At 72.1% G+C, this 54,874-nt stretch carries 59 protein-coding genes and 1 pseudogene (1 of these 60 cut by a window edge); 17 read left to right on the top strand and 43 right to left on the bottom strand.

The genetic code is table 11. The annotated features are described in order from the left end of the window. The 3 genes in view from ACIP5W_RS20770 to ACIP5W_RS20780 are tightly spaced (at most 14 nt apart) and all read right to left on the bottom strand, a layout consistent with a single transcriptional unit that may run on beyond the window. Positions 1-92: the 5' end (the start) of an NADH-quinone oxidoreductase subunit C gene (locus tag ACIP5W_RS20770; RefSeq protein WP_401475310.1), read on the bottom strand. 664 nt of this gene lie to the left of the window's left edge; 92 of the gene's 756 nt are visible here — the first part of the coding sequence; its start codon is at positions 90-92; its stop codon lies beyond the left edge, outside the window. Further along, positions 89-643 carry an NADH-quinone oxidoreductase subunit B family protein gene (locus tag ACIP5W_RS20775; RefSeq protein WP_029381065.1) on the bottom strand — a complete coding sequence of 185 codons (555 nt, stop codon included), beginning with the start codon at positions 641-643 and terminating at the stop codon, positions 89-91. Before ACIP5W_RS20775 ends, ACIP5W_RS20770 begins: the two co-directional genes overlap by 4 nt. Before the next feature lie 14 nt (positions 644-657). Beyond that, positions 658-1,017 carry an NADH-quinone oxidoreductase subunit A gene (locus ACIP5W_RS20780; protein WP_007383963.1) on the bottom strand — a complete coding sequence of 120 codons (360 nt, stop codon included), beginning with the start codon at positions 1,015-1,017 and terminating at the stop codon, positions 658-660. A 711-nt stretch (positions 1,018-1,728) separates the two neighbouring features. On the opposite strand from ACIP5W_RS20780, the gene ACIP5W_RS20785 reads away from it, so the two are divergent. Beyond that, on the top strand, positions 1,729-2,547 hold the full coding sequence (locus tag ACIP5W_RS20785) for a C40 family peptidase (protein ID WP_401475314.1): 819 nt from the start codon (positions 1,729-1,731) through the stop codon (positions 2,545-2,547). Between the two features lie 288 nt (positions 2,548-2,835). Here the strand turns inward: ACIP5W_RS20785 and ACIP5W_RS20790 are convergent, their stop codons facing one another. Then, positions 2,836-4,122, bottom strand: a complete 1,287-nt coding sequence (locus ACIP5W_RS20790) for a geranylgeranyl reductase family protein (protein WP_401475317.1) — start codon at positions 4,120-4,122, stop codon at positions 2,836-2,838. Between the two features lie 98 nt (positions 4,123-4,220). On the opposite strand from ACIP5W_RS20790, the gene ACIP5W_RS20795 reads away from it, so the two are divergent. Together ACIP5W_RS20795 and ACIP5W_RS20800 are read left to right on the top strand one after the other, a co-directional pair. Further along, on the top strand, positions 4,221-4,727 hold the full coding sequence (locus tag ACIP5W_RS20795) for a GNAT family N-acetyltransferase (protein WP_401475320.1): 507 nt from the start codon (positions 4,221-4,223) through the stop codon (positions 4,725-4,727). A gap of 146 nt (positions 4,728-4,873) precedes the next feature. Continuing rightward, on the top strand, positions 4,874-5,185 hold the full coding sequence (locus ACIP5W_RS20800; protein ID WP_401475323.1) for a PASTA domain-containing protein: 312 nt from the start codon (positions 4,874-4,876) through the stop codon (positions 5,183-5,185). Positions 5,186-5,239: 54 nt separating this feature from the next. On the opposite strand, the gene ACIP5W_RS20805 is transcribed toward ACIP5W_RS20800, so the two are convergent. The 4 genes from ACIP5W_RS20805 to ACIP5W_RS20820 form a co-directional block, all read right to left on the bottom strand. Next, positions 5,240-5,935, bottom strand: a complete 696-nt coding sequence (locus ACIP5W_RS20805; RefSeq protein WP_401475326.1) for a demethylmenaquinone methyltransferase — start codon at positions 5,933-5,935, stop codon at positions 5,240-5,242. 30 nt (positions 5,936-5,965) lie between these two features. After that, positions 5,966-7,060 (bottom strand): acyltransferase, encoded by a 1,095-nt coding sequence (locus ACIP5W_RS20810; RefSeq protein WP_401475329.1) that lies wholly within the window; start codon positions 7,058-7,060, stop codon positions 5,966-5,968. Between the two features lie 138 nt (positions 7,061-7,198). Further along, the gene (locus tag ACIP5W_RS20815; RefSeq protein WP_401475332.1) at positions 7,199-9,523 is read right to left on the bottom strand and encodes a bifunctional polysaccharide deacetylase/glycosyltransferase family 2 protein; all 2,325 of its coding nucleotides are present in this window, start codon (positions 9,521-9,523) and stop codon (positions 7,199-7,201) included. Between the two features lie 19 nt (positions 9,524-9,542). Next, positions 9,543-9,920: a hypothetical protein gene (locus tag ACIP5W_RS20820; RefSeq protein WP_401475335.1), complete on the bottom strand. Its 378-nt coding sequence runs from the start codon at positions 9,918-9,920 to the stop codon at positions 9,543-9,545. Between the two features lie 307 nt (positions 9,921-10,227). Between ACIP5W_RS20820 and ACIP5W_RS20825 the strand changes: the two genes are divergently transcribed. After that, on the top strand, positions 10,228-11,268 hold the full coding sequence (locus ACIP5W_RS20825; protein ID WP_401475338.1) for a chitinase: 1,041 nt from the start codon (positions 10,228-10,230) through the stop codon (positions 11,266-11,268). A 53-nt stretch (positions 11,269-11,321) separates the two neighbouring features. Here ACIP5W_RS20825 and ACIP5W_RS20830 read toward each other — a convergent pair whose 3' ends face one another. The 4 genes from ACIP5W_RS20830 to ACIP5W_RS20845 all read right to left on the bottom strand — a co-directional run bounded on the left by ACIP5W_RS20830 (position 11,322) and on the right by ACIP5W_RS20845 (position 14,909). After that, on the bottom strand, positions 11,322-11,771 hold the full coding sequence (locus ACIP5W_RS20830; RefSeq protein ID WP_401475341.1) for an imidazolonepropionase-like domain-containing protein: 450 nt from the start codon (positions 11,769-11,771) through the stop codon (positions 11,322-11,324). A gap of 7 nt (positions 11,772-11,778) precedes the next feature. Further along, positions 11,779-12,978: a cyclic dehypoxanthinyl futalosine synthase gene (mqnC, locus tag ACIP5W_RS20835; protein WP_401475344.1), complete on the bottom strand. Its 1,200-nt coding sequence runs from the start codon at positions 12,976-12,978 to the stop codon at positions 11,779-11,781. Positions 12,979-13,051: 73 nt separating this feature from the next. Next, a complete protein-coding gene (locus ACIP5W_RS20840; RefSeq protein WP_401475347.1) occupies positions 13,052-13,831 on the bottom strand; it encodes a prepilin peptidase in 780 nt (259 codons plus the stop codon). A 229-nt stretch (positions 13,832-14,060) separates the two neighbouring features. After that, a complete protein-coding gene (locus ACIP5W_RS20845; protein WP_401475350.1) occupies positions 14,061-14,909 on the bottom strand; it encodes a menaquinone biosynthetic enzyme MqnA/MqnD family protein in 849 nt (282 codons plus the stop codon). Positions 14,910-15,207: 298 nt separating this feature from the next. Between ACIP5W_RS20845 and ACIP5W_RS20850 the strand changes: the two genes are divergently transcribed. Further along, the gene (locus tag ACIP5W_RS20850) at positions 15,208-15,411 is read left to right on the top strand and encodes a cold-shock protein (protein WP_003974443.1); all 204 of its coding nucleotides are present in this window, start codon (positions 15,208-15,210) and stop codon (positions 15,409-15,411) included. Between the two features lie 179 nt (positions 15,412-15,590). Here the strand turns inward: ACIP5W_RS20850 and ACIP5W_RS20855 are convergent, their stop codons facing one another. Continuing rightward, on the bottom strand, positions 15,591-16,166 hold the full coding sequence (locus ACIP5W_RS20855) for a helix-turn-helix domain-containing protein (protein ID WP_401475354.1): 576 nt from the start codon (positions 16,164-16,166) through the stop codon (positions 15,591-15,593). Positions 16,167-16,234: 68 nt separating this feature from the next. Here ACIP5W_RS20855 and ACIP5W_RS20860 point away from each other — a divergent pair, with 68 nt between their 5' ends. The 6 genes from ACIP5W_RS20860 (at position 16,235) to ACIP5W_RS20885 (ending at position 19,516) form a co-directional block, all read left to right on the top strand. Then, the gene (locus tag ACIP5W_RS20860) at positions 16,235-16,930 is read left to right on the top strand and encodes an AzlC family ABC transporter permease (protein WP_401475357.1); all 696 of its coding nucleotides are present in this window, start codon (positions 16,235-16,237) and stop codon (positions 16,928-16,930) included. Next, on the top strand, positions 16,927-17,241 hold the full coding sequence (locus ACIP5W_RS20865; RefSeq protein WP_401475360.1) for an AzlD domain-containing protein: 315 nt from the start codon (positions 16,927-16,929) through the stop codon (positions 17,239-17,241). The genes ACIP5W_RS20860 and ACIP5W_RS20865 overlap by 4 nt, the downstream gene beginning before the upstream one ends. Before the next feature lie 66 nt (positions 17,242-17,307). Beyond that, positions 17,308-17,631, top strand: coding sequence for a hypothetical protein (locus ACIP5W_RS20870; RefSeq protein WP_401475363.1), 324 nt, complete (start codon positions 17,308-17,310; stop codon positions 17,629-17,631). Between the two features lie 74 nt (positions 17,632-17,705). Next, entirely contained in the window at positions 17,706-18,356 is a 651-nt protein-coding gene (locus ACIP5W_RS20875; protein WP_401475366.1) for a class I SAM-dependent DNA methyltransferase, read from the top strand. A 165-nt stretch (positions 18,357-18,521) separates the two neighbouring features. After that, positions 18,522-18,959, top strand: a complete 438-nt coding sequence (locus ACIP5W_RS20880; RefSeq protein ID WP_401475369.1) for an RICIN domain-containing protein — start codon at positions 18,522-18,524, stop codon at positions 18,957-18,959. Between the two features lie 146 nt (positions 18,960-19,105). Continuing rightward, the gene (locus ACIP5W_RS20885) at positions 19,106-19,516 is read left to right on the top strand and encodes a Scr1 family TA system antitoxin-like transcriptional regulator (RefSeq protein WP_401475581.1); all 411 of its coding nucleotides are present in this window, start codon (positions 19,106-19,108) and stop codon (positions 19,514-19,516) included. Here ACIP5W_RS20885 and ACIP5W_RS20890 read toward each other — a convergent pair. Then, positions 19,462-19,941: a hypothetical protein gene (locus ACIP5W_RS20890; RefSeq protein ID WP_401475372.1), complete on the bottom strand. Its 480-nt coding sequence runs from the start codon at positions 19,939-19,941 to the stop codon at positions 19,462-19,464. The two genes, ACIP5W_RS20885 and ACIP5W_RS20890, sit on opposite strands and share 55 nt — an antisense overlap. 41 nt (positions 19,942-19,982) lie before the next feature. Continuing rightward, on the bottom strand, positions 19,983-21,908 hold the full coding sequence (locus tag ACIP5W_RS20895) for an AMP-dependent synthetase/ligase (protein WP_401475375.1): 1,926 nt from the start codon (positions 21,906-21,908) through the stop codon (positions 19,983-19,985). A gap of 316 nt (positions 21,909-22,224) precedes the next feature. Here ACIP5W_RS20895 and ACIP5W_RS20900 point away from each other — a divergent pair, with 316 nt between their 5' ends. Next, a complete protein-coding gene (locus ACIP5W_RS20900; protein WP_401475378.1) occupies positions 22,225-23,160 on the top strand; it encodes a MaoC family dehydratase in 936 nt (311 codons plus the stop codon). Positions 23,161-23,171: 11 nt separating this feature from the next. Here the strand turns inward: ACIP5W_RS20900 and ACIP5W_RS20905 are convergent, their stop codons facing one another. From ACIP5W_RS20905 to ACIP5W_RS20960, 12 genes are all read right to left on the bottom strand, one after another. Next, on the bottom strand, positions 23,172-23,816 hold the full coding sequence (locus tag ACIP5W_RS20905; RefSeq protein WP_401475381.1) for a TetR/AcrR family transcriptional regulator: 645 nt from the start codon (positions 23,814-23,816) through the stop codon (positions 23,172-23,174). A gap of 214 nt (positions 23,817-24,030) precedes the next feature. Further along, positions 24,031-24,822: an ABC transporter permease gene (locus ACIP5W_RS20910; RefSeq protein WP_401475384.1), complete on the bottom strand. Its 792-nt coding sequence runs from the start codon at positions 24,820-24,822 to the stop codon at positions 24,031-24,033. Continuing rightward, on the bottom strand, positions 24,822-25,844 hold the full coding sequence (locus ACIP5W_RS20915) for an ATP-binding cassette domain-containing protein (RefSeq protein ID WP_401475387.1): 1,023 nt from the start codon (positions 25,842-25,844) through the stop codon (positions 24,822-24,824). Before ACIP5W_RS20915 ends, ACIP5W_RS20910 begins: the two co-directional genes overlap by 1 nt. Positions 25,845-25,885: 41 nt before the next feature. Beyond that, complete coding sequence (locus ACIP5W_RS20920; RefSeq protein WP_401475390.1) at positions 25,886-26,776, bottom strand: DUF4097 family beta strand repeat-containing protein; 891 nt, start codon at positions 26,774-26,776, stop codon at positions 25,886-25,888. A gap of 131 nt (positions 26,777-26,907) precedes the next feature. Then, entirely contained in the window at positions 26,908-27,432 is a 525-nt protein-coding gene (locus ACIP5W_RS20925; protein WP_401475393.1) for a toxin-antitoxin system HicB family antitoxin, read from the bottom strand. Positions 27,433-27,778: 346 nt separating this feature from the next. Continuing rightward, positions 27,779-28,078, bottom strand: coding sequence for a DUF4229 domain-containing protein (locus ACIP5W_RS20930; protein ID WP_401475396.1), 300 nt, complete (start codon positions 28,076-28,078; stop codon positions 27,779-27,781). Positions 28,079-28,205: 127 nt separating this feature from the next. Further along, on the bottom strand, positions 28,206-28,730 hold the full coding sequence (locus ACIP5W_RS20935; protein ID WP_401475399.1) for a GNAT family N-acetyltransferase: 525 nt from the start codon (positions 28,728-28,730) through the stop codon (positions 28,206-28,208). 277 nt (positions 28,731-29,007) lie between these two features. Then, positions 29,008-30,171, bottom strand: a complete 1,164-nt coding sequence (gene mqnE, locus ACIP5W_RS20940) for an aminofutalosine synthase MqnE (protein ID WP_401475402.1) — start codon at positions 30,169-30,171, stop codon at positions 29,008-29,010. A gap of 98 nt (positions 30,172-30,269) precedes the next feature. After that, the gene (locus ACIP5W_RS20945) at positions 30,270-30,725 is read right to left on the bottom strand and encodes an Lrp/AsnC family transcriptional regulator (protein ID WP_363088921.1); all 456 of its coding nucleotides are present in this window, start codon (positions 30,723-30,725) and stop codon (positions 30,270-30,272) included. Between the two features lie 93 nt (positions 30,726-30,818). Beyond that, positions 30,819-31,475, bottom strand: coding sequence for a UbiX family flavin prenyltransferase (locus ACIP5W_RS20950; RefSeq protein ID WP_401475584.1), 657 nt, complete (start codon positions 31,473-31,475; stop codon positions 30,819-30,821). A gap of 78 nt (positions 31,476-31,553) precedes the next feature. Then, positions 31,554-32,456, bottom strand: coding sequence for a menaquinone biosynthesis prenyltransferase MqnP (mqnP, locus tag ACIP5W_RS20955; protein ID WP_401475406.1), 903 nt, complete (start codon positions 32,454-32,456; stop codon positions 31,554-31,556). Beyond that, the gene (locus ACIP5W_RS20960) at positions 32,453-33,904 is read right to left on the bottom strand and encodes a menaquinone biosynthesis decarboxylase (RefSeq protein ID WP_366062782.1); all 1,452 of its coding nucleotides are present in this window, start codon (positions 33,902-33,904) and stop codon (positions 32,453-32,455) included. The genes mqnP and ACIP5W_RS20960 overlap by 4 nt, the downstream gene beginning before the upstream one ends. An 88-nt stretch (positions 33,905-33,992) precedes the next feature. On the opposite strand from ACIP5W_RS20960, the gene ACIP5W_RS20965 reads away from it, so the two are divergent. After that, positions 33,993-34,334, top strand: a complete 342-nt coding sequence (locus ACIP5W_RS20965; RefSeq protein WP_401475409.1) for a PLD nuclease N-terminal domain-containing protein — start codon at positions 33,993-33,995, stop codon at positions 34,332-34,334. A gap of 74 nt (positions 34,335-34,408) precedes the next feature. After that, the gene (locus tag ACIP5W_RS20970; RefSeq protein ID WP_401475587.1) at positions 34,409-34,858 is read left to right on the top strand and encodes a nucleoside deaminase; all 450 of its coding nucleotides are present in this window, start codon (positions 34,409-34,411) and stop codon (positions 34,856-34,858) included. Between the two features lie 28 nt (positions 34,859-34,886). Here the strand turns inward: ACIP5W_RS20970 and ACIP5W_RS20975 are convergent, their stop codons facing one another. The 8 genes from ACIP5W_RS20975 to hemL all read right to left on the bottom strand — a co-directional run bounded on the left by ACIP5W_RS20975 (position 34,887) and on the right by hemL (position 43,123). Beyond that, on the bottom strand, positions 34,887-35,291 hold the full coding sequence (locus tag ACIP5W_RS20975) for a hypothetical protein (protein WP_401475412.1): 405 nt from the start codon (positions 35,289-35,291) through the stop codon (positions 34,887-34,889). Between the two features lie 80 nt (positions 35,292-35,371). Next, positions 35,372-36,484: a c-type cytochrome biogenesis protein CcsB gene (gene ccsB, locus ACIP5W_RS20980; protein WP_401475590.1), complete on the bottom strand. Its 1,113-nt coding sequence runs from the start codon at positions 36,482-36,484 to the stop codon at positions 35,372-35,374. A 32-nt stretch (positions 36,485-36,516) separates the two neighbouring features. Beyond that, a complete protein-coding gene (locus ACIP5W_RS20985; protein ID WP_401475415.1) occupies positions 36,517-38,247 on the bottom strand; it encodes a cytochrome c biogenesis protein ResB in 1,731 nt (576 codons plus the stop codon). 3 nt (positions 38,248-38,250) lie between these two features. Further along, the gene (locus ACIP5W_RS20990) at positions 38,251-39,021 is read right to left on the bottom strand and encodes a cytochrome c biogenesis CcdA family protein (protein ID WP_401475418.1); all 771 of its coding nucleotides are present in this window, start codon (positions 39,019-39,021) and stop codon (positions 38,251-38,253) included. Position 39,022: 1 nt separating this feature from the next. Further along, the gene (locus tag ACIP5W_RS20995; RefSeq protein ID WP_401475421.1) at positions 39,023-39,613 is read right to left on the bottom strand and encodes a TlpA family protein disulfide reductase; all 591 of its coding nucleotides are present in this window, start codon (positions 39,611-39,613) and stop codon (positions 39,023-39,025) included. A gap of 66 nt (positions 39,614-39,679) precedes the next feature. Beyond that, positions 39,680-40,984, bottom strand: a complete 1,305-nt coding sequence (locus ACIP5W_RS21000; protein ID WP_401475424.1) for a hypothetical protein — start codon at positions 40,982-40,984, stop codon at positions 39,680-39,682. A 136-nt stretch (positions 40,985-41,120) separates the two neighbouring features. Next, on the bottom strand, positions 41,121-41,768 hold the full coding sequence (locus ACIP5W_RS21005; RefSeq protein ID WP_401475593.1) for a histidine phosphatase family protein: 648 nt from the start codon (positions 41,766-41,768) through the stop codon (positions 41,121-41,123). A 38-nt stretch (positions 41,769-41,806) separates the two neighbouring features. Next, a complete protein-coding gene (hemL, locus tag ACIP5W_RS21010; protein ID WP_401475427.1) occupies positions 41,807-43,123 on the bottom strand; it encodes a glutamate-1-semialdehyde 2,1-aminomutase in 1,317 nt (438 codons plus the stop codon). 532 nt (positions 43,124-43,655) lie between these two features. Between hemL and ACIP5W_RS21015 the strand changes: the two genes are divergently transcribed. Together ACIP5W_RS21015 and ACIP5W_RS21020 are read left to right on the top strand one after the other, a co-directional pair. Then, positions 43,656-44,093 carry a hypothetical protein gene (locus ACIP5W_RS21015; RefSeq protein ID WP_010353923.1) on the top strand — a complete coding sequence of 146 codons (438 nt, stop codon included), beginning with the start codon at positions 43,656-43,658 and terminating at the stop codon, positions 44,091-44,093. Between the two features lie 415 nt (positions 44,094-44,508). Then, on the top strand, positions 44,509-46,437 hold the full coding sequence (locus tag ACIP5W_RS21020; protein ID WP_401475431.1) for a TRC40/GET3/ArsA family transport-energizing ATPase: 1,929 nt from the start codon (positions 44,509-44,511) through the stop codon (positions 46,435-46,437). A gap of 331 nt (positions 46,438-46,768) precedes the next feature. Here ACIP5W_RS21020 and ACIP5W_RS21025 read toward each other — a convergent pair whose 3' ends face one another. From ACIP5W_RS21025 to ACIP5W_RS21045, 5 genes are all read right to left on the bottom strand, one after another. Beyond that, the gene (locus ACIP5W_RS21025; protein WP_401475434.1) at positions 46,769-47,257 is read right to left on the bottom strand and encodes a hypothetical protein; all 489 of its coding nucleotides are present in this window, start codon (positions 47,255-47,257) and stop codon (positions 46,769-46,771) included. Positions 47,258-47,673: 416 nt separating this feature from the next. After that, entirely contained in the window at positions 47,674-49,092 is a 1,419-nt protein-coding gene (locus ACIP5W_RS21030; RefSeq protein ID WP_401475437.1) for an ATP-binding protein, read from the bottom strand. A gap of 10 nt (positions 49,093-49,102) precedes the next feature. After that, complete coding sequence (locus tag ACIP5W_RS21035) at positions 49,103-49,894, bottom strand: response regulator transcription factor (protein ID WP_401475440.1); 792 nt, start codon at positions 49,892-49,894, stop codon at positions 49,103-49,105. A 138-nt stretch (positions 49,895-50,032) separates the two neighbouring features. Then, the gene (locus ACIP5W_RS21040) at positions 50,033-50,626 is read right to left on the bottom strand and encodes an FMN reductase (RefSeq protein WP_401475442.1); all 594 of its coding nucleotides are present in this window, start codon (positions 50,624-50,626) and stop codon (positions 50,033-50,035) included. Then, on the bottom strand, positions 50,623-51,768 hold the full coding sequence (locus tag ACIP5W_RS21045) for an LLM class flavin-dependent oxidoreductase (protein WP_401475445.1): 1,146 nt from the start codon (positions 51,766-51,768) through the stop codon (positions 50,623-50,625). Before ACIP5W_RS21045 ends, ACIP5W_RS21040 begins: the two co-directional genes overlap by 4 nt. Before the next feature lie 389 nt (positions 51,769-52,157). On the opposite strand from ACIP5W_RS21045, the pseudogene ACIP5W_RS21050 reads away from it, so the two are divergent. Continuing rightward, positions 52,158-52,451, top strand: a pseudogene (locus tag ACIP5W_RS21050) (winged helix-turn-helix transcriptional regulator); the annotation flags it as partial. On the opposite strand, the gene ACIP5W_RS21055 reads toward ACIP5W_RS21050, so the two are convergent. The 3 genes from ACIP5W_RS21055 to ACIP5W_RS21065 are packed head-to-tail and all read right to left on the bottom strand — an operon-like array spanning position 52,421 to position 54,668. Continuing rightward, positions 52,421-53,161 carry a TIGR03943 family putative permease subunit gene (locus ACIP5W_RS21055; RefSeq protein ID WP_401475448.1) on the bottom strand — a complete coding sequence of 247 codons (741 nt, stop codon included), beginning with the start codon at positions 53,159-53,161 and terminating at the stop codon, positions 52,421-52,423. The pseudogene ACIP5W_RS21050 and the gene ACIP5W_RS21055 sit on opposite strands and share 31 nt — an antisense overlap. After that, positions 53,158-54,192 (bottom strand): permease, encoded by a 1,035-nt coding sequence (locus tag ACIP5W_RS21060; RefSeq protein ID WP_401475451.1) that lies wholly within the window; start codon positions 54,190-54,192, stop codon positions 53,158-53,160. Before ACIP5W_RS21060 ends, ACIP5W_RS21055 begins: the two co-directional genes overlap by 4 nt. A 2-nt stretch (positions 54,193-54,194) precedes the next feature. Continuing rightward, positions 54,195-54,668, bottom strand: a complete 474-nt coding sequence (locus ACIP5W_RS21065; protein ID WP_401475454.1) for a MarR family winged helix-turn-helix transcriptional regulator — start codon at positions 54,666-54,668, stop codon at positions 54,195-54,197. Between the last annotated feature and the right edge of the window lie 206 nt (positions 54,669-54,874).

Raw genomic sequence — 54,874 nt, forward strand, 5'->3', positions numbered from 1 at the left:
TGGCCGCGCTGTCCGGGGAGGTTGGAGGCGGAGAGGTCCTTCTCGGGGTTGGTTCCCTCGGCCCCTGCGCCGGTGCCGTTGGCGTCGCTCACCGCAGCAGCCCCTTCATCTCGATCGTGGGCAGGGCCTTGAGCGCCGCTTCCTCCGCCTCGCGGGCCGCTTCCTCGGCGTTCACGCCCAGCTTGGAGTTCTGGATCTTGTGGTGGAGCTTGAGGATCGCGTCCATCAGCATCTCGGGGCGCGGCGGGCAGCCGGGGAGGTAGATGTCGACGGGGACGATGTGGTCGACGCCCTGGACGATGGCGTAGTTGTTGAACATGCCGCCCGAGGAGGCGCACACCCCCATGGAGATCACCCACTTCGGGTTCGGCATCTGGTCGTAGACCTGCCGCAGCACCGGCGCCATCTTCTGGCTGACCCGGCCGGCCACGATCATCAGGTCCGCCTGACGGGGCGAACCGCGGAAGACCTCCATGCCGAAACGCGCCAGGTCGTAGCGGCCGGCGCCGGTGGTCATCATCTCGATGGCACAGCAGGCGAGGCCGAACGTGGCGGGGAAGACGGACGACTTGCGCACCCATCCCGCGGCCTGTTCGACGGTGGTCAGCAGGAAACCGCTCGGCAGCTTTTCTTCGAGTCCCATGGCTTAAAGGCCCCTCAGTCCCATTCCAGGCCGCCGCGCCGCCACACGTAGGCGTAGGCGACGAAGACGGTGAGCACGAAGAGCAACATCTCCACGAGCCCGAAAACCCCCAGGGCGTCGAAGGTGACGGCCCAGGGGTAGAGGAAGACGATCTCGATGTCGAAGACGATGAAGAGCATCGCCGTCAGGTAGTACTTGATGGGGAAGCGCCCGCCGCCGGCCGGCGTGGGGGTCGGCTCGATACCGCACTCGTAGGCCTCGAGCTTGGCGCGGTTGTACCGCTTCGGCCCGATCAGCGTGGCCATGACCACGGAGAAGATCGCAAAGCCTGCCCCGAGGGCTCCCAGTACGAGGATGGGCGCATACGCGTTCACCGCTCCTCGCTCCTCTCAGTCGGCACTGACTGCTGGCGATGTCGGGGCTCGCATCCGCCTCACCGGCCCCACGAACCCCACCGTCACCGACGAAGATCGCGAACATGTGAAGCAGGTCACAAGCCCAACTGCCTCGCATCCTATGCCTGCGGCTCTGTGATCTGCGACACGGGGTATTGCACAAGCTTTGTGATCTCCACCACCTGACGAAGGATCATGAAGTCATATCAGCGGTGATCTTCGCACGCGAAGCGTCAGAGTGATCACAAGAAGTGACATTTACTCTCGTCGCCGCAGGTCACGAGGGTAGTCTCTATATCAAGAGGGTTCCGCTGCATGCAAATTGGCGTTGGACGGGGCGCCTTGGTAGTGGACCCGTTCACACATCAGGGGGAGCCGCGGGGGTCGAAGTGGACGCGTGCACGCGTTCACGAGCGGAACCGGCCGTACCGCTCGCGTCGGACGCGGGCCTTCCGTTAATCGTTCCGTGACCTCCGCCACACTCGCGGGGGTCGGCCAGGAGCCGGGCTTGGCCAACGATCTCAACCAGTGGTAGGCGCGGGGCAATCCGGACGTAACGACGAAAGGCCATGATCACAGGCTTGAGCACCCGCGTCCGCAATGTCCGTTACGGCGTCAATAAAGGGTGCTGCGGCAGGTGTTCGGGGCCCCCGTTGAACAATTGTGGCGCAGCACACGTTTCTTGAAGGTATGGAGGAGCCCCTGATACCGCTTGTACCCATGTCCCACACCGCTCACATACGCAGCCACCGGAAACCCCGCCGCAGCGCGTCGACGATCGCGATGCGGGCCGGAGTCGCCAGTGGTGTACTCGGCTCGCTGGCCGTGGCCACCGCGGCCGGATCGGCCAACGCCGCCGAGCCGGTGACGCAGACGCTCGAACTGCCCGTGCTGACGGGCGACGTGGCCGCACAGATCGCGCAGTCCGCGAACGCCACGCAGCAGGCCGCCGCGAACTACCAGCTCGAGGCGGAGCGTGACGCGGCCGCCGCGGCGGCCGCGAAGGAGGCCAGGAAGGACCTCGCCGCCGCCAAGAAGGCCGAGGCGAAGAAGAAGGCCGAGGAGGCCCGCAAGGCGGCCGCCGAGGCCGCCGTGTCCCGTTCCTCGGAGCGGACCACCCTCGCCACCTCGACGACCGTCTCCGCTCCGGCCAGCGGCAGCGTCGCGACGGTCATCTCCTTCCTCAAGGCCCAGGTGGGCGACGCGTACGTCATGGGCGCCACCGGCCCCAACGCCTGGGACTGTTCGAGCCTGGTGCAGGCCGCGTTCCGTCAGGTCGGCGTGGACCTCCCGCGGGTCTCGCAGGACCAGTCGATGGCCGGCACGGACGTGTCGCTGTCCAATCTCCAGGTCGGCGACATCCTGTACTGGGGCGGGAAGGGTTCCGCGTACCACGTGGGCGTCTACATCGGGGACGGCCAGTACCTCGACGCGGCCAACCCCTCCAAGGGTGTGGTGATCCAGGACCTCTCCGGCTACCCGGCGTCGGGCGCGGTGCGGGTGCTCTGAGACGCACGGATCCGAAACGCACGGATCCACCAAAAGGGCCGCAGCCGCTCGGGGGCTGCGGCCCTTCGGGCTCTCCGGGCGGGAGCACGGGGACGCGCCGCGGCAGGTGGCGGACCGACGGGACCGGGTGTTCGCCCGCCGGGCCGCCGCGGCCTCTCCCGGGAGCACCCCGGCCGGGACCGCCACGGCCGTCGCGCCGGGACCGGCCCGGTCCCGGCCGCCCCTGTCCCCGCTGCCACGCCGCGCTGCCACGCCCCACCGCCGCGCCGCGCGGCCGCGCGCGTCCGGTCAGGCCTTGGGGGCCACCTTGCTGAGTCCGTTGATGATGCGGTCCATCGCGTCGCCGCCGGTGGGGTCGGTGAGGTTGGCGAGCATCTTGAGCGTGAACTTCATCAGCAGCGGGTGCGTCAGGCCGCGCTGGGTCGCGATCTTCATGACCTTCGGGTTGCCGATGAGCTTCACGAAGGCGCGGCCCAGCGTGTAATAGCCGCCGTAGGTGTCCTTGAGGACGCGGGGGTAGCGCTGGAGGGCGAGTTCGCGTCCCGCGGGGGTGGAGCGGGCGTGGGCCTGGACGATGACGTCGGCGGCGAGCTGGCCGGACTCCATCGCGTAGGCGATGCCCTCGCCGTTGAAGGGGTTCACCAGGCCGCCGGCGTCACCGACGAGCAGCAGGCCGCGCGTGTAGTGCGGCTGGCGGTTGAAGGCCATCGGCAGCGCGGCCCCGCGGATGGGGCCGGTCATGTTGTCCGGCGTGTAGCCCCAGTCCTGCGGCATGGAGGCGCACCAGGCCTTCAGGACCTCGCGCCAGTCCAGCTCCTTGAAGGAGTCGGAGGTGTTGAGGACGCCCAGGCCCACGTTGGAGGTGCCGTCGCCCATGCCGAAGATCCAGCCGTAGCCCGGCAGCAGGCGGTCCTCGCCCGGCCCGCGCCGGTCCCAGAGTTCGAGCCAGGACTCGAGGTAGTCGTCCTCGTGGCGGGGGCTGGTGAAGTAGGTGCGCACCGCGACGCCCATGGGGCGGTCCTCGCGGCGGTGCAGGCCCATCGCCAGGGAGAGCCGGGTGGAGTTGCCGTCGGCGGCGACGACGAGCGGGGCACGGAAGGTGACCTCGCGCTTCTCCTCGCCGAGCTTGGCGTGCACGCCGGTGATCCGGCCGGTGCGGTCGTCGACGACGGGCGCACCGACGTTGCAGCGCTCGTAGAGCCGGGCGCCCGCCTTCTGGGCCTGGCGGGCGAGCTGCTCGTCGAAGTCGTCGCGCTTGCGGACGAGGCCGTAGTCCGGGAAGGAGGCGAGATCCGGCCAGTCCAGCTGGAGGCGGACGCCGCCGCCGATGATGCGCAGTCCCTTGTTGCGCAGCCAGCCGGCCTCCTCGGAGATGTCGATCCCCATGGCGACGAGCTGCTTGACGGCGCGCGGGGTGAGGCCGTCGCCGCAGACCTTCTCGCGCGGGAACTCGGTCTTCTCCAGCAGGAGTACGTCGAGGCCGGCCTTGGCGAGGTGGTACGCGGTCGTGGAGCCGGCCGGCCCCGCGCCGACCACGATCACATCGGCGGTGTTTTCGGAGAGGGGCTCGGTCACGGCGGGTTCTCCCCAAGGTTCGGAATTGCGTGCCGACCGGCACTGGACATGGGCAGTCTATTCAGGAGAATCGATCAACCTGCTGAAGGGCTGCCCCCGTGAACCGAGTTCTCCCCGTAGTACGGCTGCGCGTCCCCACGGACGAGGACGCGGTGGCGTGGCACCGGGTCTTCGACCACCCGGAGGTCATGGAGTTCCACGGCGGCCGTTCCGCGGGGCTCTCGGTCTACGAGGAACTCACCGCCCGCCAGCGCCGGCACGACGCCGAGCGCGGGTTCTGCCTGTGGACGATGCTCGACGAGTCCGAGCGGGTCGTCGGTTTCACCGGCGCCCAGCCCTGGGACCGGGAGTGGGGCCCGACCGGTGAGATCGAGATCGGCTGGCGGCTCGGCCGGGAGTACTGGGGCCGGGGGTACGCCACGGCGGCGGCGCGGATGACGTTGGAGCGGGTGCGGGACGCGGGGGTGCCGGGCGTGGTGGCCATGGTCGCCGCGCCCAACTCCCGGTCCATCGCCGTCACCCGGCGGCTCGGCATGCGGCTGGCCGACGTGTTCACCGCCCCCGGGTCACGGCGAGAAGCGCACTGCTACCGACTGGACCTGTAGCGGAGGACTCAACTCCACTCGCGTGACTGTGAGTAGCGGATCGTCACGGAAAGGCACCGGAGGCTTCCGGAGGGACCCCCGGCACGGTTACCCTTCCCGTACCGCAGGGGGTGACATCTGTGCTCATCCGGCCCGAAACACCCGAGGTGCGCGTACCGAGGCTGGTCGGCCTGATGGCCGTGGACGCGCGCGAAGCGGCCGCCGCACAAGGAGTGCTGCTGGCCGCGCCCGACCGGCCCGACTTCCACCGGGCCGTCGTCGACCACGTCGTACGGCAGTACCCGCCGCCCGGTGCCGAGGTGCCGCGCGGGGCGGTCGTCACCGTGTGGTTCGACTTCGCGGAGGACGAGGGCGGCGGCGCGGGCGTCCGCGAACCACGGCTGCCGGCGCCGGGCGGAGGCGGGCTGCGGCGCGAACCGGCCCCGGCACGAGATCCCCTCGAGCCGGTCACGGGGTAGCCGCCAGGACAGCCGGCCGCCCCGTCCGCCCGGCCGGTCGGCCCTCCCGGCCGGTCAGTCCTTCTTGAAGCCCCGGTGCAGGGTGACCACCCCGCCGGTGAGGTTGCGCCAGGCGACCTTCGACCAGCCGGCCTCGCGCAGGTGCTCGGCGAGGGCGGGCTGGTCGGGCCAGGCACGGATGGACTCGGCGAGGTAGACGTACGCGTCGGGGTTCGAGGACACCGCGCGGGCGACCGGGGGCAGGGCGCGCATCAGGTACTCGGTGTAGACCTGGCGGAAGGGTGCCCAGGTCGGGTGCGAGAACTCGCAGATCACGACCCGTCCGCCGGGCCGCGTCACCCGGTGCATCTCCCGCAGGGCCGCGTCGAAGTCCTGCACGTTGCGCAGCCCGAAGGAGATGGTGACGGCGTCGAAGGTGTCGTCCTTGAACGGCAGCCTCGTCGCGTCGCCCGCGGTGAGCGGCAGCCAGGGGTGCTTCTGCTTTCCCACCTGGAGCATGCCGAGGGAGAAGTCGCAGGGGACGACGTAGGCGCCGCTCCGGGCGAAGGGCAGTGAGGAGGTGGCCGTGCCCGCCGCCAGGTCGAGGACCTTCTGCGCGGGGCGGGCGTCGACGGCGCGCGCGACCTCCTTGCGCCACCTGCGGTCCTGACCGAGCGAGAGGACGTCGTTGGTGAGGTCGTACCGTTCCGCCACGCGGTCGAACATCGAGGCGACTTCGTGGGGCTGCTTGTTCAGGGAAGCACGGGTCACCCGCCCATTGTGGCAGCAGGGGGCCGGCCCTCACGGCAGCAGCCTCGGCTTCTTCCGGGCGGCCACGTCCTCGACCCAGCCGCACAGCAGCACGAACACCACGATCAGCAGCCAGCCGACGGCGAACAGGAACCACTGGCTCTCCAGCGGCAGGTACGCCTCGAAGGCCGGCACGTCCCAGAACCGGTCGATCAGCGGAACCGCCAGCACCAGGGCGATCTCGTGCCAGAGGTAGATCGTCACCGCGCGCGCGTTGAAGACGGAGACCAGCCGGTTCAGGCGCCTCAGCCGGGTGAGCCCGGCGAAGTCGATCCGGAAGTACGCCTTCGCCCACATCAGCAGCATCACGAAGCCGGCCGACCAGAAGGCCTGCGCGAGCGGGTTCTCGTCCAGGTCGTAGGTGCCGTGCTCGGCCCGCTGCGCGAAGGCGCACCAGCCGCCGTACGCCATGGCGGCGAGCGAGAGGACGACCACCAGGGCAGGCTTCACGCGCTGGAGCACGCCGTCGCGGTGGGCGAAGCCGAGCATCCAGCAGAAGAGGTACGTCGACAGGTCCCACAGGGCGGTGCCGACGCGGTCGTCCGGGCCGGCCCAGGCGAAGTTCAGGACCAGGACCGGGGCGAGGGACGCGACCAGGACGGGGACCGGGGCGAGACGGAACAGCCGGAGCAGGAGCGGGGAGAGCAGCACGAACCACAGGTAGGTGCGCAGGTACCAGAGGATCTCCCAGGCCTGCTCGCCCCAGGCGTTGCCCGGCGGATCGCCCAGCGGCACGATCCAGTAGACGATCTGCCGGCCCGGCATCCAGCCGTGGACGAGCATCGCCGCGACCACGAAGGCGCCCCAGAACCAGAAGGGCGGCAGGAGTCTGCGGAGACGGCCGCGCACCACCGTGAGCGCCGGGCGTTCCAGGGACTTCGCCATCAGGGTGCCGGCCAGGCCGAACATGACGCCCATGGAGGGGAAGACCAGGCCCGCCCAGGCCCAGCCGAAGGTGTGGTACGCCACGACCCGGATGAGGGCGAGGGCCCGGAGGCTGTCGAAGTAGCGGTCACGGCCGGGTGCCCGCGGCCCCGCCACCGGCGGCGGTCCCACATCCGGCGGCCCCGCCGGCGGCGTCCCCACCGCGGGCAGGGGAGCCGTGTCCGTGACGGAACCGGGGCCGGGGCCGGAATCGAAGCCGGGGCCGGGGCCGGAGGGGGTGTCCGTGACGGCGGCCCGTCGGACCGGGCCGCGGACCGGGCCCTTGCTGTGCGCCCCCACTCAGCTCACCCCGGCCGGGGTCCCGACCTCGCCGGTCCGCTTGAGCTTCTGCCAGCGCAGCCGGCCGCCGGTGAGGGCGGTGATGCAGGAGTGGATGAGGACGAGGTACATCATCTGGCGGTAGGCGAGTTGCTGGAGCGGCATCATCAGCAGGTAGCGGTACTTCTCGCGGTCGAGGCGGAAGGCGTACGCGGCGCAGACGAGCTGTACGCCCAGGACCGCGAGCCAGGCCAGCAGGGACGCCCTGAAGTCGATGAAGATCATCGAGTAGGCGGTGAACACGTCGATCAGCGGGGCGAAGACCGGCGTGACGATCTGGAAGAGGACGACCAGCGGCATGCCGACGCGCCCGAAGCGCCCCGAGGGCCCCTTGTCCGTCAGGGACTTGCGGTGCTTCCAGAGGGCCTGCATGGTGCCGTAGGACCAGCGGTAGCGCTGGGACCACAGCTGCTTGAGGGAGCCGGGGGCCTCGGTCCAGGCGCGGGCGTGCTCCTGGTAGACGACGTTCCAGCCGGCGCGGTGCATGGCGATGGTGATGTCGGTGTCCTCGGCGAGGGTGTCCTCGCTCATGCCGCCGACCTCCAGGACGGCGTCCCTGCGGAAGGCGCCGATCGCGCCGGGGATGGTCGGCATGCAGCGCAGCAGGTCGTACATGCGGCGGTCGAGGTTGAAGCCCATCACGTACTCGATGTGCTGCCAGGCGCCGATGACCGTGTTGCGGTTGCCGACCTTGGCGTTGCCGGCGACCGCGCCGACCTTCGGGTCGGCGAACGGCTGGACCAGGTGACGCACGGTGTCGGGCTCGAAGACGGTGTCACCGTCCATCATCACGACGATGTCGCAACTGGCGTTGCGGACTCCGTTGTTGAGGGCGGCCGGCTTGCCCGCGTTCTCCTGGCGGATGACGCGGACGTTCGTCATGCCCAGGGCCTCGGCCGCCTCGCGGGAGATCTCGGACGTGCCGTCCGTCGATCCGTCGTCCACGATGACGATCTCGATCGGATGGGTGCTCCGCGCCAGCGATTCCAGGGTGTTGGCGATGCACTCCTTCTCGTTGTACGCCGGGACGATCACGCTGACCGGCCGGGTGACGGCGGGTCCCCAGCTGAAGCGGCGCCTGTTGCGCCTGCGGTGGTGGCGGCGGGCGAGGATCAGCATCATCCCGAAGCGGCCCATGACGGCGACACCCACGACGGCCAGTCCGACGGAGAGCGTCGGCACCGTCCACTCGGCCACGGCGACCGCCGCGACGAGCGCCTTGCCCTCGTACAGGGACACGCCGGTGGCCTCACGGTGGGCGGCCTGGAGCCCGCCCCCCGTCCCCCCGGCCGCACCAGCACCAGCACCAGCACCAGCACCAGCACCATTCTCGGCACCGGCACCGGCACCGGCACCGGCACCGGCACCGGCCGCCTGCTGCTGCCCGGAGGCCTCGCGCGCCGCCGCGGCCTCCTCCTGCATCGCGCCGCTGATGGTGGTGAAGGTGTAGCCGGCCGCCTTCATCTTCTTGATGTACGTCGGCAGCGCGGCGATGGTCTGGGAGCGCTCGCCACCCGCGTCGTGGAAGAGGACCGAGGCGCCCTTGCCGTCCTCCGGCGTGGCCCACTCGATGATCTTGGAGACACCCGGCCTCTTCCAGTCGTCGCTGTCGGTGTCGACGAAGACGCTGGTGTAGCCGTCCTCGCCGAGCCGCTGGTAGACGGGCCAGCTGTAGTTGTCGATGGCGTCCGTCTTGGAGGAGTACGGCGCGCGGAACAGCGTGGTGGTGATGCCCGCCGCACCCGCGAGCGCCAGCTGGGTCTGCTGCATCTCGCGGTCGACGCGGGCGTCGCTCTGGTAGGAGAGGTCGACGTGGGTGAAGGTGTGGATGCCCACCTCGTTGCCCTGCTCGACCATGTCCTTCACGATGCCGGGGTAGCGCGAGACCATCGACCCGACCAGGAAGAAGGTGCCGGGCACGTCGTACTTCTCGAGGATCTCCAGGACCTGGGGGGTCCAGGTGGGGTTGGGGCCGTCGTCGAAGGTGAGCGCGATCGTCTTGTCCGGCACCGAGACGGTGACGGCCTGGCCGCCGCGGAAGGTGAGGATCGGACCGCCGTCGAGGATGTCGTCGGGCACCTTGCTCGCGCTGGCCCCGGTGCGGACCCGCTGGTCGCCGCCGACCTCGGCGCGCAGATAGCCGTCGAGCAGCATCACGCTGGTGAGGGCGAGCAGCAGCAGCCCCGCCAGGATGACGCGGGGTTTCTGGAGGGCCGCGGCCTTGCCCGCCGCCCGTCCGATGCGGGAGGGGGCGCGGCGCCGGCCGCGGGAGGGAGTCGTCGTCATGGGGGTGGCTGCGTTCCGGTCAGTTGGCGGAGGCGGAGGCGGACGGGGAGGGGGAGGCGGCGCCGGTGGGCAGGGTGCCGCCCGGCAGGCCGATCCGGTTGCCGAGGCCGCCGTCCGGGCGCATCCCGCCGGGGCCCTGGCCCTCCTGGGCGTTGCCGCCGAACGGCAGCAGCGAGGACGGGGTGAGCGAGGTGCCCCAGCCCATGAAGGCGGCTCCGAGGACGGCCGCGTAGACGAGGCAGCCGACGCCCATGAGGAGGCCGATCCGGCGCAGCAGCCGGGACCGGCGTCCGGAGTTGTCAACGAACACGGGGCCCTCGGCGGCGGAGTCGTTGCCGCGTTTGCGACGGCGACCGCGAGCGGCGGCACGGCTTTCGATGGCAGGCTCGGAATGCATTCCCCGGATATTAGGGAGCCTTTATGTGCTCCGAACTCTGGTCTTCTTGTGAGTGAGCCATGAGGAACGGCCGAACCTGTCTCTTGCCTGAGAGAAAGGGCGAACGCATGCGCCACCCACCCGGGAGGGAGGCGGGCCGATCGCCCGTTTTGGGCGCCAAACAGTCCCGTTTCGACCATATATGTCCATGAAATGGCTGTGCGTTCACCGTCGCGGTACGGGCCGCCCGAATGTGAGACATTTCGAGTTCGGGAACGGTCTTTGTTTCCGTCCTGAGACAGAAATCACGAGAGCGGGTGCATGCGCAATGAGGAGTTTCCTGAGGCAGGCGGCCGGGCTCACCTGCCTGTTTGCCTTGGCCATGGCGGGATGCTCCGCGGGGTCCGGCGGCACGTCGGACGCGGCACCCGCGACACCGCGGCAGAGCACCGGCGCCGGCCCCAGCGCCGGTACCGGTTCCGGCGCCGCGTCCGGCACGTCGTACGCCCCCTACGTCAACGCCGCGGAGGCCTCCGCGAACGACGCCGCGGGCTCCCCCTCGACGTACAACCTGGCCTTCGTCATCTCCGACGGCACTGGCTGCACCCCGGAGTGGAACGGCGCCTACGCGGTCGACGACGCGACCGTGGCCTCGCGCGTCGCCGCGCTCACCGCGACGGGCGCCTCGGTGCGGGTCTCCTTCGGCGGCGCCTCCGGCAAGGAACTGGCGGCGACCTGCGACAGCGTGGCGGAGCTGACCGCGGCCTACGGCGCGGCGCTCGACGCGGCCGGTTCCACCCGGGCCGACTTCGACATCGAGGGCGAGGAACTGACCGACGCCGACTCGGTCGCCCTGCGCTCCCGGGCGATGGCCGCGCTCCAGGAGGAACGCCCGGACCTGGAGGTCTCGTTCACCCTCCCGGTGATGCCGTCGGGGCTGGACTCCGACAGCCTCGCGCTGCTGACCTCGGCGAACAAGTACGACGTCCAGGTGTCCGCCGTCAACCTGATGACGATGAACTACGGGGAGTCGTACGCCGGGGACATGGGCGGGTACGCCATCACCTCGGCCACCGCCGCGCACGCCCAGCTCAAGGAGGTCTTCGGCACGGCGGACGCCGACGCCTGGAAGGGCATGGCGCTCACCTCGATGATCGGCGTCAACGACGTCGCGGGCGAGACGTTCACGCTCGCGGACGCCGCGCAGGTGCGGGCGTTCGCCGAGGAGAAGGGCATCTCCTGGGTGTCGATGTGGTCGACGTTCCGGGACCGGCAGTGCGAGGAGGGCACCGACGCGGCCGACGCGCTGACCGACTGCAGCGGGGTCGAGCAGAGTTCGGGGGCGTTCGCGGAGGCCTTCTCCGGATGACGTGCCGCCCGGTCGGCCGGACCTGCCGTCGGACTCCCGCCGTACGACAGACCCTAGCGTCGCCGGTGCACGAGCCGTCCCGCGCACACGGTGGCGAGGCACACGCCGTCCGCATCGAAGACGGCGAGGTCGGCGCGGCCGGTCTCGATGATCGCGGTCGGCCGGGCCCGCGACAGCACGACGACGTCGCCCCGCTCGGCGGCGGCCCGGAGTCCGGGTGAGCCGGTGTGTTCCGCGAGGACGGCCACCGCGCCGAGTTTCAGCACCGCATGGATGCGCTCGCGCGGGCTCGGGGCATCCGGCAGGGGGCCCTCGTGGAGGCGTCCGGGGCCGAGCACACCGGGCCAGCGCCGGACGCGCGCGCCGGGGAACCGCTGCTCCAGCTCCGCGAGGGGCCCCACGCCCGCGACCCGGATGCCCTGGACGGCGACGGCGCCGCCCTCGATCGGCTCCGGGTCGTCCCAGACGTGACGGACCTCGTCCGCCGCGTGGATCGTCAGCATGGGCAGGTCAGTTGGAGGCCAGCAGCTTCAGCTCGGGGTGCGCGGTGCCGCCCTCGATCGCGGTGGAGGAGATGTGGGAGACGACCCGCTCGTCGACGGGGTCGTTCGCCGGGTCGTCGTGCACCACGAGGTGCTCGTACGTCGTCGCGCGCTGCGCCGGGACGCGGCCCGCCTTGCGGATCAGGTCGATGATCTCCAGGCGGTTGGAGCGGTGCCTGGCGCCGGCGGAGGAGACGACGTTCTCCTCCAGCATGATGGAGCCGAGGTCGTCCGCGCCGTAGTGCAGCGACAGCTGGCCGACCTCCTTGCCCGTGGTCAGCCAGGAGCCCTGGATGTGGCGGACGTTGTCGAGGAAGAGGCGGGCGATCGCGATCATCCGCAGGTACTCGAAGAGGGTCGCCTGGGTTCGGCCCTTCAGGTGGTTGTTCTCGGGCTGGTAGGTGTACGGGATGAAGGCCCGGAAGCCGCCCGTCCGGTCCTGTACGTCACGGATCATCCGCAGGTGCTCGATGCGCTCGGCGTTGGTCTCGCCGGTGCCCATCAGCATGGTCGACGTGGACTCCACACCGAGGTTGTGCGCGATCTCCATGATCTCCAGCCAGCGCTCGCCGGACTCCTTCAGCGGGGCGATCGCCTTGCGCGGGCGGGCGGGGAGCAGCTCGGCGCCGGCCCCGGCGAAGGAGTCGAGCCCCGCGGCGTGGATGCGCCGGATCGCCTCCTCGACGGACACCTTCGAGATCCGCGCCATGTGCTCGACCTCGCTCGCCCCCAGACTGTGGATGACGAGCTGCGGGAAGTCCTTCTTGATGGCGGAGAAGTGCTTCTCGTAGTACTCCACGCCGTAGTCCGGGTGGTGTCCGCCCTGGAACATGATCTGGGTGCCGCCGAGTTCGACGGTCTCCGCGCACCGGCGCAGGATGTCGTCCAGGTCGCGCGTCCAGCCCTTGGCCGTATCCTTCGGCGCCGCGTAGAAGGCACAGAACTTGCACGCCGTGACGCACACGTTCGTGTAGTTGATGTTCCGCTCGATGATGTACGTCGCGATGTGCTCGATGCCGGCGTACTGACGGCGGCGCACGGCGTCGGCGGCGGCGCCCAGCGCGTGCAGGGGCGCGTCGCGGTAGAGGGCGAGCGCCTCCTCGGGGGTGATCCGCCCACCCTCGGCGGCACGGTCGAGGACGGACTGGAGGTCGGCCTTCTCGGTCACCGGGAGCGTCCCTTTCGTCAAGGGTTGTGGACGGACCCGGCCAGCCTACGCCAGCGCCTCCGACCGGCTCACCTCAGGCCGCGTACGCCCCCATCAGCACGCCGGTGTACGCACCGGCGATCAGGAACGGCCCGAACGGGATCGCCGTCCTGCGCCCGGCCCGGCCCGCGAGCAGGAGCACCCCGCCGTACAGCGCGCCCGACAGGAACCCGGCGAAGGTGCCCAGCATGACGGTGGCCCAGCCGTACCAGCCGAGGGCGGCGCCCGCGGCGAGGGCGAGCTTCACGTCGCCGAAGCCCATGCCGCCGGGGTTGATCAGGTGCAGCACGAGGTAGCCGGCGCCGAGCGCGAGGGACCCCAGCAGGGCCGTCGTCCAGTCACCGGCGTGCTCGGGCAGCAGCGCGGCCACGCCGAGCAGGGCGAGGGCGGCGGCCGCGAGGGGCAGGGTGAGGGGGTCGGGCAGCCGCCTCACCCGCAGGTCGACGGCCGCGAGCAGGACCCCGACGGGCGTCAGCGCCAGCCACACGGCCAGCTCGGGCCGGGCGCCGGTGGCGAGCGCCAGGCCGGCGCAGAGCAGCGCGGTGACGAGGGGGAGGCGGAGGGCGCCGGGGCCGTACGGCGGGTTCGTGGCGGGGCAGCCCGGACAGCGGGCGGGACCGAGCCAGCCGCGCAGGGGGTGGCCGTCGGGGCAGGTACGACGCCGGCCGGGGCCGACGGGGTCACCCGCCCCGCCGTCCCCCTCCTCCAGCTCCACCGAGAACCGGTACGCCGCCCGCGGCAGCACCACTCCCGCCGCCGCGCCCCACAGCGCGGCGAGGGCGATCAGCAGAGCGTCGATCGGTACGACGGCCAAGGAACCCCACCCCCGATTGCCGGTCCGGACGGCACATCCGAGCCCCGCCCGCCTAGGGCGTGTTTCGAAAGTCCCGTCTGCCTGGCGACGTCTGGCACGCACGCTCGCCGCGTTGTCGGGATCGCCCCGATACAACCAGTATCGGGGCGACCCTCCGCCTTGCGATCGCACGCACCAGACGCCGCCGGGCCTGCCCTTCGGGCAGACGACGCCACTTTCGAAACACGCCCTAGGGCTGGAGCAGTTCCACGTGCACGTCGGCCGGGAAGCCCGTGGTCGGGCCGACGCGGCGGGCGAACTCGGTGACGGCCGCCAGTTGTGCGGGGCCGAAGCGGAAGTCGAGCGTGGTGAAGTACCGCTCCAGGACCTGCTCGTCGAAGTCCTCCCAGCGGGCTGCCTGCTCGGCGACCTTGGTGACCTCTTCCAGGGAGAGGTTGCGGGAGGCGAGGAAGGCCTTGTGGACCTCGCGGGTGATGACCGGTTCGCGCTCCAGGTAGTCGCGGCGGGCCGCCCACACCGCGAAGACGAACGGCAGGCCGGTCCACTCCTTCCAGAGCGTCCCGAGGTCGTGCACCTGGAGGCCGTACTTCGGTCCGTCCAGCAGGTTCGCCCGCAGGGCCGCGTCGCCGATGAGGACGGCCGCCTCGGCCTCCTGCATCATCAGGCTGAGGTCGGGCGGGCAGGTGTAGTAGTCGGGCCGGACGCCGTAGCGGTCGGACAGCAGGAGCTGGGCCAGGCGCACGGAGGTGCGGGACGTGGAGCCGAGGGCGACGCGGGCGCCGTCCAGTTCCTCCAGCGGCACCTGCGAGACGATCACGCAGGACATGACCGGACCGTCGCAGCCGACGGCGATGTCGGGGAAGGCCACCAGGTCGTCGGCGTTCCTCAGGAACTCGACGAGGGTGACGGGCCCGATGTCGAGGTCCCCCCGCACCAGCCGCTCGCTGAGCTTCTCCGGGGTGTCCTTGGCCAGCTCGAAGTCGAGGAGGGCGCCGGTTCTCGCGAGCCCCCAGTACAGGGGCAGGCAGTTCAGGAACTGGATGTGGCCGACGCGCGGCCGGGTGCGAGAATTGTCCACATCGCGACGATAGACCCCGTCCGGTAGCCTGCTGAGTCCGCCCCCCGCGACGGCAGACGTCAACCCCTTTTCCGGATCTTCAAACATCCGGGTGACGTGATCTTGACCTCTGTTGCTTTCGGCTGCCCGCATGCTAGGCTCGCCGCAAGTTGCAGTTTGGTTTCCCTTGCAGTACAGAGCCTGCGGAGCATGTAACCGCGGGCTCTCGTCGTTTTCAGACGTATGCAGTTGTGCGGCACTCGCTTTCACGCTTGCAGGGTTCTGGAGCAGGGCAACCCTTTGGGCCCAAGGAGGGCTTATGGCTACCGGAACCGTGAAGTGGTTCAACGCCGAAAAGGGCTTTGGCTTCATCGCCCAGGAGGGCGGCGGCCCCGACGTCTTCGTCCACTACTCCGCGATCAACGCGCAGGGTTTTCGTTCGCTCGAGGAGAACCAGCAGGTCTCCTTCGACGTGACCCAGGGCCCGAAGGGCCCGCAGGCGGAGAACGTCACCCCCGTCTGATCGCACCACACCCTGACGCAAGTCTCTGAGAGCAGTACCCAAGGAGCCCCGCGCCGCAAGGCGACGGGGCTCCTGCCTTTCCGCGACGGCGACCCCGCACGTCCCGCGTGACGGGACGTCCCGCCTGACGACACGTCCCGCCCGACGGCACGTCCCGCCCGACTACACGTCCCGCCCGACTACACGTGCTGCATGACGAGCACGAACGTCGTCCCCGGCAGCAACGCCTCGTACGAGTGCGGCACATCGCCCCGGTACGTCATGTAGTCCCCGGCCCCCAGTTCCACCGTCTCCCCGACCGGCCCCGCCTGCACCCGCCCGGTGCTCACGATCAGGTGCTCGACCGTGCCCGGGATGTGCGGCTCCGAGACCCGGGCCGCGCCCGGTTCGGCGCGGAGGTGGTAGAGGTCCCGCCGGGCGCCCGGCGGGCTGGCGGACAGCAGGGTCGCCGCGTACGGCGCCTGCTCCGAGGCCACCGTGGGCCCCTCACCCGCCCTGACCACCCGCACCGCGGACACCGGGGGCTCCACCAGCGCGCTGAACGGGACGCCCAGGGCGACGCCGAGCGCCCAGATCGTCTCCATGCTGGGGTTCCCGCTCGCCGCCTCCAGCTGGGAGAGCGTGGACTTGGCGATGCCGGCGCGTTTGGCCAGCTCGGAGAGGGAGAGCCCGGCACGGGTGCGCTCGCGGCGCAGGGACGCGGCGATCCGGTCGAGGGGGAGGCGGGCGGGCTGCGGGGGCGCGGCGTCGGACATGTCGTTCGCTCCATCGGTACGGATGTTCGGCTTGACGAACAGCGGCCGGTCTGTTCATTGTAGAAAACATGCGTTCGCCAAACCGAACACCCCACACAACCGCCGTCCAGCGGGCCCTCGTCCGGGACAGCTCACTCGTCTGGCTCGCCAGTGGGGTGGTCGGCGTGTCCTTCGGGGCGATCTCCGTCGCCGGGGGCCTTCCGGTCTGGGTGCCGGTGGCGATGTCCGTGCTGGTGTACGCGGGATCGGCGCAGTTCAGCGCGGTGGGGATACTGCTGGCCGGGGGCGGGCCGGTGGCCGCGGCGGCGACCGGACTGCTGTTGAACACCCGGACGGCCGCGTTCGGGCTGGCCGTCGCCGACCTGCTGGGGCCCGGTCGCACGGCCCGTTTCCTCGGCGCGCACCTCGTCACGGACGAGACCGTCGCCTTCGCGCTCGCCCAGCCGGACCCCGAACGGCGCAGGGCGGCCTTCTGGATCTCGGGGATCGGGCTGTTCGCCGTGTGGAACGCCGGCGTGCTGGCCGGGGCCCTCGCCGGCGGCGCCCTCGGGGACACCGCCGCGTACGGCCTCGACGCCGCCTTCCCCGCCGTCCTGGTGGCCCTGGTCCTGCCCGCCCTGCGCGGGGACGCCCGGCTGCGGCGTTCCGCGGCCCTCGGCGCCGCCCTGGCCCTGGCGCTGACGCCGGCCGTCCCGCCCGGGGTACCGGTCCTGGCGGCACTCGCCGGGCTGTTTCCGTACGGGCGGGAGCCGGAGGCCGTATGAGTGCGTCGGTCGCCGTGATCCTGGTGCTGGCGGTGGGGACGTACGGGTTCCGGCTGATCGGGCCCGCGCTGCACGGGCGGGTCGTACTGCCCGCGCGGGTAAGGGAGTTGCTGTCGGCGGGGGCGGTGGTGCTGCTGGCCGCGCTGCTGGCGACCGGCGCCCTGACCGAGGGCGGCGGCTTCGCGGGGTGGTCGCGCCCGGCCGGGGTGCTGGTGGCCGTGGTCCTGGCGTGGCGGCGGGCGCCGTTCCCGGTGGTGGTGCTGGGTGCGGCGGCGACGGCGGCGGGACTGCGGGCCCTGGGCGTGGGCTGAGCCGCGACAACGGGGGGCCGCGCCTCGCGGACCGGCGGCGGGACCTGACGGAAAACGGGGGATCACATGGACAACGGCGAGGGAACGGAGGGGACTTCCGACGGCTCCGGGGCCGCGACCGCCGTACCGGTCGGCCTCGCGGCCGGGCTCGGGATCGGCACGGCCCTCGGCGTCACGCTCGGGCCGACCGTCTTCCACGACCTCGGCCTCGGCCTCTCCCTCGGCATGGGCCTGGGCACGGCCATCGGCGCCGGTGCCGGTGCGGGCGTCGCGCGCGGGCGCGGGGAGGCCGGGGAGACCCGGGAGGCCGGGGAGCCCAGGGAGCCCAGGGAGCCCGGGGAGCCCAGGGAGCCCGGGGAGCCCGGGGAGCCCGGGGAGTCACCGGAGTAACGGGCTCCTACCGGTCCGGCGCCGCCGGGGCCGGGCCGGGGCCGGTGTCAGAGGTAGCGGCTACGGTCCCGCGCATGACCGAAGCCCCCGATTTCCTCACCGCCACCCGTACCTTCTACGACGCCGTCGCCGAGGACTACTCCGACCGCTTCCGCGACCTGCACGCGAAGCTCCCGTGGGACCGGGCCGTGTTCGCGCTGTACGCCGAACTCGTGGGCCCCGGCGGGAAGGTGGCCGATCTCGGCTGCGGACCGGGGCGGGTGACCGGGCACCTCGCGTCGCTCGGGCTCTCCCTGTCCGGGCTGGACCTGTCGGAGTCGATGCTGGCGGTGGCGCGGCGGGAGAATCCGGGGATCCGGTTCGAACGGGGCTCGATGCTGGAGCTGACGCACGAGGACGGCTCGCTGGACGGGGTCGTCTCCTGGTACTCGTCGATCCACACACCCGTGGAAGAACTGCCCCGTCTCTTCGCCGAGTTCCGGCGCGTCCTCAGGCCCGGCGGCCACGCCCTCCTCGCCTTCCAGGTCGGCGACGAGCCCAAGTACCACGACCGGCCGTGGGGCCACCCGGTGTCCCTGCACTTCCAGCGTCGCAGGCCGGAGGCGATGGCCGAACTGCTCACCGAAGCAGGCTTCTCCGTACGTTCCCGGACGGTCCGCGCACCGGAGCCCGACCTCGACGAGAAGGTGCCGCAGGCCTACCTGGTCGCCCGCGCCCAGGCGTGACCGGACGGGTCGGTGACGCGGCCGCCCCGGGGCTCGGCCGGGCGAGCGGGAAACCCGCGGTGAACCGGTTGGGCGATCTGCTCGTTCCTACGGGTCGGCGGCCGCTGGCCGACGGACGGAAACCGGTCCGACAGCCGCCGCTGCGAAAGGACGAACGTGCGCACATTGACCCGTGCAGTCACCGGAACGCTCGCGGTGGGGCTCCTCGCCCTGTCGGCGACGACCGCGACGGCCGCGACCCCCACCGGCTGGGACGCGAAGTACCGCACCATCAAGCAGACCGAAACCGGTCTGTGCATGGGGGAGAGCGGCAGGCAGGTGGCTCTCTACCCCTGCAACACCGCGAGCAACCCGATCACCTGGCAGATTCGGGTGAACGAGGAAAACGGGTACATGATCAGGAACACCACCAGCACGCGCTGCCTGGACAACAACGGTGCAGGGGCCATCTACCTGTCCGACTGCGACACGTCCGACCTCGGCCAGCGCTGGCACATCGTGGACTGCGGCAGCACCTTCGTCAGCAGGCTCGCGAGCGAGATGGGCAACGACCCCCTCCGGTCTCTGCGCATCAGCGACTTCAGCTGCGACGGCCCGTGGTGACCCGCGGTTAGCGGACGGTCCCCTTCCGGGCGGTGAGCGGGATCTTTGCCCACACCGTCTTGCCCACCGCCCGCTCGTCGACCCCCCACGCCGTCGCCGGTACGGCGACCAGCACCAGGCCCCGGCCGCCCTCCGCGTCCGGGGCCGTGACGATCCGCGGCCGCCGGCTGTTCGAGCGCCGGCCCGCGCCAGTCGTCAGCCACGTGATCGAGGAGGTGGTGTTGGACCGGCCGATCGGCGGACGGAAGGTCCACCAGGCGCAATTGCAGCGGCTGCCGGCAGTAAGCGTCATGCGGAGCGTAGAGATCCAGGTAATGCCGACCAGGATGGAGGAACACCCCAACCTGGGCGGTGCGTTCAACCTTCTGCCCCCGAAGAAGCACACACAGGTGGCGTACACGGAAGCACAGGGCTGTCCCACCGCCGTCCACATCCGTGACTCCAAGAATCCCGCCGGCCCCGCCCTGGACCTCTCCCCCGCCGCCCGGGCCCACTTCCTCCCCTACGGCAGCGGGTCCTCGTCCAGCACCGGCGGAGCGGCCAGCGCGGCCTCGTAGGCGTCGCGGGGGAACTCGTACGGTCCCATGGCCAGTTCCCCCCACTGCTCGCGGTACGGCTGGCGGAAGGACGACCAGGTCACCGTCGCAGGAGTGACGGTGACCTTGGCCATGAGGGGCCAGCAGCCCCAGATGCCGCAGGAGCAGCCGAGGAGCGGCACGGTGTCCCCCGCCGTGCGGAAGTGGTCCTCGAACTCCGTCACGCCCAGGCCGTCGTGCTGGGTACGGACCTGCTCGGCGGTCTCCCTCTCGTCCTCGGCCTCGTCGTCGAACTCCCCCGCCAGTTCGGCCCGCCACAGCGGGTACGTCACCTCCCCGACGAGCGCACGCAGGTCCGTCCCGTCGACCCTGATGCCCCACACCAGGTGGTCCGGGTGGGCCGGGCTCTCGGCCGGCGGGTAGCGGAAGAACTCGATGGCGTTCACGCCGGCATCCTCCCCGGCCGTGGCGCCGCGCCGCGAGCCCTTTACTGCCGGTACAGCCCCTCCACCTCGTCGGCGAAGTCGCGCAGGACCGCGGCGCGGCGCAGTTTCATGGAGGGGGTGAGGTGGCCCTCGGCCTCGGTGAAGTCGCGGGGCAGGACGGCGAAGCGGCGGATCGACTCGGGGCGGGAGACCAGCTTGTTGGCCTCGTCGACGGCGCGCTGGAGGACGCCGAGCAGTTCCTCGTCGTCCGTGAGGAGTTCGGCCGGGACCGGGTGCTTGCCGTTCATCTGGCGCCAGTGGGTCAGGCCGGCGGGGTCGAGAGTGAGCAGGGCGGAGACGTAGGGGCGGCCGTCGCCGAGGACCAGGGCCTGGGAGATCAGGGGGTGCGAGCGCAGCCAGTTCTCCAGCGGGGCGGGGGCGACGCTCTTGCCGCCGGAGGTGATGATCAGCTCCTTCTTGCGGCCGGTGATCGTGAGGTAGCCCTCGTCGTCGAGTTCGCCGATGTCGCCGGTGGCCAGCCAGCCGTCGGGGGCGGCGGGGACGACTCCGCCGGCCGCCGGGTCCCAGTAGCCGCGCAGGACGTGGTCGCCGGCGACGAGTATCTCGCCGTCGGCCGCTATCCGGATCTTCGTGCCGGGCAGCGGCCGGCCGACGGTGCCCAGGCGCGGCTTCATCGGCGGGGTGACCGTGGAGGCGCCGGTCGTCTCGGTGAGGCCGTAGCCCTCGTAGATCTCGATGCCCGCGCCGGCGTAGAAGGCGGCGAGGCGGCGGCCCAGCGGGGAGCCGCCGCAGATGGCGTGCCGGACCCGGCCGCCCATCGCGTTGCGGATGCGGCGGTAGACCAGCGGGTCGTAGAGGGCGCGGGCCGCGCGCAGGGCCGCGCCGGGCCCGCTTCCGCCCGCGTTGCGGGTCTCGACGGCCTCGCCGTAGCGGACGGCGGTGTTCACGGCGCGGTCGAAGGTGGCCACCCGGCCGCCCGCCTCCGCCTTCGCGCGGGCCGTGTTGAAGATCTTCTCCAGCATGTACGGGATGGCGAGCAGGCAGGTGGGCCTGAACGCGGCCAGGTCCGGCAGGAGTTCGTCGGACCTGAGGCTCGGGGCGTGGCCGAGGCGGACGCGGGCGCGGATGCAGGCGATGGCGACCATCCGGCCGAAGACGTGCGACAGGGGGAGGAAGAGGAGCACGGACAGGTCGTCGTCGGTGGAGGGCCTGAAGACCGGGGAGAGCAGCTCGATCGCGTTGTCGACCTCGGCGAAGAAGTTGCCGTGGGTGAGCGCGCAGCCCTTGGGGCGGCCGGTGGTGCCCGAGGTGTAGACGAGGGTGGCGAGGGTGTCGGGGACCAGCATGCCCCGGCGGACGTCGACCTCGGCCTCCGGGACGTGCTGCTCGCCCAGTTCGGCGAGGCGGTCCACGTGACCCTTCTCGATCACCCAGATGTGGTGCAGGTCGGGCAGCCGGTCGCGTTCGGGGCCGAGGGCCGCCGCCTGCCCGACGGTCTCGGTGACGAGGGCGACCGCGCCGGAGTCCTGGAGGATCCACCGGGTCTGGAAGACGGAGGAGGTCGGGTAGACGGGGACGGTGACCAGTCCGGCCGCCCAGGCGGCGAAGTCGAGCAGCGTCCACTCGTACGTCGTCCGGGCCATGATGGCGATCCGGTCGCCCGGCACCAGCCCCTCCCCGACCAACCCCTTGGCCACGGCCAGGACTTCGGCGGCGAACTGCCGTGCCGTCACGTCCGACCACCGGCCCTCGGCGTCCCTGCGGCTGAGGACCACCGCGTCGGGCGCCGCCCCCGCGTTGTCGAACGGCAGCTCGGCGAGCGAGCCGTGCGTCACGGGGCGCGCGAACGCCGGCATCGCCGCCTCCCGCACGACACCGTCCAGCCTGCGGGTCTCGGGTTCCACGAGGGCGGGGGGAGCGTCGTAACCGGCGAAGGCCGGGGTGGACGACGGATACGGGGTGGACACGGGCGGCTCCCTGGGCGTGCAGCGACGAACTGCTTGCTGCATGAGGTACGTGCCTCGTGCGTCGAGGCGTTCAACCGGGACGGACCCGCAGAAAGAGGTTGCTCCCGGGTCAGGAAGGGGATCGTACGGGGCTGACGTGTGGGGATCGTGCGGGTTCGGGGGTGTTCGTGGGCCGGGGCTGTGCAACCTCCAGGGTGGGTGAGCGGCCCTCGGGTTCGGTGGTGACGGGCGTGGGCGCGGGTTGCCGACGGGGTCGCCGACAGGGTTGCCGACCCTTTTACCGGCGGTAACCTTACTTCAGAGTAAGGATGTGGACATGGGTGGTCGAGGGGGCAGGAAAGATGGATGTGACCGACCGGAACGCGCGTCCCGCCGACGGGAGGCGGACACCGTGACCGCCCCGGCGCTCTCCGCTCCCCCGGCCCTCGGCCCGCTCCTGGCCCGCGGCGCGCTCCTGTCGCCCTTCAAGCGGCCCCGCCCCGGCGCCGCCTTCTCCGGCGACGGGCTCACCCTGCCCCGCCTGCGCGTCGACCTGGCCCGGCTGGCCGCCTACGAGCGGGTGTGCGGCTTCCCGACCGGCGACGACGCCCTGCCGATCACCTACCCGCACGTCCTGGGCTTCCCCCTGGCCATGCGGATCATGAGCGGCCGCGCCTTCCCCCTCCCGCTGCTCGGCCTGGTCCACACGTCGATCACCCTCACCCGGCACCGGCCCCTCCCGGCCACGGGGACGTACGAACTCCTCGTCCACGTCGACCGGTTGACCCCGCACCGACGCGGCACGGAGGCGGTCGTCGTCACCGGGCTGCGGCAGGACGGGGAGACGGTGTGGGAGTCGGAGAGCGCCTACCTCGCCCGGCACCGGACGCCGGGTCAGGAGGCCGGGCAGGCCCCGGCGAGCACGGAGGGCCCGCTGCCCGTGGTGGACGAGTGGCGACTCGGCGCCGACGTCGGACGGCGGTACGGGACCGTCTCAGGTGACCGCAACCCCATCCACCTCTCCCCGCTCACCGCCCGTCTCCTCGGCTTCCCCCGCGCCATCGCCCACGGCATGTGGACCGCGGCCCGCTGCCTCGCCGCCCACGGCACCCCGGCCGCCGCGCATGTCCGCGTCGACTTCCGCGCACCCGTCCTGCTGCCCGGCGCGGTGGCCCTCGCGGCGGACGGGCGGCGGTTCGAGCTGCGCGGGGCGGGCGAGGAGGGGCGCACGCACCTGCGGGGGCGGGTGGAGCCGGTGGCACCGGCCGGCTGAGCGTCCGGCGTTCAGGACTCCGGCGGGGACCAGGGGCGGCCGGTCATCAGGTTGCCCAGGCCCGCCCAGGCGAAGTTCATCAAGGTGGCCGCCGCCTGGCGCGGGCTGACCGACTCGGTCGTGTTGGCCCAGGTGGCCAGGGACTCGGCGGCGCCCACCAGGGCCTCGGCCAGACCCGCCACCTCCCGTTCGGGGAGGTCCGGGTCGCGGTGCGCCTCGCGGGCGGCGACCGCGATCAGCCGGGTCACGAACGCCACGATCTCCGCGCGCATCGCCGTGACCTCGGCGGCGAACGTCTCGCCGTGGGTGCGGGCCTGGATGTGCAGGACGGACCAGGCGTGCGGATGGCGGCCGGTGTGCGCGAAGAACGCCAGCAGGCCGTCCCAGAGCTGGCGGTCGGCCGTCAGCTCCGTGTCCACCCCCGCGCGCACCGCCTCGACGAGCGCCTTGGCCTCGCGCCGGATGCACGCGGTGAACAGGTCTTCCTTGGAGTTCAGGTACAGATAGACCAACGGCTTGGACACACCCGCCAGTTCGGCGATCTCGTCCATCGAGGCGACCATGTACCCGCGTCGCCCGAAGGTCTCCACGGCGGCGTCCAGCATCTGCTGCTCACGGACCGCACGCGGCATCCGCTTGGTCTTCACGGCACCCATGGGGAAAAGATTAGTGCCGCGGCAGGCAATGTTCGCCCGTGAAGGAGCGGCGTCCGGTGCGTGCTCCCGGTGTGCCGGCCGGAAGTCCTCGTACTGGACGTACTCGGGCTTTCGGCCGGTGCGGCGAGAGGGCGTGCCGGGCGTCGCGACGGGGCGAACGTTGCCTGCCGCGGCACTGGTTGGGGCCGGCGGACTTGGCCGAGGAGAGCGGCGGTCAGCGCTTGACGCCGGCCTTGAAGGTACGGCGCGCCCACAGGTGGCCGACCAGGGCGAGCGCCACGCACCAGGCGAGTGCGACGGCCCCGCCGGAACCGATCGGGGTGCCGAGCCACAGGCCGCGCAGGGTCTCGATGACCGGCGTGAACGGCTGGTACTCGGCGAACCAGCGCAGGCCGGCCGGCATGGAATCGGTCGGCACGACGGCGCTGCCCACGAACGGCAGGAAGGTGAGCGGCATCGGGATGTTGCTGGCGCTCTCCGGGTTCCTGGCGACCAGGCCGATGGCGGCGGAGAGCCAGGTGAGCCCGAACGTGAGCAGCGTGAGCAGGCCGAGTGCGGCGGCCCACTCCACGGGGGTCGCGTCGGGGCGGAAGCCCATCAGCAGGGCGGCTCCGACGACGAGCGCGACGCTGGTCATCGTCTGGATCACGCCCGCGACGACATGGCCGGTCAGGAACGCGCTCCGGGAGACCGGCATCGTGCGGAAGCGGTTGACGATGCCCTCGGTCTTGTCGACGCACACGCTGATCGCGGTGGTCAGGGCGCCGGAGGTGGCGGCCATGAGGATGATGCCGGGCGCGACGTAGTCGATGTAGTCGCCGCCGCCGGTGGGCAGGCCGCTGATGCCGGCGCCCAGGGCGTTGCCGAAGACGTAGGTGAACAGCAGCAGCATCATCAGGGGCATGATGACGACGGTGAGCGTCAGGGACGGGTAGCGCAGGGCCTTCCTGAGGTTGCGCCGCAGCATCGTCCTGGAGTCCCGGGCGGCGTAGGACACGGCGGCCATCAGACGTTCTCCCTCGGTGATACGGCGGTGTCGGCGGGGCGGGCGGTGTCGGCGGGGCGGGCCCGACCGGTGAGGGTCAGGAAGACGTCGTCGAGGTCGGGGGTGTGCACGGTGAGCGACTCGGCCCGGACCGCGGTGGCCTCCAGGGTGTCGAGGACGGCCCGCAGGTCGGGGACGGAGCCGTCGCTGGGGATCTGGAGGGTGAGGGAGTCCTCGTCGCGGGTGCCGACGCCGAAGACGCCCGCGGCGGTGTCCAGGCCCTGGACGTCGGCGAAGCGGACCCGGACGTGCCCGCCGGGGATGCGCCGCTTCAGCTCGTCGGGGGTGCCCTCGGCGATCAGGCGGCCGTGGTCCAGCACGGCGATCCGGTCGGCGAGCCGGTCGGCCTCCTCGAGGTACTGGGTGGTCAGGAAGACGGTCACGCCGTCGTCGGCGACGAGGCCGCGGATGATCTCCCACATGGTGCGCCGGCTGCGCGGGTCGAGTCCCGTGGTGGGCTCGTCGAGGAAGATGACTCGCGGCTTGCCGACCAGGGTCATCGCCAGGTCCAGTTTGCGCCGCATGCCGCCGGAGAAGGTGGCGGCCGTCCTGTCCGCCACCTCGGACAGGTCGAAGCGGTGCAGCAGGTCGGCGGCCCGCCGCCTGCCCTCGCTCCGGTCGAGGTGGTGCAGGTCGGCCATGAGGAGCAGGTTCTCCTCGGCGGTCAGCAGGTTGTCGACCGCGGAGAACTGGCCGGTGACGCCGATCACGGTGCGCACCGCGTCGGCGTCCCGGGTCAGGTGGCGGCCCGCGACGCGGGCCTCGCCCGCGTCGGGGTCGATGAGCGTGGAGAGGATCTCCACCGTGGTGGTCTTGCCGGCGCCGTTGGGCCCGAGCAGCGCGAAGACGGTGCCTTCGGCGATGCTCAGATCGATGCCGTCGAGCACGAGCTTCTCGCCGTAGGACTTGCGCAGTCCGGTGGCGGTGATCGCCGGCGCCGTCCCGTTCACGGCGGTCGGCGCGGACGTCTGCGTGGAGGTCATGACGCTTGCCCTTCCGGGGTGGGGAGTCGGGGTACGCGGGGTCAGGCGCGGCGGACGAGGATGTCGCCGGCGCCGGTGCGGGCGTGCACCTCGACGGTCTCGTCGGAGTCCGCGGGACCGTCGGCGGAGCCGAGCGCGTTGCGCACGGTGCCGAACTTGGTGGTCACGTCGAGCCAGGCGGCGGTGCCCTGGTGGATGCCGACCTCGACGTCACCGACGGAGGTGCGCAGGTCGATACGGCCGCGGGTCACGTCGCCGACGCGGATGCGGCCGTTGGAGGAGACCGCCTCGACGCCGGCGTGGGCGACGCCGATCTCGATGCGGCCGTTGGCGCACTTGGCGTCGACGGTGCCGTGCGCGACGGCGACGGAGATGTCGCCGTTGGCCGCGCCGGCCCTCAGGGAGCCGGTCACCTCGCCGATCCCGGTCGCGCCGTTGCCGTTCTTGACGGTCGCCGCGCCGGCGACCGTGCCGACCTCGATGCGGCCCGCGCCGACGACCTCGACGTCCCCGCTCGCGCGGGTCAGGCGGATGTCGCCGAGGTCGGTCCTCAGGCCGGCGGCGACCACGTCGTCGGCCTGGAGGTCGCCGAGCGAGGTCTTGAGCGTGACGTCTCCGAGGCGGCCTTCGCAGAAGAAGCCGCCCATGGCCGTGGTGCCCCGGACATCCGATCCGGCGGGCAGTTCGATGCTCACCTCCACGGCGCCCGGCTTGCCGAACAGGGACCGCTTCTTGGGGGTTCTGACCGTGAGGCGGCCGCCGGAGCAGGTGACCTGGGTCTGCTGCACGGCGCGTACGTCGTTGTCGTCGGAGCCGTTGCGCGGCAGCACCTCCACGACCGTGTCGGTGCGCTTGCCCGCGGTGATGCGGGCGGTGCCGACCTCCAGCTCGAGGACGACGGAGATCGGTTCGGGGGTCTCGAAAGCAGGCATGGCTGTCCCGTCCTCTTGGCTCGGTTGGGTGTTCCCGCTGGTGAGGCGGGTGATGAGTGACGTCGGCGGTTCGATCGGCGATCCGCCGGTGAAGGGGGTGGCGCGGAGTGGCCGGCGCGGGCCGGCCGGCTCTAGCGGACCCAGCCGGTGAAGGCCCGGCCGCCCGCGTCCTTGCCGCGGCCCGGCAGGCCCGCGCGCTCGCCGCCGTCCAGCGCGGTGGACACGGCACGCACCAGCCAGGCGTTGACCGACAGGCCCTCCGCCGCCGCGGCGTCCTCGGCGCGGGCCTTGAGGTGGGCGGGGAGACGGAAGTTGATCCGCGCCATGGCGCCGTCGTCGGCGTCCGCGGGCGGCGGTGCGGGCGCGGCGGGGGCCGCGAGCGGCTCCCGCACCTCCCGGAACGGCTCGGCGGCGGGCGGTGCCGTCACCACGAACTCCGGGTCGAGTCCGCGCAGTCGCACGTCGACCGAGCCCGGCGCCAGCTCCCGCGTGACCTCGCCCATGGCGGCGGACAGCGCGTTGAGGAGGGTCAGGCGGGCGGCGGACTCCAGGGGGGCGGTGAGCCGCTCGGCGAGGGCGCGGGCGTCGTCGCCGCCGGCGTTCGCTGCGACGGCGAGCTCGTGCCGGAGGTTGTCGACGTAGGGGGTGAGGTCCATGACGCCATCATGGCACATGAATGGCGCCACTGGCGAGCCAAATAGACACCTCTTTGGCGCGAGCGGCTCCGAGCTGCCATTTCTCTCGGAAACAGGCGCGCACGGATGCCACCGTCGCACGCTCGAAGGCCGGTGACGGTCCACCATGGCGCCACACTGGCACCACTCGTGCCGCACATCTGGCGCCACCGCGGGCGCGCGGCACGGCCGCAGAGGTGCGTGACATACACGGGCGCGGCACGGCCGCAGAAGTGCGTGACACGCACGGGCACATGCGAACGGGCCGCGGTCCCGGCCTCAGCCGTTCACCGCAGCCCGCACAGTCCCGCCCGCCGGGGACGGACGCCTACGAAGGCTGGCCCTGGGCGCGGGTGGAGTCGACCGCCTCGTCCTCCTGGGAGCGGCTGGACTCCAGGCCCGCCTTCATGCGGTCCACCCGGCGCACCACCGTCTCCGAGGCGCGGTCGCGCTCCTTGCGCAGCAGGACGAAGCTGATCGGCGCGGACAGCACCAGCGCGAGCAGCACGATCCACATGCCGTTGGAGTCGCCCAGGCCACGCGGGAAGACGCCGAGGTAGACGAGTCCCCAGACGGCCGCGAAGCAGCCTGCGAAGACACCGAGGCGCATCAGCGTGTAGCGGAGCATCTCAACCCACTCTTCCGTCTCTGGGCCCCCGCTGGGGGAGGTGAAAAGGTCCCTAAGGTCCCCATCCGGCACCGTCCAGTGAAGCACGCCCGGCTTCCGGTCCCGCAGCGGGGGCGGGCCGGGGCCGTCAGCCCAGCGGGAGCAGCATCGTGACGTCGTCCCGGTCGTCGCCCGGCGCCACCCTGATCGCGCCCGGCACGCGGCCGACCTCCTTGTAGCCGCAGGACGCGTAGAAGCGTTCCAGGCCGAGGCCGCCCCGGCAGGTGAGCCGTATCGCGTCCACGCCCTCGAAGGTGCGGGCCGCGTCTGCGGCGGCGGCGAGCAGCTCGCGGCCGTACCCCTTGCCCTGGTGGCGCGGGTGCACCATCACCGTGTACAGCCACAGCCAGTGGGTCATCAGGCGGTGCGTGTTGAGGGTGAGGAACGCGGTCGCCGCCACGTCGCCCTCCTCGTCCCGCCCGACGAGGAGGCGGGTGCGGCCCTCGGCCATCTGCACGAGGTGGCGGACCAGTTCCGGGCGGACGAGCTCACGCGTCACGGGCGGCACGAAACCCACGGCCCCGCCCGCGTTGGAGACGTCCGTCCAGAGGTCCAGGAGACCGTCGCGCAGGTCGGGGGTGATGGCGGGATCGAGGGTGAAGGTAAGGGACACGGATCGATGGTAATCCTTACCCTCGGGAGGGGGTGCGTGCGGGTTCGCGTGCACGGGCCCGGCGGGGGGGGCGGGACATGGCGGGGGCGGGCCCGGTGGGGGCGGCACACGGCGGGTACGGGCCCGGTGGGGGGGCGGGACACGGCGGGGGCGGGCCCGGTGGGGGGTGCGGGCCAGGAGGGGGCCGGTCGCGCGGTTCCCCGCGCCCCACCGGGACCGCTCGCCGCCGTTCACGGGCAGGGCCGGCCCGCGGGGTTCGCGGGCCGGTGTCGCTCCGTCAGACGCGCATCGGCTGGGGGGAGTCCCTGCGGGACGGGTCCGGGGCGTCGTACTCGCGGATGATCTCGTAGCGGGTGTTGCGTTCCACCGGGCGGAAGCCCGCGTCGCGGATGAGGTCCAGGAGGTCTTCGCGGGTCAGCTTGCTGGGGGTGCCGTAGTTGTCGGCGTCGTGGGTGATCTTGTACTCGACGACCGAGCCGTCCATGTCGTCCGCGCCGTGCTGGAGGGCCAGCTGGGCGGTCTGGACGCCGTGCATGACCCAGAAGACCTTGACGTGCGGGACGTTGTCGAAGAGGAGGCGGGAGACCGCGAAGGTCTTGAGGGCCTCCGCGCCCGTCGCCATCTGGGTGCGGGCCTGAAGGCGGTTGCGGATCTTGCCGTCCTTCATGTCCACGAAGTCGTGCTGGTAGCGGAGCGGGATGAAGACCTGGAAGCCGCCGGTCTCGTCCTGGAGTTCGCGCAGCCGCAGGACGTGGTCCACGCGGTGGCGGGGCTCCTCGATGTGGCCGTACAGCATGGTGCTCGGGGTCTTCAGACCCTTCTCGTGCGCCAGCCGGTGGATCCGCGACCAGTCCTCCCAGTGGGTGCGGTGGTCCACGATGTGCTGACGGACCTCCCAGTCGAAGATCTCCGCGCCGCCGCCGGTGAGTGACTCCAGGCCGGCGTCGATCAGTTCGTCGAGGATCTCGGACGCCGACAGACCGCTGATCGTCTCGAAGTGGTGGATCTCCGTGGCCGTGAAGGCCTTCAGGGACACGTCCGGCAGGGCGGCCTTCAGCTCGCGCAGGGAGCGCGGGTAGTACCGCCACGGCAGGTTCGGGTGCAGGCCGTTGACGATGTGCAGCTCGGTGAGGTTCTCCGACTCCATCGCCTTCGCGAGCTTGACGGCCTCCTCGATGCGCATCGTGTACGCGTCCTTCTCCCCCGGCTTGCGCTGGAAGGAGCAGTACGCGCAGGAGGCCGTGCACACGTTCGTCATATTGAGGTGCCGGTTGACGTTGAAGTGGACGACGTCGCCGTTCTTCCGCGTCCGCACCTCGTGCGCGAGTCCGCCCAGCCAGGCCAGGTCGTCCGACTCGTACAGCGCGATGCCGTCCTCGCGGGTCAGCCGCTCACCGGCCCTGACCTTCTGCTCCAGCTCGCGCTTGAGCCCGACGTCCATGCCCCTACCTCTTCCGTTCGCCCTGAGACAGACTTCGTCAACCGTACGCCCCGACACCGTCGGACCCGACCGTCGGACCCGGCCGTCGGACCCGACCGTCAGACCTCTTCCGGAAGCTCCCCCACCCGGTTCTCCCACTTGGTGGACAGCACGATGGTCGTACGGGTCCGGGAGACGCCCTTCGTCCCCGACAGCCGGCGGATGATCCGCTCCAGCCCGTCGACGTCGTTCGCCCGCACCTTGAGCATGAACGAGTCGTCGCCGGCGATGAACCAGCAGTCCTCGATCTCGCCGAGGTCCTTCATCCGCGCGGCCACGTCCTCGTGGTCGGCGGCGTCGGAGAGGGAGATGCCGATGAGGGCGGTGACGCCCAGGCCGAGCGAGGCGGCGTTCACCGTGGCCCGGTAGCCCGTGATGACGCCGGCCGCCTCCAGCCGGTTGATGCGGTCGGTGACGCTGGGTCCCGACAGGCCGACGAGACGCCCCAGCTCCGCGTAGGAGGCCCGGCCGTTCTCCCTCAGGGCCTGGATGAGCTGCCTGTCCACCGCGTCCATGCGATCGAGCCTTCCGATGAAGAGGTCTGAGAGGTCTGAGAGTTACTGGAGTCGTGAGAGGTGGTGCCGGTGGCGCTGCTCTCCGGCGCGGCCTCAGGCGGGGCGGGCGCCGCCGCCGAGTTCGCCCTTCCAGCGGCGGTAGAGACCGTGCCCCACGCCCGCCGCGTCGAGGACCCGGCCGGCGACGAAGTCGACCAGGTCCTGGATGTGCGTGGCGCCCGCGTAGAAGGCCGGGGAGGCGGGCACGACGCTCGCGCCCGCGTCGTCCAGGGCGACGAGGTGCCGCAGCGTCTGCCCGTTCAGCGGGGTCTCCCGGACGGCGACGACGAGCGTGCGGCGCTCCTTGAGCGTGACACTGGCGACCCGCTGGAGGAGGTCCTTGGACAGCCCCAGCGCGACGCCGGCGACACAGGCCGTCGAGGCGGGCACGATCAGCATCCCCTTCGCCGGGTACGACCCCGACGACGGCCCCGCCGCCAGGTCACCGGCGGCCCAGTACCGCACGGCGTCCCCTTCGACGTCGACGTCGAAGGCGTCCGGCTTGCCGTCGGCGCCCCGCGCGAGCCATTCCCGCAGGTCGTCCCGCCAGTGCGCGTCCCGGAAGGAGATCCCCGTCTCGTCGAGCAGCGTGAGCCGCGAGGCCCGGCTGACGACCAGGTCGACGCTCTCGCCCCCGGCGAGCAGCGCGCGCAGCACGGCGGCGGCATACGGCGTACCGGACGCCCCGGACACCCCCACGATCCAAGGCACGCGCTGCGTTTCTCCTGCGTTCACACCTTGAGCGTACCGGCGAACGGTCAGGAGCTGCGGACCGGACCGGCGCAGGCCCTAAACGGTGAGGCCGCGCACCAGCAGGTCGATCAGCGCGCACACGAAGAGGCTGATGCCGATGAAGCCGTTGGTGGAGAAGAACGCCCTGTTCAGGCGGGACAGGTCGTGCGGGCGCACGATGGTGTGCTCGTAGCCGAACGCGCCGGCGACGATCAGCAGGCCCAGCCAGAAGAAGGCGCCGGCGCCGGTGGCGAGGGCGTACCAGACGAACAGGGCCGTCGTGACGGCGTGGCAGGCGCGGGCGCCCCAGATCGCGGCGGGGATGCCGAAGCGGGCCGGGACCGACCTGACACCGATCTCGCGGTCGGTCTCGACGTCCTGGCAGGCGTAGATCAGGTCGAAGCCGCCGATCCAGACGCCGACGGCCAGGCCCAGGATCACCGCGTCCCAGGACCACTCGCCCGTGATCGCCAGCCAGCCGCCGATCGGGCCCATCGCCTGCGCGAGACCGAGGATGGCCTGCGGGAAGTTCGTGAAGCGCTTCCCGTAGGGGTAGACCACCATCGGGATCACGGCGACCGGGGCCAGGGCCAGGCAGAGCGGGTTCAGCAGGGCCGCCGAGCCCAGGAAGACCACCAGGGCGATCAGCGCGCCGGTCCACGCGTGCCGCACCGACATCGCGCCGGTGACGAGTTCGCGCTGGGCGGTGCGCGGGTTCCGCGCGTCGATCTCGCGGTCGATGATCCGGTTGACCGCCATGGCGAAGGTGCGCAGACCCACCATGCAGACGGTGACCAGCAGCAGCCGGCCCCAGTGGATGTTCCCGTCCAGCTCGAACATCGCGGTCAGCGCGGCGATGTAGGCGAAGGGCAGCGCGAAGACCGAGTGCTCGATCATCACCAGCCGCAGGAAGGCCTTCGTGCGTCCCGGCCGCGGGATCGCCGCGGATGCCGAACTCACAGCCCGTACTCCTTCCAGCGCCGCGTCACCCGTTCGGACGTCTCCGGGTCCGACAGGACCATCTCCGGCCAGCCGCCGTCGCGGGTGTAGCCCTCCTCGGGCCACTTCCGCGTCGCGTCGATGCCCGCCTTGCCGCCCCAGAACTGCTGGTAGGAGGCGTGGTCGAGGTGGTCGACTGGACCCTCGACGACGGACAGGTCACGGGCGTAGTCCGTGTTCCCGAGGGCCCGCCAGGCGACCTCGTGCAGGTCGTGGACGTCGCAGTCGGCGTCGACGACCACGATCAGCTTGGTCAGGGACATCATGTGGGCGCCCCAGACCGCGTGCATGACCTTCTGCGCGTGCTTGGGGTACTTCTTGTCGATCGAGACGATCGCGCAGTTGTGGAAACCGCCGGCCTCGGGCAGGTGGTAGTCCACGATGTCCGGGACGATGATCTTGAGGAGCGGGAGGAAGAACCGCTCCGTCGCACGGCCCAGCGGGCCGTCCTCGGTCGGCGGACGGCCCACCACGATCGACTGGAGCAGCGGACGCCTGCGCATCGTCACGCAGTCGATCGTCAGCGCCGGGAACGGCTCCTGCGGCGTGTAGAAACCGGTGTGGTCGCCGAACGGGCCCTCCGGGCGCATCTCGCCCGGCTCCAGCCAGCCCTCCAGCACGACCTCCGCCTGCGCCGGGACCTGGAGCGGGACCGTCTTGCAGTCGACCATCTCGATGCGCTTGCCCTGGAGGAACCCGGCGAGGAAGTACTCGTCGATGTCGCCGGGGAGCGGCGCGGTGGAGGCGTACGTGACGGCCGGCGGGCAGCCGAAGGCGATCGCGACCGGCAGCCGCTCGCCCCGGCGCGCCGCGACCTGGTAGTGGTTGCGGCTGTCCTTGTGGATCTGCCAGTGCATGCCGATCGTGCGCCGGTCGTGGCGCTGGAGGCGGTAGAGCCCGAGGTTGCGGACCCCGGTCTCCGGGTCCTTGGTGTGGGTCAGCCCCAGGTTGAAGAACGAGCCGCCGTCCTGCGGCCAGGTGAACAGCGCCGGCAACTGCTCCAGGTCCACCTCGTCCCCGCGCAGGACGACCTCCTGCACGGGGCCGTCCTTCACCTTCTTCGGCGGGACGTGCGTCATCGCGCCGAGCTTGCCGAACGCCTCGCGGACCCCCACGAAGCCGTGCGGCAGCTCGGGCTTGAGCAGCCCGCCGATCCGGTCCGAGATGTCCGCGTACGACTTCAGCCCGAGCGCCTTCAGCAGGCGGCGGTCGGTGCCGAACACGTTCATCGCGAGGGGCATCGCCGAGCCCTTCACGTTCTCGAAGAGGAGCGCGGGGCCGCCGGACTTCTGCACCCGGTCGACGATCTCCCCGACCTCCAGGTACGGGTCCACCTCGGCCTTGATGCGCTTGAGGTCGCCCTCGCGCTCCAGCGCCCTGAGCAGGGAACGAAGATCGTCGTAAGCCATGCGGTCAAGTATCCCCGAGGGGCTACCCTGACCCCGTACCTGGGGCCCGTCCTCGTGGCCCCGCCGCCCTCTGCGCTGGAGAGACCCCATGCTGCGGGTACTGATGTTCCTGGTGCCGCTGGCGCTGAGCGTCTACGCGTTCATCGACTGCATCAGCACGAAGGACGACGACATCCGCCACATGCCCAAGCCGCTGTGGGCGATCCTCGTCCTGCTGTTCCCGCTCGTCGGTTCGATCTCGTGGCTCGTCGCGGGCAAGAAGCGCAGCCCCGCCGCCGAAGGCTGGTCCGGCGTCCGCGGCGGCCGCCCGCAGCAGCGGCAGTGGATCGCCCCGGACGACAACCCCGAGTTCCTGAAGTCGCTCGACGACACCGAGAAGGACGACAAGGGCAGGCCCGACGACAGCCAGGGTCCCACCGGATCCTCGTGACACCGAGGCGGCGCGGCTCCCCGCCGGGAGCCTCACCGCGGGCGGAAGGAGTTCTCGTGCCCGAGCCGGCCCCCCTGGACGGGGCGACCGCCCGCGCCTGGCTCGCCGGCGCCGTCGAGGAGGCCCGCACCGGGCTCGCCGAGGGCGGCATCCCGATCGGCGCCGCGCTCCACGGCCCCGACGGGACGCTGCTCGGCCGCGGCCGCAACCGGCGCGTGCAGGACGACGACCCCTCGACGCACGCGGAGACGGCGGCGTTCCGCGCGGCGGGACGGCAGCGGACGTACCGCGGGACGACGATGGTCACGACGCTCTCGCCGTGCTGGTACTGCTCCGGCCTGGTCCGCCAGTTCGGCATCTCCCGCGTCGTGATCGGCGAGGCGGTCACCTTCCACGGCGGCCACGACTGGCTCGCCCGGCACGGCGTGGAGATCGTGCTCCTGGACGACCCCGGGTGCGTCGCGATGATGCGCGACTTCATCGCGGAGAACCCGGCACTGTGGAACGAGGACATCGGCGCGTGACCGCGGGGTCTGCCGTGTCCGGCCGGCCTTACGGCCCCCGCTCCACCTGATGGATCATCTGTTCGAAGCGGGCGCGCCAGCGGGACTCCGTCTCGCCCTCGCCCTGGAACTCGTGGGTGAAGCGCAGGGCGGTGCCGCCCGCGTCGTCGTGCTCCAGGTGGAAACGCATCCGGCCGCCGCTGTCCACCGTGTACTCGGCGACCCGCTCCACGTCCCAGGCGGTGACCTGCCCGGCGCCCAGGCCGGGCAGGCCGATCACGCCGCCGAGCCGGGGTTCGAGGACGTCGACGGCGCCGAACCAGCCGCAGAGGCCCTCGGCGGTGGCGAGGACGGGCCAGACCGTCTCCAGGGGCCGCGGGAGCCGCACCAGGAAATGCAGGATGTGCGTGTTCCCGTGGGTCTGGCTGGAGCCCTGTTCGATGGAACCGGTCATGACACCAGAGTGACCCCCGGGAACCGCTTCCGCACGGTCACGGCGTGCGGCCGGACCGTCCCGCCGGCCGCGAGGGGGGCTCAGAACCCGGCCGCCTGGAGCACGCCCAGGCCGACGTCGGCGTAGGAGTGCTTGCCGGAGACGAAGATGTTGACGCCGTAGTAGTTGAACAGCCAGCAGCCGAAGGCGACCAGCGCGAGGTAGGCGGCCTTGCGGCCCTTCCAGCCGGCGGTGGCGCGGGCGTGGAGGTAGCCAGCGTAGGCGACCCAGGTGATGAAGGACCAGGTCTCCTTGGGGTCCCAGCCCCAGTAGCGGCCCCAGGCGTCGCCCGCCCAGATCGCGCCCGCGATGATCGTGAACGTCCACAGCGGGAAGACGGCCGCGTTGACGCGGTAGGCGAACTTGTCGAGGGTCGCCGCGGCGGGCAGCCGGTCGAGGACCGAGTTGGCGAGCTTCCCGGGCCTGCCGCCGCCCGCCAGCTTGTTCTCGTAGGAGTCCTTGAACAGGTACAGGATCGTGGAGACCGCGCCGACGTAGAACACCGCGCCGCAGAAGATCGCGGTGGAGACGTGGATGTACAGCCAGTACGAGTGCAGGGCGGGGACCAGCTGGTCGCTCGCCGTGTACAGGACGGTGACCGCGAGGCCCAGGTCGAGCAGGACCGAGGTGATCAGGAACAGCCCGAGCCAGCGCACGTTCTTCTTCAGCGCCAGCAGCGCCAGGTACACGCCGACGGCCACCGTGGAGAAGGTGATGTTGAACTCGTACATGTTGCCCCACGGCGCCCGCTGCACCGAGAGCGCGCGGCTGAGCACGCCGCCGAACTCGATCAGGAAGGCCAGCACCGTGAGGGAGATGGCGATCCGGCCGTAGAGGTCGCCCTGTTCGTCGCCGCCGTGCGCGCCCGGCCCGTCGGGCACCTCACGGGCGCCGGCCGCGGCCCGCACCACGACCTTCGGCCGCTCCAGCACGGCGGTGCCGCCGGCCTTCCGCACGGTGACGGCGGGGGCCGCCTTCCCGGCCGGGGCCCGGTCGGTGAGCGCGGCGGCGGTGCGGCCGACCTTGCTGCGGCCGCCGAAGGTCCATTCGGCGATGTACGCGAAGAAGGCCAGGGTGTAGACGGCCATCGCGGAGTAGATCAGCGTGTTGCTGATGTTCGCGAGGTTCTCGTTGGTGGCGGCGGCGAGGTTCACCGCGCCGGCGAGGTCGGTTGCGGCGGCGAGAGTCACTTCTCAGACCCTTCGGCAGGTACGGCTCGGGAATCGGGGGTGTCGGGATCTTCGGGGGTGTCGGGGTCCTCGGCGGCGGGCGCTCCGGGCGCCCGGTCGTACAGGATCCCGGCGAGGTCGCCCAGTTCCTCGGGGACCTTCGCGGACTCGCTGCGGCCGAGGCCGGCCATCTCGACGACCGTGACGCCGTCGGTGCCCCGCACCGCCCGCACCCACACGCGGCGGCGCTGGATGAACAGGGAGCCGGCCAGGCCGAGGATCGCGGCCACCGAGCCGGCCAGCGCCCAGCCGCTGCCGGGCTGCTGGGTGACCTGGAAGTTGGCCCATTCCTTGGTGCCGTCGTAGGTGATCGAGCCGGCGCCGTTGGGGAGGGTCAGGGTCTCGCCGGGCTTGAGGTTGTCCCGCAGCTGGAGGCCCTTGGCGTCCGTGAACGGCTTCATGTTCCGCTTGTCGAGCTGGTAGACGCTCTGCGGGATGCCCGAGTCGACACCGAGGTCGCCGTGGTACGGCTCCAGGTTCAGCACCGGGTTCAGCAGCGCCGGGAAGGCGGAGGAGACCTCGTTGCCCTCGGCGTAGCTGGGCAGGAGGAAGGCCTGGAAGGCGAGCTGTTCCTTGACGCCCTTGGCGTCGCGGTAGCCGTCGTAGACCTTGACCACGCCGGAGGAGGTGACGTTGGAGTCGAGCGGCAGCAGCGGTACGGCGTCGCGGTAGACCACGTTGCCCTTGCCGTCCCTGACGGTGACGACGGGGGCGTACCCGTGGGCGGTGAGGTAGACCTTGGAGTCGCCGATCTCCAGCGGGTGGTTCACCTTGACGGTGGTCTTCCGCTCCTTGCCGTAGGCGCCCTCGGAGTAGGTGATGGCGGCCTGGTAGGTGCGCGGAGTGCCCTTGTTGGGCCCGGAGACCTCGTAGGTGCCGGTGAAGTCCTTCAGGTTGAAGCTGAACGGTGCCAGGTCGTCGGCTTCGAAGAGGGTGCCGGACTTGAAGTCGTCGTACTGGGTGAGGGTGTTGGAGAAACCGTCGCCCTCCAGGACCAGCTTGTTGCCCTCCATCTTGAACAGCTGGCCCCAGGCGAAGGCCGTCAGCATCACGATGAGGGCGATGTGGAAGGCGAGGTTGCCGACCTCGCGCAGGTAGCCCTTCTCGGCGGCGACCGCGTCCCCGACGAGGTGCGCGCGGAAGCGGCGCTTCTTCAGCAGCGCGAGCGCGGCCTCGCGCACCTGCTCCGGTTCGGCGTCCGTGCGCCACGTGGTGTACGCGGGCAGCCGGGTCAGCCGCTTGGGCGCGCCCGGCGGGCGGCCGCGCAGCTGGCCGACGAACTGCCAGGTGCGGGGCACGATGCAGCCGATGAGGGAGACGAACAGCAGGATGTAGACGGCGGAGAACCACACCGAGCTGTAGACGTGGAAGAGGCCCAGCTTGTCGTAGAGCGGTGCGAGGGTGGGGTGGTTCTTCTCGAAGTCGGCGACCTTCGTGGCGTCGGTGCCGGTCTGCGGGATCAGCGAACCGGGGATCGCGCCGAGCGCCAGCAGCAGGAGCAGCAGCAGGGCGACCCGCATCGAGGTCAGCTGCCGCCAGAACCAGCGGGCCCAGCCGACGACGCCCATGGCGGGGACGCCCCCGGGCGACTCGGCGGGCGCGGTGGACAGCTGCGAGCCGGCCGCGCCGAGGTCCTGGTCCTGCGGTGCGGTGGCGTCCACGGGTTCGCCGGCGGTGGTCTTGCTCATCGATCAGATCCCCACAGTGAAGCCGGTGGACCAGGACTGAAGGTCCTGCACCAGGTGGTCCCAGGCGCCGGTCAGCAACAGCAGACCGGTCACGATCATCATCGAGCCGCCGGTCCGCATCACCCACACATAGTGCCGTTTGACCCAGGCGAAGGCGCCGAGCGCCTTGCGGAAGGCGACCGCGGCGAGCACGAAGGGCACCCCGAGGCCGAGGCAGTAGGCGACGGTGAGCAGGGCGCCGCGGCCCGCGCTGCCCTGCTGGGAGGAGAGCGTCAGCACGGACGCCAGGGTCGGGCCGATGCACGGCGTCCAGCCGATGCCGAACAGCGCGCCGAGCAGCGGGGCGCCGACGAGTCCGGCCACCGGCCGCCGGTGGAAGCGGAACTCGCGCTGGGTCATCCAGGGCATCAGCCCCATGAAGAAGACGCCCATGAGGATCATGAGCACGCCCAGCACCTTGGACAGGACGCCCTTGTTGGCCTGGAGCGTGTCGCCGAAGTAGCCGAACAGGGCACCGCTGGAGACGAACACGGCCGTGAAACCGGCCACGAAGAGGGAGGCGCCGGCGACCATCCGGCCGCGCCGGGCCTCGGCCAGGTCGGTGCCGGCGACGCCGGTGACGTACGACAGGTAGCCGGGCACGAGCGGCAGGACGCACGGGGAGAAGAAGGAGACGAGTCCGCCGAGCAGCGCGACGGGCAGGGCGACCAGCAGGGCGCCGTTGAGCACGGTGCCGTTGTAGCCGTCCGCGGCGAGCATCGTGACGGAGCTCACGTCACTTCTCCGCGAGGACCGGGTCGATCATCGCGCGCAGCTTCTCCTCGCTGAGGGCGGCCAGCGAGCGGGCCGCGATCTTCCCGTCCCGGTCGAGGACGAGCGTGGAGGGGATGGCCTGCGGGTTGAGCGTGCCCTTCTCGAAGCGGAGCATCAGCTTGCCGGTCGGGTCGTACAGGCTGGGGTAGGTGATGCCCTGCTCCTTCTCGAAGGCGAGGGCGTTGGAGGTGCTGGTGTCACGGGTGTTGATGCCGACGAACTGCACGCCGCGGGCCTTGAGGTCGGTGGAGACCTTCTGGAAGCCCGGTGCCTCGGCACGGCAGGGCGCGCACCAGGATCCCCACACGTTCAGGACGACGACGCTGCCCTTGTAGGAGGCGACGTCGAGCTGCCTGCCGTCGACGGTCCTGCCGGAGAGGTCGGGGGCGGCGGTGCGCTCGCCCTTCTCGACGGTCGAGATGCCGTTCTTGCCCATGACGAAGTTGGTGTCGCCGCCCCCGCCGGAGGTGCCTCCGGAGGTGCACGCGGACAACAGCAGGGCCGTGGCGGCTGCGACGGCGACAGACAGGGAGGTGCGGCTGGCGGCACTCATGTGAAAAGTTTCGCATGCCCGTTCCGGGGATCTTGCGCACCCCCCTTCCGGGGGGAAACCCGCATTTCAGGCAGCGGATCCGGGGCCCGTCGGGGTATCGGCGGGGGTGCCGGGGGCCGCCGCGAGGAACTCCTTCCAGCCGCCGGCCGGCTGCTGCCCGACGTCCAGCGTGCGCAGCTTGTCGAGCACCTCCGGCTTCTGCACGTCGATCCAGTCGACGAACTGCCGGAAGGAGACCATGCGCACGTCCGCGCCCTTCTCCTTCTCGCGCGCGATGTGCTTGAACGCCTCCTCGACGGCGTCCATGTAGATGCCGCCGTTCCACTGCTCGAAGTGGTTGCCCACGAAGAAGGGCGCGCGGTTCGTCTCGTACGCCCGCCTGAACCCCTGTATGTACGCCTGGGCCGACTGCTTTCGCCAGCCCGGATAGTTGTGGCTGGGCGCCTTGGTCGAGTTGACCGACTGGTTGGCGAGCATGTTGTAGTCCATCGACAGGACCTCGAAGCCGCGTCCGGGGAACGGTATCTGCTGCAACGGCAGGTCCCACATGCCCTGCTTCCTGTCGGGCCAGACCTGGCGGCCGCCCGGCGAGGAGGCGTCGTAGCGCCAGCCGAGGGAGCGGGCGGTGGGCAGCAGGTTGTCCTGGCCGAGGAGGCAGGGCGTGCGGCCGCCGACGAGTTCCTTGTCGTAGTCGAAGGGGAGCGCGGGCAGGTCGGTCCACCCGGTGTTGGTGCGCCACTGCTTCACGAACGACTTGGCCTGGTCGATCTCGTCGCGCCACTGGCGCCCGGTCCAGTTGCCGACCGATCCGGAGCCGGCGCAGAAGTGCCCGTTGAAGTGGGTGCCGATCTCGTGCCCCTCCAGCCAGGCGCGGCGCACGTTGACCAGCGTCGCCTTGACGTGGTCGTCGGTGAGGTAGCCGATGTCCGAGGCGCCGCGGGGGTTGTTGGGCGGGTCGTAGAGCCGCTTCTTCGACTCGGGCAGCAGGTAGAGCCCGGAGAGGAAGAAGGTCATGGCCGCGCCGTGCTCCTTGGCCAGGTCCAGGAAACGCGGGAAGAGACCGTTGCCGACCTCGCCCGCCCCGTCCCAGGAGAAGACGACGAACTGCGGCGGTTCCTGACCCGGCTCCAGCGGCTCGGGCCGGGCCGGCTGGTGCGGCTGCTTCCCGGTGAAGGAGGTGGAGCCGTCCCCGATCGGACGGACGGTGGCCGTGGGCTTCGGGGAGGCCGGACCGCCCTTCCCGGGCCCGCCGGAACCGTCACCGGGGCGCGGGTCGTCCGACGACGTGAAGCCGCCGCAGCCCGCGAGTCCGGCGGCGGCCGCGGCCCCCGCACCCAGTCCTAGTGCTCCCCTGCGGGTGAGAGTGCGCATGGCATCCCCGTTCGTCGCGTACTCCGGTGGTCACCCACTCAGAGGACACGCCGAACGGGGAGGTTCCGCTCATGTGTGCGTATTCCGTAACAGTGATCGGGGGATCACCGGCAACGGTGACCGCGGGATCAGCTGCTCACGCCCCGAAGGCCCTGCCCTTCCCCTTCACCGGCTTGGCGCCGGCCAGCAGGTGGGGCGGCACCAGGTCGCGGGCGGGCTCGGAGTAGCCGACGGACACGATCGTGTCGCCCCGGTACGTGAACGACGTCAGCGAGGCGAGCGTGCACTGCCGCCTGCGCGGGTCGTGCCACAACCGCCGCCGCTCGACGTAGGACCGCACGATCCAGATCGGCAGCTGATGGCTGACCAGCACCGCCTCGTGCCCGCGGGCCCTGTCCTTCGCCGCGTCCAGCGCGCCCATCATGCGCACCACCTGGTCGACGTACGGCTCGCCCCAGGACGGCTTGAACGGGTTGTAGACGTGCCGCCAGTTCTCCGGCCGGCGCAGCGCCCCGTCGCCGACGCCGAAGGTCTTGCCCTGGAAGACGTTGCCGGCCTCGATGAGCCGCGCGTCGGTGCCGATGTCGAGCCCGTGCGCCTTGGCGACGGGGCCGGCCGTCTCCTGCGCCCGCTCCAGCGGGGAGGCGCAGACGTACGTCACGTCGCGGGGGGCGAGGTGCTCGGCGACCCGGTCGGCCATCCGCCGGCCCAGGTCGGAGAGGTGGTAGCCGTCGAGACGGCCGTAGAGGATGCCGTCCGGGTTCTCGACCTCGCCGTGCCGCATCAGGTGGACGACCGTCAGGTCCTTGCTGTCGTCGGTGCTCACGCGCCGGCCTCCGCAGCCGCTCGGGCCGCCGCCGGAAGGGCGTCGGCGATCCGCTGGACGGCCCGTTCGTCGTGGGCCGTGGACACGAACCAGGACTCGTAGGACGAGGGCGGCAGGTAGACGCCGTTCGCCAGCAGCGAGTGGAAGAAGGCGGTGAAGCGGAACGACTCCTGCGCCTTGGCGTCCTCGTAGTTGCGGACGGGCCGGTCCGTGAAGAAGACGGAGAACATGTTGGAGGCGCTCTGGAGCGTGTGCGCGACGCCCTCCTTGGACAGGGCCTCCGACACCAGCGCCTGGATCTGCCCGGAGACGGCGTCGAGCTTCGTGTACGCGGCGTCGTCGAGGAGCCGGAGCTGGGCGATGCCGGCGGCGGTGGCGACCGGGTTCCCGGAGAGGGTGCCGGCCTGGTAGACGGGCCCGGCGGGCGCGAGGTGCGCCATCACGTCGGCACGGCCGCCGAACGCCGCGGCCGGGAAGCCGCCGCCCATGACCTTGCCGAAGGTCATCAGGTCGGGCTTGACCCCGTCGATCCCGAACCAGCCGGCCCGGCTGGTCCTGAACCCGGTCATGACCTCGTCGGAGATGTAGAGGGCGCCGTTGTTCTGGCAGGCGTCCTTGAGCCCCTGGTTGAACCCGGGCAGCGGCGGGACCACGCCCATGTTGCCCGGCGAGGCCTCGGTGATGACGCAGGCGATCTCACCGGGGTGCCGGTGGAAGGCCTCCTGCACGGCCTCCAGGTCGTTGTACGGCAGGACGATGGTGTCGCCGGCCTGGGCTCCGGTGACGCCGGGCGTGTCCGGCAGGGCGAAGGTGGCGACGCCGGAGCCGGCGGCGGCGAGCAGCGAGTCGACGTGGCCGTGGTAGCAGCCGGCGAACTTGATCACCTTGGAGCGCCGGGTGAAGCCGCGGGCGAGCCGGATGGCGGACATCGTGGCCTCCGTCCCGCTGGAGACCAGCCGTACCTGCTCGACGGGCTCGATCCGCGCGACGATCTCCTCGGCCAGCGTGACCTCGCCCTCACCGGGCGTGCCGAAGGACGTGCCGCGCGAGACGGCGTCCTGGACGGCGGCGATCACCTCGGGGTGCGAGTGCCCGAGGATCATGGGCCCCCAGGAACAGACGAGGTCGACGTACTCCCGGCCGTCCGCGTCCGTCAGGTACGGGCCGGTGCCGGACACCATGAACCGGGGCGTACCGCCGACGGCGCGGAAGGCGCGCACCGGGGAGTTCACGCCGCCCGGTGTGACGACGGCCGCACGGTCGAACAGTGCCTGTGAGACAGGCGCTTCGTATGAATAGGGCAGTTCGCTCATGACCTGCGACTTCTCCGACTTCTCGGACTCCGGTTGGCAGTGACCTCCTCAGGGTAGGCCAGCGGCGCCAAAGGGCCGCGGGGCGTGTGCCGTGCCCGCACGGACCGGACGGGCCACTTCTGCGACCTTCTTCATCTGCGAAACTGAAACGGACTGAGCCTGATAGACGTAGCTCACAACGACGGCGTGTCGAGGGGCTGCGAAGATCCTGCGGACAGGTGTTTCACCGCACGTTTCGGCGTGCGGCCGTGGGGGAGGTCACTGACACGATGATCGGGTTGCGCGGCGGGGCCTGCGCGTCCCAGAAAAGCAGTCGGGTGGAGATATGCATCGCGGTGGCGGACTGGGCGAGGGGACTGATGACCGGGGTCCTCGACGTGCCCGGCGGGGAAGGCACCGGCGCGACGCGGAGGAAGCCGACGAAACACGTCGGACGCAGGGCGTCCCGGACGTGCCCGAGGGAGCGAGTGAGTCCGAGCGGCTCGACCGTACGGTCGACCGGCTCCGGGCGGGGAGCGGGAACGGTGGTCGGGTGGGGGTGACGTACAAGTACTTCGGCGCACCGGACGGCGCGACCGCGGCCCGGGTCCCGATCTCGATGCGCCCCGAGGAACTCGGCGGCGACGAACTCGGCATGAACGGCATGTTCACCAAGATCAAGCCGGAGACGATGGCCGCGATGGTCCTCACCGGCATCGAGGGCGTCCCCCTGCACAAGGTGCCCCCGCTGGAACTCGTCGTCCTGCACCCCGACTACGCCGTCGTCAAGCTCCCCATGACGGTCGTCGACCCCCTCCGCGACATCGGCGAGGAAGCGGTCGGCGCGGCGGCCTTCATCTGGTCGACGGTCCCCGACCGGGGCGGTCCGCGGGACGCGTTCAACGTGTACCAGTTGCTGCACGAGTGGCAGGACTTCAGCCACCGGCTGCACGAGGCGGGGCACCAGCCTTACTGCCTGGTGTGGCCCTGAGCCGGGGTTTCGTGGTGTCGGGCGGGGCTTTCGGGTGCCGGTCGGTGTCGCGCCGCGGAACTGCTCGTCGGTGAGCTGCCGGTGCTCCGGCACCGCGCAGAAGCTGAAGGAGGCCGGCTGCTCACCTCGGAGCGGCGCGGTCCCCGGGTCCACCACCGCGTCGGGCCTTCCCTGCCGGCCACGACGGGCGGGCCGTCGGCCGTTCCGCCGGCCGGAAGGCCGCTGACCGTCCCGCCGGCCGCGATGTGACGAGGGCCGGGACCGTCACGCGCCGCCGCGGTCCTGCGAGCGGCTGACCGGGAAGCGGCGGGACGGGCCCGCCGCCATCCGCGTCGGAGGCGCCGAGCGGGGAGAATGGGAACAGGGGCGGCCCGGTGCCGTGGGCCGTTCCGGCGGGAGACGGGAGTCGTACGCCATGAGCGCTCATGCCGTCAGCACGGGCCCGCGGGCCGCCGTGCAGGATGCTGCCCCGCCGGCCCTCGACTGGGCCTCCTGGCCCACCCCGTTCGTCTTCTTCACCGGCAAGGGAGGGGTCGGCAAGACCACCGTCGCCGGGACCGCTGCCGTGGCCCTGGCCGACGCCGGCAGGCGGGTCCTGCTCGTCAGCACCGACCCGGCGTCCAACCTGGGTGACCTGCTCGGTGCCCCCGTGGGCCCGGAACCGAGCACGGTGCCGGGGGTTCCCGGCCTCGCCGTGATGAATCTCGATCCCGAGGAGGCGGCGGCCCGGTACCGCGAGCGGGTGCTCGGGCCCTACCGCGGCGTGGTCACCGCGGAGGAGCTGCGCGGCATCGGGGAACAGATGGCGGGAGAGTGCACGGTCGAGGTGGCGGCCTTCGACCGCTTCACCCAGCTGATCGCCCGTCCCGAGACCGTGGGGCTCCACGACCACGTGCTGTTCGACACCGCGCCCACCGGTCACACGCTGCGGCTGCTGAACCTGCCCGGCGCCTGGTCCGAGTACATCGAGACCAGCGATGCCGCCGGCGCCGGCTGCCTGGGGCCGCGCTCGGGGCTCGCGTCACAGCGGGAGCAGTACCAGCAGGCGGTGGACGAGCTCGGCGACCCGGCCCGTACGACCATGGTGCTGGTCAGCCGGCCCGATTCCGGGGCCCTCGCGGAGGCGGCGCGGGCGGCGGCGGAGCTGGCGGCCCAGGGCATCCGCAACCAGCGCCTGATCGTCAACGGCCTGTTCAGCCGCCCGCTCGCCGCCGATGCCGTCGCGCAGGCCCTGGCCGCACGGCAGCGGGCGGCACTGGCAGACCTGCCTCAGGGGCTGCGCGGGATACCGGCGGCATCGGTCGAGCTGTCCGCGGCGGACCTCACGGGAGTGCCCGCCCTCCGCGCCCTGCGCACCGGCCTCCCCGCACCCGCGGACGCACCCGCGGACGCACCCGCGGACGCGGACGCCGGTCGCCCGACCGGCCCGATCGCGCCTTCGTCCAAGGGCGCGGAGGCACCGGAGGGCGTGGCACTGCCCGCGTTCGACGCCCTCGTGGACGAACTGGCGGCCGGGGAGCCGGGAGCCGTCCTGGTCGTGGGCAAGGGCGGCGTCGGCAAGACGACGATCGCGGCCGCGATCGCGACGGGACTGGTGCGGCGCGGGCACGAGGTCCACCTGTCCACCACCGACCCGGCCGGGCGGCCCGCCGAGCTTCTCGGCACCGGCGAGTCCGCACCGCACACCGGCTCAGGCCGGGACGGGTCGCTGACCGTCAGCCGGATCGACCCGGAAGAGGAGCTGACCCGGTACACCGCCGGACGGCTCCGGGCGGCCGAGCGGCTCGGGCCGGAGCGCCGGGCGCTGCTGGAGGAGGACCTGCGCTCGCCGTGCTACGCGGAGGTGGCGGTCTTCGGCGCGTTCTCGGGGCTGTTGAACCAGGCGGGACACGGCCGGTTCGTGGTCGTCGACACGGCTCCCAGCGGGCACACCCTGCGGCTGCTGGACCTGACCGGCTCCTACCACCGGCAGGTCATGGCAGGCGCCGCCCAGGTGCACGGCCGGATCACCACGCCGCTGATGAGGCTGCGGGACCCGGCGCGCACGCGCGTGCTCGTCGTCACGCTGCCCGAGGTCACCCCCGTCTCGGAGGCCGCCGTGCTCCAGGAGGACCTGCGCCGGGCCGGTATCGAGCCGTACGGCTGGGTGGTCAACGCGTCGCTGACCGGCAGCGGCACCCGGGACCCGCTGCTGCGCGCCCGCGCCGCGCTGGAGGGACCGCAGCTGCGGCGGATCGCCGGAGGCCTGGCGTCGCGCGCCTGGCTGCTGCCGTGGCAGGCGCAGCCGCCGGCCGGCCGCCACCGGCCGGCCGCGTTCGCCGGCCGCGCAGACGCCGCTGTGTGATCCGGCCTCGTGCGGCGGCGGCGTCGCCGATCGCCGCTGTGCCGGAGAGTCCCGGCGGTGGTGCCGGAGTACTTCCGGTACCGCCGTCGGGCCCTCGGGTCGGCAGCCGCTCACCGTCGCGGTGCACCGGGCCGGTCCGGCGCACGACCGGTTCGGCGCGACGGGAGGCGACCGTGCCGGTCGCGCCCCCGACCGGCCGGCCGTCCTGCCCGTCCCGGGGAAAGCCGTCCTGCGCCGGAGCCCCGGCGAGCCCTCGCGAGGGCTGCCGGCCGAACCGGAACAGCGCGGGCGCGCGGTCCTGGCCCGTCGCGTCCCGCCGGCCCGCCGGCCCTCACCTTCTGCGCACCCCCTCCGGCCACACCACCTCCACCGGCACCCCCGCCGCCCGCGCGTCCAGGACCGCGTCGGCCGTGCCACCGCCCTTGCCCCCCGGCGGCTCGCCGTTCCAGACGGCGACCAGGTGGTCGGCGCGTTCGACGAGGACGGCGTTGGCGGCCTCGTAGGCCTGCCGGTCGGCCCGCTCGCGGGGCAGGACGACGACCTCGTGGGCGGCCCCGACGAGGTGGTCGAAGCGGGCGGCGTGGCCGGGGCGGACCTTGGTGCGGCGGTAGTCGCGGGACGGGACGACGACGGTCAGCCGGCCGCCCGCCGCCAGCACGGCCTCGGCGAAGACGGAGTCGGCGCCCTCCGCGATGCAGGACACCCCGACGAGGGCGCCACGGGCGCCGTGACGCCGGAGCAGGTCGTCGAGGGCCGCGCGGACCAGCGGGACGCTGTCCTCGGTGAGGTCGGTGTGTCCGGTCACCGCGATGGTCGTCACGGGGGGCGCGGGGGGCACGGGGGTCGCGGGGGCCTGCTCCGCCGGGGGGCCGGTGGTCGTGTTCTCGTCACCTTGCCGGAGGTACGTCCGGAGACGTCCTGGCGGCTCCTCGTGCGTCATGGACACGATGATCCCGTTTCGCGGCACGCCGCACCATCGCTCACACGGAGACCATCCGGAGCGGCCCGCTCCCTGTCCGGCGCCGGCCCGGCCAGGCCCGGCCAGGCCCGGCCACCGCGAGCACCCGGTGCCGGTACCGGCACCGGGTGCTGCTCGGTCCGGACCCGGTTCGTCCACGGCTTCGTCGTCCTGCCGTCCACCGAGCGGGCGGAGATCTGCGGCGCGGGCTCCGTAGGCTTCACCGTCGGCGTCACCCACCGGCCCGTCGGGGAGGTCCGGCACGGCAAGGGGGCCGCCTACTCCGCCCCGCCCACCGTGAACCCGGTCACCGCGCCGCCGCCCGCCCTGCGGAAGGCGAAGGCCGCTCCCCCGTGCGCCAGCGCGACCTCCCGGACGATCGAGAGGCCGAGCCCCGAACCGGGCAGGGAGCGGGCGTCCGCGGCGCGGTAGAAGCGGTCGAAGACGCGGGTGAGGTCGGTCTCGGTGATGCCGGGCCCGCGGTCGAGGACCTCGACGCGGACGGTGCCCGGAAGGTCCGGGCCGGTCACCCTGATCTCGATGGGCTCGCGGCCCTCGCGGTCGAACTTGGCGGCGTTCTCCACCAGGTTGGACAGCGCCCGCTGGAGCATGCCGGGCCGCCCGTCGGTGGTGGTGTCGCCGGTGGCGCGGACCACGATCCGCCGCCCGGTACGGCGACGCGCGAGCCCCGCCACGTCCTCGGCCAGGTCGGCGAGGTCGATGCGTTGCGGCGGCTCGGTGTCCGACTGCCCGGCGGCGAGGTCCACCAGCTCGTTGACCAGGTCGGTCAGTTCGCGCGCCTCCTGGCCTAGGTCGGCCACGAGTTCGTCCCGGGTGGCGGGCGGCAGTTCGTCGATGCGGCGCAGCAGCGAGATGTTGGTCCGCAGCGAGGTCAGCGGCGTCCGCAGCTCGTGTCCGGCGTCCTGGACCAGCCTCCGCTGGTCCTCCTCGGACTGGGCGAGACGCCCCAGCATGCGGTCGAAGGCGCGGCCGAGGCGCCCCACCTCGTCGTAGCCGGTGACGGGCACCTGGACGCCGAGGCGGCGGGTGCGCGCGACGTCCTCGGCGGCGGTCGTCAGCATGACCAGGCGGTGGGTGATGCGCCGGGCCAGCCACCAGCCGGACAGCCCGGCCGCCGTCACGACCGCGGCCATCAGGAGCAGCGTGCGCTGCTGGAGCGCCCGCAGCAGGTCCTCGGTGTCGCTGAACTCCTGGGCGATCTGCACCGCGCCCCGGCCGCCGCCGAGGGCGACGGTGGCGACCCGGTAGACGTCGCTGCCCACGTCGACGTCCTTGTGCTCGACGATCGTGCCCGCGACCGCCGCCGCGGCGATCTCCCGGTCGGTGTCCTTCACGGGCAGCCCCGGGTTGCCGGGGTCGACGACGGTCCCGTCCGCCCCCAGCACCTGCACGTCGGTGCGGGCCGGGCGCACGATGTCGTGGCCGGGCGCGGCGGAGGAGAAGTCGGCGGGGTCCATCGCCCGGTCCCGCACCTCGTCGCGCAGGTCCTGCACGACCTCGTCGAAGACGGACTCCTGGTCCACCCGCACCAAACGGGCGGCGGCGTTGTACGACAGGACGCCGACGACGACGGTGACGGCCGCCGTCACCGCCGCGAAGGACACCGCGAAGGTGGTGCGCAGCGAGACGGCCTGCGGGCGCCGCCGGGACAGCCATCGGCGGAGCGGTCCGGTCACGGGGTGCGCCTCAGTCTTCCCGCAGTACGTAGCCCACGCCCCGCACGGTGTGGATCAGCTGCGGGGCGCCGGGTCCGTCGAGTTTGCGGCGGAGGTAGCCGACGTAGACGGCGAGGTTCTTGGAGCCGGGGCCGAAGTCGTAGCCCCAGATGCGGTCGTAGATCGTGGAGTGGTCGAGGACGATGCCGGCGTTGCGCACCAGCAGTTCCAGCAGCTCGAACTCGGTGCGGGTCAGTTCCAGCTCGCGCTCCCCGCGCCAGGCCCGCCGCGCCTGCGGGTCCATGCGCAGTCCGGCCGCCTCCAGGGAACGCGCGGCGGCCACCGCTCCCGGGGCCGCGTCCTGCGGGGCACCCGCCGTGGTGTCCGTCCCGGCGGTGTCGGTACCGGCGGGGTCCGTACCGGCGGCGTGCTTCCGCGCGTCGGCCGGCGCGCCGGAACCGGTGCGGCGGAGCAGGGCGCGCAGCCGGGCGAAGACCTCCTCGACGTCGAAGGGCTTGACCACGTAGTCGTCGGCGCCCGCGTCCAGGCCCGCGATCCGGTCGGCGGTCTCCACGAGCGCCGTGAGCATCAGGATCGGGGTGCGGTCGCCCTCGGCGCGCAGCACCCGGCAGACCTGGAGGCCGTCGATGCCGGGCATCATCACGTCCAGGACGAGGACGTCCGGCGGCGACTTGTGGGCGTGCGCCAGGGCCTCGACGCCGTCGGCGACCGCGGTGACCTGGTAGCCCTCCAGGGTCAGCGCGCGTTCCAGGGCGTGACGGATGGCGCGGTCGTCTTCGGCGAGCAGCAGCTTGTGGGGCACGCGCCCAGTCTCCCAGCCGTCACGGTCCCACGCCGTGACGGGCGGCTCACCGGGCGCCCTTCTTACGTGCCTCTCACCCGCCCCGGCCCGCTCGGCCCACCTCGATCCGCTCGGCCCGCCCAGGCCCGCTCGGCCCGCTCAGCCCGCCGGCCGCAGGGCCGTGAGCTGCTCCGCGAACGGCACCACCGCGAACTCGTCCTTCACGGCGGGCCGGGCCGCCGCCAGGCCGCTCATCAGCGCGGCCAGTTCCCCGGCGGCCCGCTCGATCCGCTCGGGCAGGCCCTCGGCGCCCCAGTCCTCGGAGGCGGCGTAGACACCGGTCGGGACGACGACGGCCCGCAGGTGGGCGAACAGGGGCCGCAGCGCGTGCTCGAGCACCAGCGAGTGCCGGGCCGTGCCGCCGGTGGCCGCGATCAGCACGGGCTTGCCGGTCAGCGCGTCCTTGTCGAGGACGTCGAAGAAGGACTTGAACAGTCCGCTGTACGACGCCGAGAACACCGGGGTGACCACGATCAGCCCGTCCGCCGCTGTGACCGCCTCCAGCGCGGCGGCCAGTTTGCGACCGGGGAATCCGTTGGTGAGGTGGTGGGCGATCTCGACGGCGAGGTCGCGCAGCTCCACGACCTGCACGTCGGCCGCGGTGCGTCCGGTGGTGGCCGCGGCGAGCCGGTCGGTCAGCAGGCGGGTGGACGACGGGACGCTCAGTCCCGCCGAGACGACGACGAGCTTCATGCGACGGTCTCCTTGTCCTGAGCGGCGGCGTCCTGCGTGGCGGCGTTCTTGGCGGCATTCCCGGCGGCGGCGTTCTTGGCGGCCAGGAGCGACCGGTGGGTCGGCGCGTCCGGCACGTCGGCCGGGCGGCCCTTGGCGAACTCCTCGCGCAGCACCGGCACGACCTCCTCGCCCAGCATGTCGAGCTGCTCCAGCACGGTCTTCAGCGGCAGTCCGGCGTGGTCCATCAGGAACAGCTGGCGCTGGTAGTCACCGGCGTACTCCCGGAACGCCAGCGTCTTCTCGATGACCTGCTGCGGCGAGCCGACGGTCAGCGGGGTCTGGTCGGTGAAGTCCTCCAGGGACGGCCCGTGCCCGTAGACCGGCGCGTTGTCGAAGTACGGCCGGAACTCGCGCACCGCGTCCTGCGAGTTCTTCCGCATGAAGACCTGTCCGCCGAGGCCGACGATCGCCTGCTCGGGGGTGCCGTGCCCGTAGTGGGCGTAGCGGGCCCGGTACAGCTCGACCATCCGCCTGGTGTGGTCGGCCGGCCAGAAGATGTTGTTGTGGAAGAAGCCGTCGCCGTAGAACGCGGCCTGTTCGGCGATCTCCGGCGAGCGGATGGAGCCGTGCCAGACGAACGGCGCGACGCCGTCCAGCGGCCGGGGCGTCGAGGTGAAGCCCTGGAGCGCGGTGCGGAACTTGCCCTCCCAGTCGACGACGTCCTCGCGCCACAGCCGGTGCACCAGGTTGTAGTTCTCGATGGCGAGGTTGATGCCCTCGCGGATGTCCTGGCCGAACCAGGGGTAGACCGGGCCGGTGTTGCCGCGGCCCATCATCAGGTCGACGCGCCCGTCGGCGAGGTGCTGGAGCATCGCGAAGTCCTCGGCGATCTTCACCGGGTCGTTCGTGGTGATCAGCGTCGTGGAGGTGGACAGGATCAGCTTCTCCGTCCGCGCGGCGATGTAGCCGAGCATCGTCGTCGGGGACGACGGCACGAACGGCGGGTTGTGGTGCTCACCCGTGGCGAAGACGTCCAGGCCGACCTCCTCGGCCTTCAGCGCGATGGCGACCATGGCCTTGATCCGCTCGCGCTCGGTCGGCGTACGCCCCGTGGTGGGGTCCGGCGTGACATCGCCGACCGTGAAGATCCCGAACTGCATGGCCGCTCACCCTCCAAGTTGTTGACGGTTCAACTATACCGCCCAACAGCGACCCCGCACCCCGTATTCCGCTTCACCGCAGGCGGCCCGCCCCCGATCCCGGCACACCCCCCGGTACCGGCACGCCCCGATCCCGGCACGCCCCCGGTCCCGGCACGCTCCCGCCGACGAGACCACGACGGGCGCACCACCGACGGCCTGGGCGTCCCGCCGGGGCGTCCGCCAGGAGTGCCGCCCCGCCGCACGGGACCAGGACGAGCCGCCCCGCAGCCCGCCCCCTCCAAGGGACGAGGACGAACCGCCCCCGCAGCCCGCCCTCCGCCGGGCGGGCGTGCGCCTTGGCCGCGCCGGCCGGCGAGAACACCTCGGGTCGTGTCCGCCCTCGCCCCGGCCCGATGCGCCACGGCGACCCCGCCCGCAAGATCGTCGGCGTCGGTCCCGAGATGCTCACCCGGACCCTGCGCACCCTGGAACGCGACGGCGTCCCCACCCGCACGGTCACCCCGTCCGTGCCGGTCCGCGTCGACCACGCCCTCACCCCGACCGGCAGCGACCTCGCCCCGCTGCCGGTCGCCGTGAAGGACTGGGCAGGGACCCGCTTCGACGAGGTCCACGCCGCCCGCGAGCGCCACGACACCGCCGGCCGGCCCCGCTACGACCCCAGCGGCAGCGCGTCGGTGTAGCCGTTCACCGGCCGCTCCACCTCCGCGACGGTACGACCGTCCAGCGCGACCGCCGCCGAGGACGTACCCAGCGTGCCCTGCGCGTGCCAGGTCCCCGTCACCGTGACCCAGGTGTCGGCCTTCGGCGCCTGCACGCCGTACACCCGCACCTTCACGGACTGCGCGTCCGCCGCACAGCACGACAGCATGATCCGCGTCAGGTACCAGCCCCCGCCCTCTCCCGCGGGCGTGACGAAACCGGTCATCCGCACCGTGCGCCCCTGGATGGCCCGCGCCTCGTCCTGCTGCACCCGCTGGGTGAAGTCGGTCAGCGTGATCGGCAGCGGCGAGGTCGCGGGCAGCGGGTCGAAGCCGTCCTCGGCGACCACCGCGACCGCCTTGGGCGCCTCCCGCGAGGCGGTGTAGGAACCGAGCGCGGGCGGGGCGTAGAACAGCAGGCTCAGCGCGGGCAGGAACAGCAGCCAGGCGACCCGGGGCACACCCGAGTGATCGTGCCCGTGACCGTCGCCGTCCTCCGCGGGCCGCTCCGCCGGCCGCCGGGCCGACCACGCCTCCGCCGCCCCCAGCAGGATCAGCAGCACCCCCGAGGCGATCAGCAGCGGCCGCATCCCCTCCTTCACGTACCTCAGGTACGCCTCCGAGAACAGCGAGACCCGCAGCACCCCGGAACCGCTCAGCACCAGCAGCGCCACCTGCACGAACCGCTTCACAGCAGGACCCCTCCCACGACCACGCCGCACACCACCGCGACGACGGCGGTGGCGGCGGAGAACCGGACCGCGAAGGCCCGCCCGAAGGTGCCCGCCTGGAGGGCGATCAGCTTCAGGTCGACCATCGGGCCGACCACCATGAACGTCAGCCGCGCCGTCGGCGAGAACCCGCTGAGCGAGGCCGCCACGAACGCGTCGGCCTCCGAACACACCGCCAGCACGATCGCCAGCACCGCCAGGAACAGCACCGACAGCCACGGCGAGTCGGAGAAGGTGTCCACCACCGAGCGCGGCACGGCCACGTTGAACGTCGCCGCCGCCATCGCCCCCACCACCAGGAAACCCCCCGCATGCAGGAAGTCGTGCTGGAAACCGCGCCGGAACTCCGTCCAGCGACTGTGCCCCGGCCGGTGCCCGGTGTGCCGCACCGCCGGCTTCAGCCACTCCTCGCGCCCCCGCCACAGCCACAGCCAGCCCATCACCGCCGCCGTCACCAGCGAGGCCAGCAACCGGGCCAGTACCATCTCCGGACTGCCGGGGAACGCGATCGCCGTGGCGGTCAGCACGACCGGGTTCACCGCGGGTGCCGACAGCAGGAACGCGAACGCCGCGGCCGGATTCACACCCCGCCCGATCAGGCTGTTCGCCACCGGCACCGACGCGCACTCGCAGCCCGGCAGCACCACCCCCGCCGCCCCCGCGACCGGCACCGCGAGCGCGGCCCGCTTCGGCAGCAGCCGGTTGAAGACGCTCGCCGGCACGAACGCGTTGATCGCCCCGGACAGCGCCGTACCCAGCAGCAGGAACGGCAGCGCCTGCACGGTCACCGCGAGACACACCGTCCGCCACGCCTGCACGGCCGGATCCTCCAGTGACCGGCCGACCAGCACCAGCACCGCACCCGGCAGCACGGCGGCACCGACCAGCAGCAGCGGCCAGTTCCGCGGCAGCGCCCGCCCGGCACCCGGCCCCGCCCCCTCGGCCGGTATGCGGCCGCCGTCCCCCACCCGGCTGTCCTGGACCGTCCGCATGCCTACACCAGCCCTCCCCGCAGCCGCCCGACCTGCTCCCCGCTGAACTCCACCGTCCGCCCCATGTGCCGCACGATCACCGCCAGCTCCGCGTCGTCCAGATCCTCGAAGAGCGGACTCCAGTCGCCGCCCAGCCGCTCCCAGGTCCGCCCGAACTCGGCGATCCGCTCCGGCACCGTCGCCACCAGCACCCGCCGCCGGTCCGCCGCGTCCCGCTTCCGCACGACGTATCCCGCCTTCTCCAGCCGGTCCACCAGCCGCGTCGCCGACCCCGTGGTCAGCCCCGTCAGCTCCGCGACCCGGCCCGCCGTCACCGGCTCCCGCTCCAGCGAGAGCAGGTTCAGACACTGCAGGTCGGTCGGGTGCAGCCCCAGCCGGTCCGCGACCGCCTGGTTGAACAGCGCGAACGCCGCGACATACCGCCGGGAGACGACGGACAACTCGTCGAGCAGCCGCGACCGCACGTTCCCCGACATCGCCCGCACACCCCTTCGTAGCGCCGTCCGCAGATCGTACGACGTACCCGGGCCGGGCCGGCCGACAGCGCGGGCCCCCGGCCCACCACCGGCCACCACCGGCCACCGGGACCGAGGACCCACCCCGTGCGAAGCCGCCGCCGAGCCCGCACCGCACTCCGCCGCCCTCCTCACCGTCGCCGCCCTCTCCACCGTCGCCGCCCTCT

Origin of the sequence: Streptomyces sp. NPDC088766, from assembly GCF_044750845.1 — a bacterium.
Taxonomy (GTDB): domain Bacteria; phylum Actinomycetota; class Actinomycetes; order Streptomycetales; family Streptomycetaceae; genus Streptomyces.

Bases quoted from the DNA above. Each gene is read 5' to 3' on its own strand.
- ACIP5W_RS20960 (WP_366062782.1), bottom strand. From the start codon at position 33,904: ATGGCTTACGACGATCTTCGTTCCCTGCTCAGGGCGCTGGAGCGCGAG.
- ACIP5W_RS21060 (WP_401475451.1), bottom strand. From the start codon at position 54,192: ATGCGGACGGTCCAGGACAGCCGGGTGGGGGACGGCGGCCGCATACCG.
- ACIP5W_RS20775 (WP_029381065.1), bottom strand. From the start codon at position 643: ATGGGACTCGAAGAAAAGCTGCCGAGCGGTTTCCTGCTGACCACCGTC.
- ACIP5W_RS20850 (WP_003974443.1), top strand. From the start codon at position 15,208: ATGGCTACCGGAACCGTGAAGTGGTTCAACGCCGAAAAGGGCTTTGGC.
- ACIP5W_RS21020 (WP_401475431.1), top strand. From the start codon at position 44,509: ATGAGCGCTCATGCCGTCAGCACGGGCCCGCGGGCCGCCGTGCAGGAT.
- ACIP5W_RS20865 (WP_401475360.1), top strand. From the start codon at position 16,927: ATGAGTGCGTCGGTCGCCGTGATCCTGGTGCTGGCGGTGGGGACGTAC.
- ACIP5W_RS20985 (WP_401475415.1), bottom strand. From the start codon at position 38,247: ATGAGCAAGACCACCGCCGGCGAACCCGTGGACGCCACCGCACCGCAG.
- ACIP5W_RS20830 (WP_401475341.1), bottom strand. From the start codon at position 11,771: ATGCTGACGATCCACGCGGCGGACGAGGTCCGTCACGTCTGGGACGAC.
- ACIP5W_RS20820 (WP_401475335.1), bottom strand. From the start codon at position 9,920: ATGCATTCCGAGCCTGCCATCGAAAGCCGTGCCGCCGCTCGCGGTCGC.
- ACIP5W_RS21005 (WP_401475593.1), bottom strand. From the start codon at position 41,768: ATGCGGCACGGCGAGGTCGAGAACCCGGACGGCATCCTCTACGGCCGT.
- ACIP5W_RS20815 (WP_401475332.1), bottom strand. From the start codon at position 9,523: ATGACGACGACTCCCTCCCGCGGCCGGCGCCGCGCCCCCTCCCGCATC.
- ACIP5W_RS20995 (WP_401475421.1), bottom strand. From the start codon at position 39,613: ATGAGTGCCGCCAGCCGCACCTCCCTGTCTGTCGCCGTCGCAGCCGCC.
- ACIP5W_RS21065 (WP_401475454.1), bottom strand. From the start codon at position 54,668: ATGTCGGGGAACGTGCGGTCGCGGCTGCTCGACGAGTTGTCCGTCGTC.
- ACIP5W_RS20905 (WP_401475381.1), bottom strand. From the start codon at position 23,816: ATGGGTGCCGTGAAGACCAAGCGGATGCCGCGTGCGGTCCGTGAGCAG.
- mqnE (WP_401475402.1), bottom strand. From the start codon at position 30,171: ATGGACGTCGGGCTCAAGCGCGAGCTGGAGCAGAAGGTCAGGGCCGGT.
- ACIP5W_RS21000 (WP_401475424.1), bottom strand. From the start codon at position 40,984: ATGCGCACTCTCACCCGCAGGGGAGCACTAGGACTGGGTGCGGGGGCC.
- ACIP5W_RS20910 (WP_401475384.1), bottom strand. From the start codon at position 24,822: ATGGCCGCCGTGTCCTACGCCGCCCGGGACTCCAGGACGATGCTGCGG.
- ACIP5W_RS20930 (WP_401475396.1), bottom strand. From the start codon at position 28,078: ATGCTCCGCTACACGCTGATGCGCCTCGGTGTCTTCGCAGGCTGCTTC.
- ACIP5W_RS20870 (WP_401475363.1), top strand. From the start codon at position 17,308: ATGGACAACGGCGAGGGAACGGAGGGGACTTCCGACGGCTCCGGGGCC.
- ACIP5W_RS20825 (WP_401475338.1), top strand. From the start codon at position 10,228: ATGAGGAGTTTCCTGAGGCAGGCGGCCGGGCTCACCTGCCTGTTTGCC.
- ACIP5W_RS20855 (WP_401475354.1), bottom strand. From the start codon at position 16,166: ATGTCCGACGCCGCGCCCCCGCAGCCCGCCCGCCTCCCCCTCGACCGG.
- ACIP5W_RS20925 (WP_401475393.1), bottom strand. From the start codon at position 27,432: ATGGACCTCACCCCCTACGTCGACAACCTCCGGCACGAGCTCGCCGTC.
- ACIP5W_RS20965 (WP_401475409.1), top strand. From the start codon at position 33,993: ATGCTGCGGGTACTGATGTTCCTGGTGCCGCTGGCGCTGAGCGTCTAC.
- ACIP5W_RS20785 (WP_401475314.1), top strand. From the start codon at position 1,729: ATGGAGGAGCCCCTGATACCGCTTGTACCCATGTCCCACACCGCTCAC.
- ACIP5W_RS20860 (WP_401475357.1), top strand. From the start codon at position 16,235: ATGCGTTCGCCAAACCGAACACCCCACACAACCGCCGTCCAGCGGGCC.
- ACIP5W_RS20900 (WP_401475378.1), top strand. From the start codon at position 22,225: ATGGGTGGTCGAGGGGGCAGGAAAGATGGATGTGACCGACCGGAACGC.
- ACIP5W_RS20920 (WP_401475390.1), bottom strand. From the start codon at position 26,776: ATGCCTGCTTTCGAGACCCCCGAACCGATCTCCGTCGTCCTCGAGCTG.
- ACIP5W_RS20975 (WP_401475412.1), bottom strand. From the start codon at position 35,291: ATGACCGGTTCCATCGAACAGGGCTCCAGCCAGACCCACGGGAACACG.
- ACIP5W_RS21045 (WP_401475445.1), bottom strand. From the start codon at position 51,768: ATGCAGTTCGGGATCTTCACGGTCGGCGATGTCACGCCGGACCCCACC.
- ACIP5W_RS20875 (WP_401475366.1), top strand. From the start codon at position 17,706: ATGACCGAAGCCCCCGATTTCCTCACCGCCACCCGTACCTTCTACGAC.
- ACIP5W_RS21040 (WP_401475442.1), bottom strand. From the start codon at position 50,626: ATGAAGCTCGTCGTCGTCTCGGCGGGACTGAGCGTCCCGTCGTCCACC.
- ACIP5W_RS20945 (WP_363088921.1), bottom strand. From the start codon at position 30,725: ATGGACGCGGTGGACAGGCAGCTCATCCAGGCCCTGAGGGAGAACGGC.
- hemL (WP_401475427.1), bottom strand. From the start codon at position 43,123: ATGAGCGAACTGCCCTATTCATACGAAGCGCCTGTCTCACAGGCACTG.
- ACIP5W_RS20915 (WP_401475387.1), bottom strand. From the start codon at position 25,844: ATGACCTCCACGCAGACGTCCGCGCCGACCGCCGTGAACGGGACGGCG.